Genomic DNA, 57,671 nt, shown 5'->3' with positions numbered 1-57,671 from the left:
GGCAGGTATACAAGGTGTTAAGAGTTTTGTACTGGATACAATTAAAAAAGCAGGTCCTAATCCATGCCCTCCTATAATTGTAGGTCTGGGAATTGGTGGAAACTTCGAATTGGCACCATTATTAGCTAAAAAAGCTTTACTGAGGGAAATTGGACAGTATAATCAGGATCCAATAGCGGCTAAATTGGAGAAAGAGCTATTTTCGGAAATAAACTGTTTAGGAATTGGTCCAGAAGGTTTCGGTGGCAGCACTACTACTCTGGCAGTTAATATAGAGCTATATCCGTGCCATATTGCTAGCTTGCCTGTAGCAGTTAATATTAACTGTCATGTTGCTCGGCATCAATCGGTTATCATATAGGAGGAACGAAATGTCGATAATCCAGTTGAAAGCACCTCTCCTTGACAATAACATCGCCATGCTAAGAGCTGGAGATAAGGTTTTGATTTCAGGGGTAATTTATACTGCTAGAGATGCTGCTCACTCTAGATTAGCTTATTTATTGGAACTGGGACAAGATTTACCAATTGATTTACAAGGACAAATTATCTATTATGCAGGACCAACGCCAGCCAAGCCGGGAAGAATTATTGGCTCAGTAGGCCCAACTACCAGTTACAGAATGGATCCATACACTCCCCAACTTTTAAAAGCTGGTTTAAAAGGAGTTATCGGTAAGGGAACACGATCTCAAGCTGTTCGTACAGCGTTACAAGATTGTAAATCAGTATACATGGCGGCTCTTGGAGGCGCAGCTGCTTTAATTTCCAAATGCATTACCAAGGCCAAGTTAGTTGCCTATCCTGATTTAGGGCCAGAGGCGATTTATAGACTGGAAGTAAATGATTTACCAGTTGTAGTTATTAATGATTGTTATGGATCTGATTTATATGAAGAGGGTATAAATAAGTATAATAAACTTTTGCAAGAAAAAGTAAAGTAGCCCATCTTTTATGATGGGTTGTTTTATATAGTTTTCATAATTGTGGGAGGTAAAATTTTTGGAAAGACAAGAAGAATATTGCCTTTATACCTTTACTTCTACTTCTTATGCCATCCAGGCTGAAAGAAAAATAAAAGAACTGAATGCTAGTCTTGATGCTAAAATTATTCCTGTACCCAGGCAGATATCTGTAAATTGTGGATTGGCTATTAAATTCTGTTGCGAATATAAAAAAATAATTAATGATGTTCTATTAAAAAATAAAATTCCTTTCTCTAAATTGTTTTATTGTACTAAACTTAATAACAATCTAATTTTTATTGAAGGTTAGTTGGTCAATAATGAATTTTATTATTCTTGCAATTACAACAAATGGTTTAAATTTAGACCAAATATTAGAAGTAAGTGCCATAAAATTATCTAATGACGTGATTGTTGACAAATACAAAACTTTAATTAATAGTAAGTTCCTATCTCCATCTTGTTTTCAATCCATAGGTATAACTAGAGATATGTTAGCAAACGCACCTCTTTTAGAGGATGTAGCAAAGGAATTAAGGGATTTTATTGGCCTAACCCCTATCATTTTTTGTGATATTTCCTCAATTAAAAGCTTTTTAGAGCAAATTAATTTAGATTTAATAAACCATCCATATTTAGACATAGTGGATCTACTGAAAATTGCTGAACCTAGTTTAGGAGACTATAGCTTAAATAATTTAACAGCCCTATTTGGTCTGGAACCCTCTGCCTACAGGGCAAGTACTGATGTAGAACTTTGGGCAAAAATTTATTTTAAGACATTGGAATTATTAGAAAAATTATCTCCTACAATACTGTCTTATTTTTCCAATTTATTTACTAATACTAGTACACCAATCAAAGAAATTATTCAACAGATTTTTTTAGAGAAGGTAAAGGATTTTAATTACAGTAAAATTGAGCCGGATTTTGGTTTTAATAAAAATTTGGCTTCAGTAGAGGGATTGTTTGCAGAAAAGAAAATACCTAAAAATGAGAAGGTGCAATTTGATGTCAAGAAAATAGTAGAAATTCTTAGTGCTGATGGTTTAATGGCTAAAAAGTATTCAACTTTTGAATATAGGCATAGTCAAATACTAATGTTAGAAAAAATATGTAATTCTTTTTTAGCAGGTCATCATTTAGTTATTGAAGCAGCTACTGGTACGGGGAAATCCTTAGCCTATTTGCTCCCAGCAGCACAATGGTCATTATCGACAGGAGAAAAAGTAGTAATTTCAACTCATACCATCAACTTGCAGGAACAATTGTTTAATAAGGATTTACCTCAACTCCAGGAAACGCTAGAATTAGGTTTAAAAACAGTAGTTGTTAAAGGGAGAAATAACTATTTATGTCTTAGAAAATGGCAGGCATATTTAAAAGAGCCTTTGGAACTTACATTATCGGAAAAACTATTTTTAGCCCGAATAACCTCATGGTTAAGAACTTCAATAACAGGTGATAAAAGTGAGTTGAACTTAAAGAACCGGGATAATGAGGCTTGGAAAAAAATATCTGCCGATAGTTACTCTTGCCTTGGAAAAGAATGCCAATGGTTTTCTAATTGCTTTGTTCTAGAAGTAAAGAAAAAAGCTGAACAGGCAAATATAATTATTACAAATCATTCAATGTTTCTGACAGATGCCAAATTAGAAAATACAGTTTTGCCTCAATATAAATATCTAATCATCGATGAAGCTCATAATCTCGAACAGGAAGCTACTTCTCATATGACAGTAGAATTTTCTAGCTTCGTTATGAGGGGTATAACATATAATCTTTATCATATCAATGAAAAAAACGAGAAAATGGAACTCGGATTATTAAGTTTACTCTTAAAACAGATTAGAAAAAGCAGCGAGAAATGCCTAATTAATGGAGAAAAATTAATATTTAAAGCTATTGAAAGCACTAAAAAATTAACGCTGGCTCTTATGGATTTACTAAATACATTTCAAGTTCTAGATCTGGCATTGCCTAGTTCATCGGGAAAAGAAAAATGGTTAAAACCGGATATTTATAAACTATCTTGTTGGACAGCGGTGGAAAGTTCAGCAAGAAATTTGATTTTTAATCTACATGATTTACAAGATGATTTAACTAATTTATTTAAATTTCTTGAAGAAAACTATTCAGACATCTTGAAATCCAAGGATTTAGCTATTTACATTCATCAATGTAAAGATTGCTTAATAGGAATTCAACATTTATTAGAGCTAGAAAATAAAGATTCAGTGACTTGGCTAGAGACATATTCCTTTACACATAATTTTGATTTCTCCATTAAAACAGCACCAATTGAAGTAGGTGCATTACTTTGTAAACAAATTTACCAAGGTAAAAAGTCAATAATTTTTACTTCTGCCACCCTGACGATTGAAAAAGACTTTGAATTTTTTATTAATCAGGTGGGATTAAATTATTTAGAGCCAGATAAATTGGAAACTGAGATTATACAATCTCCCTATAACATCCAAGATCAAGCACTTTTATGTATCACTAACAATTTACCAAACCCTGCAATGGTAAAGGAGGAAGACTTTGCACGACAAATAGTTCCTGTTCTCGCTAGACTAATTGTAGCAAATAATGGTAGAACATTAGTACTATTTACTTCTCACAATCTTTTAAAACTTACCTATGCTCCCTTGAAAGAGAAGTTAAGTGAAACGGGAATACTTGTTTATGGTCAACAGTTAGATGGAAGTAGAGGCTCATTGGTTAACAGCTTTAAAAAAACTGAAAAAGGAGTTTTATTAGGCACAAGTAGCTTTTGGGAGGGTGTGGATATACCAGGTAATGATTTGACATTAGTGATAATAGTTAAGCTGCCTTTCCAAGCTCCTAGTATTCCTACTCTAGCTGCCAAAATGCAGTATCTAAAAAATAAAAATTTAGATCCCTTTACTATGCTTAATTTACCTCAGGCCGTGATTAAATTTAAGCAAGGTTTTGGTCGTTTATTGCGAACAAAAAAAGACAGAGGTATAGTAGTAATACTGGACAGGAGAATTATAGAAAAAAAATATGGTCAAAAATTCTTAAATTCATTGCCACTTAATACCCATCTAAGAGCTGATGACTCTTCATTATCTAAGGTAATTAAAGATTTTTGGAAAAATTGATGTGGTTTGATTAGTAATAAATATTCCCCTTATTACATAATTTTGTAAAGGGGGAATATAATGTTAGAGGTTTTTTTTTATTTTTTGCTTTGCTACTTTGTAGGAATGTTATCCTTTTTTAATATAGCTTATTATTACCTAAGTTTAATGAAAAAAAATTCTCTTAAAAAACATTCTTCTAAATTATTTTCCTTGATCCTAAACTTAGGAATTGAATTAACTTTTTTGATCTTTATCTTAGAAATTATTAAGGGCGTTCTTATAATTTGGCTTGGAAGTATTTTAGTCAAAGCAAATACTTTATTACAAGTAAGCATGATCTTTACGGCTATGGGCTATATTTTTACAAAAAATAAAAATTTAACAAGTATTACCAGCGGGCTTATAGGTCAAATGTTAGTATTAATCCCATGCTTTATTCAGATTTATCTAGCTTGCTGTTTAAGTGGTTTTTTGCTAATAAAAAATAAAGACAAGTTTAAACTTTTCAATTTAGCCGTTTTGCCAGCAAGTGCTGCTGTTGTTAGCACAGATATTAAATTACTGCTTATTAATCTTATTGCTGTTCTTATTATTTTATATTTTAAAAGTTTTAGGAGTAAGGTAGAAGATAATGATGTTATTATTTACCATAACTTTTCAAGCTAAACAAATCACTTTTTTCAAGATGAACAATAATATAGTAAGGGAAATGGGTATTTTTAAAAAGGGGTGAATTTAATGAAAGTATATTTCATTTCACTGCCAGGTTTTATAAAAGGTCTCTTAAAGAAAATATTAAAACAATCTTAAAAAGAGAGTAGTATAAACTACTCTCTTTTTAAATATTTAACTAATTTTATTTAAATGAGGCTCCAACTACTCCCCCAGCCGCTCCTGCTCCTAGACAGTAGAGCAGTTTTATACATATGGAGATGAAACTTAAAGGTTCGGAAATTAAAATTGCCAGGAGTATAGTAAAAATTAAATATAAAAATCCTACTCCTAAGCTATGTAATAATAAATTAGTTTCCGTTAGATTGGCTGCTTTAAATCCTCCCCAGAATACGCTGAGCACTACTACTATTACTGAAAGATTACTTAAATGGTATTCTGAAAATGAGGAAAAATAGAAAAATAGGCTAAGTGTTATAACTAACATAATGGTAACAATGATTGCGTTAAAAAAACCAATTATAGTGGGATTTAAATGATTTGAATGTACATTTTTATCTTTGCTCGACTTAGGCAAAGCAAGCACCTCCTTACAATTACTTATATGCCTAAAAAATTTTGATATAACTTAATTCAAAATATTTCTTTGGTTTTAATCTTTTATTTAGAGGTTAAGTATTGAAAACGTTGAATTAATTAAATAATAGTTGTTAGAGTCAATTAGCGCAAATTGGTATTGTGAGGTAATATTAATGAAAAGCTTGGAAAAAATATTTAAAAAATTGCATGACAAAGATTACAAGGTAACGCCACAACGGCAGGTGATCTTGAAAGCTTTTTTGGAAAATGCTCAACAGCATTTAAGTGCTGAGGAAGTATATAAAATTGTAAAAGGCAGTCATCCTGAAATAGGTCTGGCAACTGTTTACCGTACTTTAGATCTTTTCGCTGATTTAGATGTATTACAAAAGATTCAATTTGGTGACGGTAAAAGTAGATATGAATTTAACGATCAGGAAGTCCACCATCATCATCATTTAATTTGTTTACGTTGTGGTTATGTAGAAGAGTTTGAAGATGATTTATTAGAAACTTTAGAAGCCGCAATTAACAGAAAAAAAAATTTTGAAATAGTAGATCATCAACTTAAGTTTTATGGTTTTTGCCGAAAATGTAGTCAAATTAATAAGGGGGATTTATGAAAATACTACTTACTAACGACGACGGTATAGATGCTCAGGGAATAAAATATTTGCAACGTTCCTTGTTGACAATTGCAGAAGTTTTTACTGTAGCACCAGAAAGAGAGCGTAGTGCAGCAGGTCACGGCATTACTATGCATAAACCTTTGCGAGTTAATAAAGTATTATTAGAAAACGAAAGCTATGGTTATTCTGTATCTGGGACACCTGCTGACTGTGTTAAATTGGCACTTGATAAATTATTAGACCATAAACCTGATTTCGTTGTATCGGGTATTAATAACGGATTTAACCTTGGGACAGATATAATTTATTCAGGCACTGTTTCAGCAGCTATTGAAGCAATAATTAATGGTGTTCCAGCAATTGCAGTCTCTGTAGAAGAAGGTGCCTTGTCCGAAGACCTTGTCTTTGTAGCAGAAACTGTTAAAAAATTAATTTTACAGATTAATGAAATAGAATTAGACAATAATGCGCTAATAAATGTTAATGTACCATGTGTTTCCAAGGGGCCCGTAAAAGGACTAGAGATTACTTCCCAAGGTCTTCGTCTTTATGAAAATTCAGTAGAAGTAAGAAAAGACCCCCGGGGAAAAGACTATTATTGGTTAGGGGGTCAACCCATTGCCCTAGAAGCAAAATTAGGTACAGATGTTGCTGCTTTAGAACACAGATCTATTTCGTTAACTCCACTAGGGTTTGATTTGACAAACTATGAATTAATTAATTATTTAAAAAGTAAACATTTAAAACCATTTTAAACTAACGTATATTCTTTTAAGTTTAATACATCCAGTTATAATTAAGATTAAAGAGTATAATGCAAAACTTAACATACATGCCCATACCAAAGAAAACCAGCCCCCAATGTTTTGAAAAAAACTATTAAGAAAATAATACATGCCAATGCCTCCAAAAATTGGGGCAAAAAGAATTTGAAACCAATTAGGCTTTAAATGAGTAAATTTCAATAAGGATACAAAGTTAAGATAAGAAATTATTACTGAACCGGCAATTACGGCCATTGATGCTCCCTGAATTCCAATATTTGGTAATGCAGTTAACCAGTAAATCCCTGCCAAAGTAACTATGCTTCCAATTAAAGCGTTTTTAAAAATTAAATTTACTTTTCCTAGTCCCTGCAGTATTCCATTAGTTGTTTGCTGTAAATAGAAAAAGGGGCACCCTAAAGCTAGTGTAGCTAAAATTGCACTAGCTTCAGTTGTATTATAAACAACTTGCATAATATTTCTTGACAAATAGAAAAATATTACTAAGCAAGGTATTGCAGTATAAATTGTAATTTTTAGTACTTGATTTGTCCTTTTCCTAATTAGGTTATAATCATTTAAAGCCAATGCTTCAGAAATAGCTGGAACAAGTGAGATTGCTAAAGAAACTGTAATAATTGTAGGTAAATTGATTAAGGAAAAGGCCATTCCTGAAAACTGACCGTAACTCTGAGTAGCTTGAGACATGGTTAGACCCGAATTAATAAGTCTAATGGGTATTATAATAGCTTCAGCAGTCAATGTTGCAGCAAGTATAACTCTAGTCAGTGTAGTTGGTATTGCTATTTTATAAATAGATGATAAAATTCTTAGGATGTTAGTTCTTTCATTTTTAAAATATTTAAGCGAAATTTGGTTAATTCTTTTTTTCCAAAAGAATGCAACTAAAGATAATAGCCCTGCAAATTCTCCTGAAACCATGGCTAATGCTAAGCCGGCTGCAGCCAATTCTAAACCATAAGGAAGCAAAAATTGAACAGCAATTATTCCTACTGTAAATCTTACTATTTGTTCAACAACCTGACTTGTAGATCCTGGAAGCATATTTTGCATTCCTTGAAAATAACCTCGGAAAGCTGAACTTATTGCTACAATAAAAATTGCAGGAAGTGTTACCACAAATGACCAATAGACTCTTTGATCTGAAAAGAATTTTATACTTAAGTATGGTGCAGACCAAAGAAGAACAGTTGTGCTTAGGAATCCAGAGGTTGCTAAGATAAACAAGGCGACCAAAAAGATTTTTTTAACTTGCTTATAGTTATGCCTGGCAAATTCCTCTGATATTAATTTAGGAATTGCTAAAGGAATTCCAGCAGTAGTTAGAACAAGTACTAAGTTATAAATAGGAAATACCAATTCAAAAAGACCAATCCCTTCAGCCCCAATCAGTCTTACTGTGTAGACTTTATAGATAAATCCTAAAATCCGATTAATTAAATTAGCAGCTATTAATAAAAATGCACCTTGAAAAAATTTTTGCAATAGTTTTCCCTCCAAATTTTACTTATTAATTAATATGCTGGTAATTATCGTTTAAGAAAAAAATAAATGTTTTTGTTAATTTAAAAAGTTTAATTTCCTAAAATATAAAAAAACTTTTGTTAAAAAAAGGATTTTATTTTTATATAACAGAACATATATTACATCAAGGAAACAGGCGGTTTTTTTTCAAGACCGTCATTTTAGAATTACACAAGCCATGAACAAAGGAGGAGGCAAATGAAAGTCTACGAGTCAGGTAAGATTAGAAATGTTGGAATTGTAGCCCATGGGGGCGCGGGAAAAACATCGCTTACAGAGGCATTTTTATTTAATGCGGGAGTAATATCGCGATTAGGAAAAGTTGATGAAGGTAATACAACAACAGATTATTTACCTGAGGAAATTAAACGAAAAATAACTATTAAGATGGCTTTAGCTCCGCTTGAATGGCAGAATTCTAAAATCAATTTTTTGGATACTCCTGGTTACGCTGATTTCATTGGTGATGTGAAAGGAACCTTAAGAGTTGCGGACAGTTTAATATTTACTGTTTGTGCTGTTTCGGGTGTAGAAGTTCAAACACAGGTTATTTGGGATTATGCAGAAGAAAATAACCTGCCTCGTTTATTTTACATTAACAAAATGGATCGTGAAAATGCAGACTTTTCAAAAGTTTTAGACGAATTACAAGTTTTTACGCAGGATAATGGAAAGAGAATAATTCCAGTGCAAATACCAATTGGTGCGGAAAATTCATTTAAAGGTATTATAGATATCATTAACTTAAAAGCATTATTATATGAGGAGGGAACTGGAAAGTTTCAGGAAGCGCCTATCCCTACTGAGCTAGAAAATGATGTTACCACTTTGCGTTTAAATATAATTGAAGCAGCTGCTGAAGGGGACGATGATCTGCTAATTAAGTATCTTGATGGGGCTGAATTAACTACAGATGAAATTAAATCTGGATTACGAAATGGAATAATTACATCAAAAGTAGTTCCCGTTTTGTGCGGTTCTGCTTTAAAAAATATTGGAATCTCCCCAATATTAGACTTTATAGTTGAATATTTCCCATCACCCTTGGATGCAGCCGTTAGTTCTGAAGTTGTGGACGAAACATTGGCTGCTTTAGTATTTAAAACACTAGCAGATCCTTATGTAGGTAAAATAAGTTTCCTGAAAGTTTTTAATGGAACATTAAAACCTGAAATATCTGTATACAATTCTAACAAAGAAAATGAAGAAAAAATTGGGCAACTTTTTACTATGGTTGGTAAACAACAGCATCCTGTTTCTGAAATTAAAGCCGGTGATATTGTTACTTTAACAAAGCTTCAATTTACTGCAACTGGAGATACATTAACTAATAAACAAAATCCAAAACAATTGGAAGGTATTGATTTTCCAGAACCTAATTTGCCAGTTGCTATCCAACCAAAAAGTAAAGGCGATGAGGATAAACTTGGCAATGCAATTGCCCGTTTATTAGAAGAGGATCCTACATTAAGAGTAAAAAAAGATTTGGAAACTAAAGAAACTTTACTTATAGGGTTAGGAGAGACCCATTTAGATATTACCTTAGAAAAACTACACCGTAAATTTGGTGTTGATGTTGAAATGGCTACCCCGAAAATTCCTTATCGTGAAACAATTAAAGTAGCTACTCAAAAGATAGAAGGGAAACATAAAAAACAATCGGGGGGGCATGGTCAATACGGTCATGTTTTTATTGATCTTGCTCCAATTGAAGAAAAGGAATTTGAATTTGAGGAAACTATCTTTGGAGGCTCTGTACCGAAGCAGTATATACCTGCAGTAGAAAAAGGTATTAAGGAAGCCATGACCGAGGGAATAGTGGCAGGGTATCCTGTAACAAATGTTAAGGTTACTTTAACGGATGGGTCCTACCACCCGGTTGATTCTTCTGAAATGGCTTTCAAAATTGCTGCATCTTTAGCCTTTAGAAAAGCGTTGGAAAAAGCAAAACCCGTATTGCTAGAACCATATATGCAAGTAGAAGTAACCGTACCGGAAAAATTCATGGGGGACATTATTGGCGATTTTAATGCTAAACGAGGAAGAATATTAGGTATGGAGCCTAAAGGGAAATATCAAATTATTCGTGCACTGGCGCCACTATCTGAAATGTACAAATATGCAATTGATTTAAAATCTATCACTCAAGGTCGGGGTAGTTTTACGATGGCATTTGCACATTATGAAGAAGTTCCTTCGGTTATTGCTAATAAAATTATTGAAGCATCAAAGGTAGCTAAGACTAGTTAAAAAAAGTTTTTACCTCATTTATAATTTTGAAGTAGGGTTATTAAACACCCTGCTTTTTTTTTGTACAATAGTATTTGAAAATATGTCAAATAGTATCTATAATTTTTTTTGGACTGATAAATAATACTAACTGGGGTGATAAAAATGTCAATAATATCTGTGGAACTTGTGCCTCGAAGTGAAAAATCTTTGTTAAAAGATCTAAAATTAATTAAAGATAATTTTAGTTTAATTAAAACTATTAATGTTCCCGATTTGCTTCGCTTCGATATACGCAGTTGGGAAGCTGGTAAGTATACAAACAAATTTCAGCTGGATATCATTCCTCATATACGAGCCATCGATATTAATTTGGAAAGGCCTTTTCCCTTACTTGAGAAATTCGTGGAATATAACATTAGAGAAGTTTTAGTTGTAACAGGTGATTTTCCTCAGGATATGTCAAAAAAAATATATCCTACTACAAGCCTAGATGTTATAAAGAAGCTGAAAAATGAACTGCCAGAGCTAAAAGTCTATGGAGCTATCGATCCTTATCGACAAAGTATAAGCAAAGAGCATGACTATATAATGCGTAAAATCGATGTTGGAGCAGACGGATTTTTTACTCAACCATTTTTTGACTTAAGGCTAATGGAAATATATGCTGAAATTTTAAGTGGAAAGGATGTTTTTTGGGGAATATCGCCAGTTCTATCCGAGAATTCTGTCAACTATTGGGAAACAAAAAATAATGTGGTTTTTCCAGCTGATTTTAGACCTAACCTAGTCTGGAATGTAAATTTTGCAACCAAAATAATTGACTTTATTAATCAGACCAATACAAATATTTATTTTATGCCCATTAAGGCAAATTTATATGACTATCTTTCAGCTGTACTTACACCTGAGATAAACAGTGAGAAAAATCGGCAAATTAAACCTCTTATTGAATTTAAAACAAAAAGATAATAATTATATTTACGTCAATTCTGATGTAAATTACTAGAATTGACTTTGTTTTATAAAGTCCTGCGGTAATATGTCAAGCCCAGATATGCTCAGGTTTTGAATGTTACAGCAATAGGAATACTGTATAAAGATATTAATGGTATCTTAAATTTTACCCCTTGGAGCAATGTTTTAAAAGTTACACAAAAATTAGACTTAAAACTATAGTTAAGATTAAATTCACTATAATAAATATTATTATTTTTAGATAAAGTGGGAAGATAATTGCATGACAGATGCTTCATAATCAACTAAATAAGTTTGTAAGTAATGTAATATAATTCCAACTAGTTTTGTATCAGAGGGCTTAGAAACCAAGATTTCCTGGGCTGAAGTTGGGAAAACAGGTTATGTATTTGTACGTAATAATAACCTTAGCCATTTTGCCTATTTATTTAAGCTTGTATATTTTTGTCTGTATTGATGGAATATTCACCAGATGTTGAACAAATTGGTACTATTATATTTGTTTAAATGATGATTTATTTGAGAAGCTATTAATAGTTTGAAATAAAGGCTTAGAGGGTGAAGTAGCAAATGCGTGCAATGTGGAAAGGTTCAATTAGCTTCGGATTAGTTAGTATACCAATTAAAATGTATGCTGCTACTGAAAAAAAGAATATTAGTTTTCGTCAGCTGCATAAAGAATGTGGAACGCCAATTCATTATGAAAAAGTATGCCCTGTCTGTAATCGTAAAATAGAGGAAGATGAAATTGTTAAAGGTTACGAATATGAAAAGGGTAAATTTGTCGTAATTAACGAAAAGGATTTGGAAAGTATACCTGATGAAACTACAAGAACTATTGATATAATTGATTTTGTTGATTTGCCAGAAATAGATCCTATCTATTACGATCGTTCATACTTATTAGGTCCTGAAGATATTAGTCAAAAGGCTTATATTTTATTAAGAATGGCAATGCAGCAAGCGGGGAAAATAGCTATTGCTAAAGTTGCAATTCGTTCCAAACAAAGTCTGGCGTGTTTACGTCCTTATGCTAATGATTACATTATGATGGAAACAATGTTTTTTCCTAATGAAATTCGCGAGGCAAAAGAGATCCCCTTAAATGTAGATATAAAAATACATGATAATGAAATAAAAATGGCAGTCCAGTTAATACAGTCTTTGGCAGCTTCCTTTGAACCGGAAAAATATACAGATGAATATCGAGAAGCTTTACTTAACATAATTAAAGCAAAAATTACGGGTCAAGAAATTACTATTCCTCAGGCAAATAAGGAAAAAGTAGTAGATTTAATGGAAGCATTAAAAGCTAGTTTAGCTTTGCAAGAACAAAATAAAGAGCAACCAAAGAAAAAAATACGCAGTCGTAAAAAGATTGCTAATGCTTAATAAAGGATTTTTTTTATTACAGGTTGTCTTAAATAACCTTCTTCAGTAAATTCAAGATATTCTACTACTAATTCAATTAAAGGATTTACCCATTGTATTTTCTCTTTAAGTTTCGGATAGTGATGAAAAGGAGAAGATTTAGTTTGTTGTTCATGCAACTTTTCAAATAAATCTTTGAGCTGTTTTTGGTCTAAACCAGCTGCTGCCTTACCTTGATAGATTAGTGCTTCATTTTCCTTTGTGCCAATTAATAAAGAACGTAAATCGTTTCCCTGGCAAATATATCCCCCGATAGTGACATTCATTGTTCGCCAATTTTTTATTTTCAACCAGTTTGCTGTTTTGGATGCTAATTGATAGGGACTATTAAATTTTTTAGCTACAATTCCTTCAAGGTTATGTGCAGAGGCTACTTTAAATAATGCTTTACCTTTCATAGGGAAAGTATCTGTTGTTATAACATTAGATTTCGGTATAAGGGTATTTTTTAATATTTCATCCCGCTCTTTAAAAGTCAACGTTTGCAGCTCTTTTCCATCAAGCAAAAGAATATCAAAAACAATGTAGGTTACGGGCATTTTGTTAAGTAATAATTTGATTGTGCCTGCATCTTTTGCTTTATCACGCCGCATTAATTCTTGAAAATTGGGCTTACCATGGGAGAGATAGATTATTTCCCCATCTAAAATAACTTGTTTATTATTAAAGATACTAGAAAGTTGATCTGTAATTTCAGGATACTGGAGAGTTCTTTCGTTTTTTTTTCGATTAAATAAAATAATTTTATTGTTATATATATGCGCAAGGATACGTGTCCCATCCCATTTAATTTGAAAACCGTAGTCTTCGCTGTCAAAAGGCTCAGGAAAAATTTTAGGTTCCATAGGTTTAAAAGGTCTAAATAGGTCTAACATTTAATCACCGATTCATTTAATTTAATGGTAGGTGGCGACAATGCCCATAGTATTAGTAGAGCAAGAGAAATTAAATTTTACCAACCTAGATAAATATATTTGGCCTGAGGATAAAGTAACAAAGGCCGATCTAATAAATTACTATGTCCAGGTTAGTGAGTATATATTACCGCATTTAGAAAATCGTCCAATGGTGTTTACAAGGTATCCTAACGGAATAGCAGGAAAGGCGTTTTACCAAAAAAATTTACCCGCTTATGCCCCTAGTTGGATGGATACCTATACTGAAATTAGCTTATCAACTGGGCGAGCCAAAAAAATTAATTATGCACTAATAAACGATTTAAAAAGCTTGCTCTGGTCAGCTAATCAGGCTTGTTTGGAATTACATCCATGGCTTTCTAGTATAGATAATCTGGATTGTCCTAAGGCTGCAGTTTTTGATTTGGACCCTATGGAAGAGACGGACTTTGAAGATGTTCGAAAGATTGCACTAGCATTAAAAGAATTATTGCTTTTGGAAGGGTTAAAGGGTTTTCCAAAAACATCTGGAGCTACTGGCTTGCAAGTTTATGTTCCTTTGGTACCTAAATATACTTACCAAGAAGTTAGGTCATTTGCTTATTTCTTTTGTAGAGTACTAGAAATTACTTTTCCGCAAATAGTGACTACAGAGCGAAAAATTATAGATAGAAAAGGTAAATTATATTTGGACTATCTTCAAAATATTAAAGGTAAAACCATAATTGCTCCTTATAGCCCTAGACCAAGAAAGGGTGCACCAGTATCTTGTCCATTAGAGTGGGAGGAATTGAGCAATGGCGTTACACCTGATATGTTTACTCTAAAAAGCATGCCTCAACGTTTAAAATATAAAGGAGATGTATTTTACGAGGTTTTAACATGTCAACAGAAGATAGACAAATGGATAAATTAAGGCAGTATAATTTTTTGAAGTTATAGAATAATAATATATGATAATAATTGAAAGTAATTTAGGAGGTAATTAAATGAACAAAAATGAAAATATCGGATGCACAGTTACGGAATGCAAATACCATGTCGATTCAGCTAATTATTGTTCTTTAGAACAAATCAAAGTGGTAAAAAATGTTTCTACTGCTGATAAAGTTGAGCAAACAGACTGCGGAAGTTTTGAACTAAAATAAATTAGATGTTATGTTAAATTTGTATTTAAAGGCATTTATTCATGAATAGTGATAAATGCCTTTTTTATTTTAGAGGAAAAATTATTTTACAATAGAATATAAGCTAGGTATTTAGATTACTATTTTAGGAGATTTATTTATGACTAAAAAAAACGGAGCAGTTTCTAGAAGAACTTTTACTAGAACTTTTAAAATTACGTATTTAATAACTCATCCAAGGAACATTGGCCAACAGCTGCAAATACTTAATGAATCAGATAAACTAGCCCTGGTTACCGCAATGTTTTTACTAGCCCTGGTTACCGCAATGTTTGGTAACTGTAAGTGGTGAGTAAATATGTATGGCTTTAAAGTTTTTGTTGCCGAACCAGAAAAAGGACAGCGCAAAGCCATTACGAATACATTAATCCAAACAGGTGCAATAATTATAGGGGAAACAGGCGATGGAAGAGAAGCTGCTAACTTAATTTTTGAACTGCAACCTGACTTAGCTTTAGTCAGCACTGATTTGCCTAGAAGGAATGGTTTTGAGATAGCTCGTGTAGTTAGTGAGCAAAAAGGCAGCCCAATAATTTTGGTGGCTTCATTTTTTTCCTGGGAAATCCTACAAAGTGCTAAAGACTGTGGGGCTTATAATTTGCTGCTTAAACCAGTTGAAAGTAACAGTCTCATTATTGCTTCTCAACTAGCCATTAATTGGCATGAGCGCAATTTAATTATTGAACAAGAAAAAAGAAAATTACTTGATGAACTTGAAGCAAGAAAGTTAATCGAACGGGCTAAAGGATTGTTAGTAAAAGCAAAAAAAATTGATGAAGGCGAAGCATATAAATTAATGCGTAAGCTAAGTATGGATCAATCAAAAAACATGAAACAAATTGCCAGAGAGATAATTAGATTACTAAGTTCTAGTGTTTAAACCCTTAAAGGAGGATACTAATGTTAACTAAAAAAGACGTTATCCAAAGGGCTGAAGAAGACCATGTGAAATTTGTCCGCTTACAATTTACTGATATTTTTGGAATGTTAAAAAATATTGCTATTACAGTTAAAGATTTACCAAGAGTCTTAGAAGGTTTTGAACTTTTTGATAGTTCAGCGGTGGACGGAATAGTGACAAGCAGTAAAAAACAAATTAGACTGATGCCAGATCCTAATACTTTCGTTATTTTCCCTTGGCGTCCAAAAGAAGGGGCAGTTGCTCGGTTAATTTGTGATATTAATAATGAAGATGGTACTCCTTACCCGGGTTGTTCTAGAAACAGCCTAAAAAAAGTGCTTAGCAATATGAAACTTAAAGATATTATGATTTTGGGAAGCGCTAAGGCTGAATTTTACCTATTTAAGCAGGATGAAATGGGACAGCCAACTTCAATGACACATGACCGTGGTGGCTTTTGTGACCTTACACCACTTGACTTAGGGGAGAATGCCCGCCGGGAAATGGTATTGACCTTGGAAGAAATGGGTTTTGAAATTGGCTCATCACATCATGAAGCGGGCCAAGGGCAGCACGAAATAGCACTTAAATCAGATCATATATTATCTTTAGCAGATAAAATAGCAACCTTACGCTTTGTTGTACGTACAATTGCCCAAAGGCATGGACTGCATGCATCTTTTATGCCTAAGCCTTTTTCGGATATGGATGGATCTGCATTACAAATTAGTTTTAGTCTTTATAAAGCTTTACAGAATGTGTTTTATAGCCATCAGGAAAATTATCAAATGTCTATAGAAGCTCAAAATTTTATGGCTGGAATACTGGAGCATGGTCGAGGCCTTACTGCTATAACAAATCCTTTGGTAAATTCATATAAACGTTTAATTGCTTCTAAATTATCCCCTAATGTTTTAGGTTGGTCCGTAGATAATAGAGCAACGATGTTGCGGATAGCTCAAAATAGTGAGCGGGAATTGTGGCTTGAAGTGTTAAGTCCTGATGGGTGTTGCAATCCCTATTTAGCGTTGGAAGTTTTGTTAGCTGCTGGAATAGATGGAATGGAAAAAAGTCTGGAACTTCGAAAGCCATATGTACCTGATGAACTAGGTGAAATAGTATTACCTCAAAATTTAAATGAAGCATTGGATTTATTAGTGCAGGATGAATTAGTTCAAAAAGTTCTAGGTAAACACATTGTGGATTTATATTATAATCTGAAAAAATTGGAATGGCAAAGGTATCAGAAGACAATCCATCCTTGGGAAAGAAATGAATACTTAGTTAAGTATTAAGGTAGAATACTGTATACATCTAAAAAAAGTGTTGTTAATTTGCAAAAATCCTAGTAAAATCTATTCAAGTAAGTAAATTTTTTTTGCTTTTTTAAAACGGTATAATTTTAGGGCAACGATGTCCAAGAAGCTTCTGTTAATGCAAACTAGCAACAGCAGGTTATTTAGCTGTTGCTTTTTTTATTTTTCTAACTGTCATACATATTTAATTTAAATATTCTAAGGAGTGGTTATATGTCTTTAAAAGATGAAGTAATGGAAAAGATTTTAAAAAGGGATCCGGATCAGCCAGAGTTTCACCAGGCTGTAGAGGAAGTATTAGAATCCCTGGAACTAGTGGTAGAAAAATACCCTGAATATAAGGAAGTTGTGGAACGCATTGTTGAGCCAGAAAGAGTAATTATGTTTAGGGTGCCATGGGTTGATGATCAAGGTAAGCAACAAATTAATCGTGGTTTTAGAGTACAATATAACAGCGCAATCGGTCCTTATAAAGGTGGACTAAGGCTGCACCCCTCTGTTAACTTAGGTATTATAAAATTTCTTGGGTTTGAGCAAATCTTTAAAAATTCATTAACAGGGCTGCCAATTGGTGGTGGTAAAGGTGGATCAGATTTCGATCCTAAAGGTAAATCCGACGCAGAAGTTATGAGATTTTGCCAAAGTTTTATGACTGAACTTTATAGACATATTGGTCCTGATACAGATGTTCCTGCAGGCGACATTGGTGTTGGCGGCAGAGAGATTGGTTTTATGTTTGGGCAATATAAGAGAATAAGAAACGCTTATGAGGGAGTATTAACTGGCAAGGGCCTTGAGTGGGGCGGCAGTTTAGCGAGAACAGAAGCAACTGGTTATGGCTTATGTTACTTTACAGAAGCAATGCTTGCTGATAAAGGCAAATCTTTTAAAGGTGCCACTGTTATTATTTCTGGCTCTGGTAACGTATCTATTTATGCAACGGAAAAAGCTCAAGAGTTAGGAGCTAAAGTTGTAGCAGTTAGTGATTCAAGTGGTTACGTGTATGATCCAGAGGGTATTAAAGTAGATATAGTAAAACAAATTAAAGAGGTTGAAAGAAAAAGAATTTCAGAATATGTTAAGTACCATTCTTCTGCTGAATATCATGAAGGATGCAAAGGTATTTGGACAATTAAAGCAGATATTGCCTTACCTTGTGCAACACAAAATGAAATTGATGAAGAATCAGCCAAAATATTAGTTAAAAATGGAGTTTGGGCAGTAGCCGAAGGAGCTAATATGCCATCAACTCCAGAAGCAATTAAAGTTTACATGGATAATAAAGTCTTATTTGGACCTGCTAAAGCTGCCAATGCAGGAGGAGTTGCAACATCAGCTTTAGAAATGTCCCAAAACAGCATGAGATATTCCTGGACTTTTGAAGAAGTAGATGCAAAATTAAAAGATATTATGGTAAATATTTATAAAAATGCAAGCAAAACAGCTAAAGAATTTGGCTGTGAAGATAATTTGGTTGTGGGAGCTAACATAGCTGGCTTTATGAAAGTTGCTAAAGCCATGAAAGCACAGGGTATTGTATAATTTATCGGCAGGCTGGAATACTCTAGCCTGCCGTGATTTTCTTAATTTATTCTTGACAAATATTTATATTTAGCTATACTATATAAGTGTTCGGCAATTTTTTATTGGTCGCTTAGCTCAGATGGTTAGAGTACTTGCTTGACATGCAAGGGGTCACTGGTTCAAGTCCAGTAGCGACCACCATCTAAAAGGAATTTAGAAGAAAGAAATTTGTCTTTCTTTTAAATTCCTTTGTTTTTATTTTATCAAAATAAGGATAGAATCCAAATTTGTATACAAATAAAATTCCACACATATAATATAGCAGGAGAAGGGGTGAAAACGATGTCGCTAATATCAATTGGCACTACCAGACACATCGATTTCATTCGCAATAAACTTGATGACGAACTCAAGTTGTTGCAGGCTGAAGGTGTGGAATACAATTTACAGGAAAAAGCAAGTGGAGATTATACTTTTCTTGGTTATAACATAGTACCTAAAACTAAGACAGACAAAGGTGGATTGCAGTTCAAACATTTTTTAGCACAGGTAATTTCCGAAGTAGTAGTTTCTAAATGGGAAGAAAACTTAATTAAAGGTATAATAAAAAGTAGTTATAGTTATTTTACAGAAGAAGAAAAACAAAATATATTTGATAAGACATTGCAATTTTTGGCAGATGAAGATAACTTGCTTCGGAAAAACAGAATATTATTAAAAATTGCAGAGTATCTAGAAACCCATGATGATTTAATAATTGATGGATTTATTAAGTTTAGGCTGAAAGAATATGTGAGTGAATTAGAAGAAGCCGTAGATTCAGCAGTAGATAGTTTTTTAATGGAGAAGGAATATAATGAATTTATTCGACTTTTGCGTCATTTTGTTGAAATGCAAGATACTAAGGTACAAGAAGTACATGTGCTACTGAAACCATCTGGTTACTTTCAATTATACGATGCTAAACAAAATGTAATTACTAATGAATATTTGGAGGATTTTGTTGTTGATTTATATGACACTGATATAAATTATGAAGATTTACTAATCAGTGCCCTAATAACAACAGCTCCTCAGCAGATAGTCTTACACTTGCCAGATATGGAGGAAGTTAAGAACACAATTAAAATCATTGACAATGTATTTGGTGAGAGAGTAGTAATATGTCCGGGATGTAGTAAATGCCGTGAAGAGTAGATTATTTGGTAGTTAAAAATTTGACAAATTATAGTCGGTGGGAATATAATTTACTTAGAAAAATACTTAGAAGCGATGAAGGGGAAAGTAGGCTAATTTAAGCTTAAAGAGAGGGAATACAGTTGCTGTGAGTATTCCTAGGTTTGGTTAGTCGAAGACCACCCCTGAGTACCGGAGCGGAATTAAGTATGTTTCGGCGTTCTCGAGCGTTATCGAGTTAAGTGAGAAAAGTTTTTGCTTTTCTAACAAGAGTGGAACCGCGGTGCTGCCGTCTCTTTGAGATTGGCAGTTTTTTATTGCTCAATATAAAGGAGGAATTGATATGTCGGAAATCAATATCACTTTAAAAGATGGCTATCAACGCCAATTTCCAGTCGGAATAACAATAGCAGAAGTTGCACGTTCAATTAGCCAAAAATTAGCAAAAACGGCCTTAGTAGCTAGATGGAACGGCCAGGTAGTAGATCTAAATCATAAAATAGATAAAGATGGAGAATTAGAAATTTTAACTTTTGAAAACGAAGATGGAGCAAAAGCATACCACCATAGTACTGCCCATATTATGGCTCAGGCTGTGCAACACCTTTTTCCAGATGTTAAATTCGGCATTGGACCTGCAATAACTAATGGATTTTACTATGATTTTGATACAACCCATGTTTTTACTCCGGAGGATTTAAATGCTATTGAGGAAGAAATGAAACGGATTATTAAAGCAGATTATTTTTTTGATAGAAAAGAGGTTCCCAGAGAAGAGGCTCTTAAGTATTTTGAGGAACAAGGTGAAATATATAAAGTAGAGCTAATCAATGATTTACAGGAAGATGCTGTAATAAGTATGTACAAGCAAGGCGATTTTGTAGACCTTTGCGCTGGGCCCCATGTACCATCTACGGGTAAAATTAAAGCAGTAAAATTAATGAGCCTAGCGGGAGCATATTGGCGCGGAAATGAAAAGAATAAAATGCTACAGCGAATTTATGGTACATCATTTCCAAAACAATCCCAACTTGATGATTATTTAAATAAACTGGAAGAGGCTAAAAAGAGAGACCATCGTAAATTAGGAGCACAGTTAGGATTATTTACTTTGCATGAAGAAGGCCCTGGTTTCCCTTTCTTCCATCCGAAAGGCATGATTATCCGCAATGAATTAGAAAATTTTTGGCGTGCTGAGCACCGCAAAAACGGGTATTTAGAAATTAGAACACCAATCATATTAAATCGGTCTTTGTGGGAGAGATCAGGGCATTGGGATCATTATAAAGAAAATATGTACTTTACTAAAATTGATGATCAAGATTATGCTATTAAACCTATGAATTGTCCCGGAGCACTGTTGGTTTATAAAACAGAACAGCATAGTTATAGAGATTTTCCTCTACGCATGGCAGAATTGGGATTGGTTCATCGCCACGAAAAATCTGGTGTTTTACATGGGCTGATGCGGGTAAGAGCTTTTACCCAAGATGATGCGCATATTTTTATGCTTCACTCGCAAATTACTGATGAAATTAAAAATGTCATTAATATGATAGATTCTCTTTATAGCATATTTGGTTTTAAATATTATGTTGAACTTTCGACTAAACCAGAAAAAGCCATGGGTTCTGATGAAATTTGGGAACAAGCTACTTCCGCCCTACAGAATGCTTTGGAACAAAGAAATATGCCTTATAAAATTAATGAGGGCGATGGGGCATTTTATGGTCCAAAAATTGATTTTCATTTAGAAGACTCCATTGGACGAACCTGGCAGTGTGGTACAATTCAATTGGATTTTCAAATGCCCGAAAAATTTGACTTAACTTTTATTGGGGAGGATGGACAAAAGCATCGTCCAGTAATGATTCACCGTGTTATTTTTGGCAGTATAGAAAGATTTATTGGTATCTTAATTGAACATTATGCTGGGGCTTTTCCTCTCTGGTTAGCTCCTGTACAAGCTCGTATTTTACCAATTGTTGATAAGCAGCTAGATTACGCATATGAGATAAAGAAAACACTTGAAAATCAAGGAATTAGAGTAGAAGTAGATGGAAGAAATGAAAAAATCGGTTATAAAATTAGAGAGGCTCAGTTAGAAAAAATACCTTATATGTTAGTTATAGGAGAAAAAGAGGCCACAGAAAAAACTGTAGCAGTGCGCAAAAGAAGTGCTGGAGATATGGGTACCATGTCAATTGAAAATATTTGTACGCAGATTCTGCAAGAAATTAAAAACAAAGAATAATATCGCTTGACTAAATGTAATTTTTTTAGTAATATAATTAGGTAATAATATTATCTATAAGTAGAAGCCGTCCGCTTCTCACCTTATTGCTAAGAGCTCATAAGGTTTAAGTTTAGAAGGTTAAGTATGTAATGCGGATGGAATATACCATCCGCATTTTTAATTATTTAGCTGGTAAATTTTTTGGAGGTGAAAATTATTAGTAAGGATTTGAGAGTCAATGAAGAGATCCGTGCTCGTGAGGTTCGTTTAGTTGATACAAATGGTGATCAACTAGGGATTTTAGCTCTTAAGGATGCTTTAAAATTAGCCCAGGAAAGAGGCGTGGATTTAGTAGAAGTAGCTTCTGCCGCGAAACCACCTGTTTGCAGAATCATGGATTTTGGTAAGTACTCTTATGAGCAAAGCAAACGGGAAAAAGAAGCACGGAAAAAGCAAAAAGTTATAAATGTTAAGGAAGTCAAATTCCGGCTGGGTATTGATGAGCATGACTTTCAAGTTAAGGCTAGAAATGCTATTAAATTTTTGCAAAGTGGAGATAAAGTCAAAGTAACCATTATGTTTCGAGGACGGGAAATCTCTCACACTGACCTTGGCAAAGAACTTTGCCTCAAACTTGCTAACCAGTTAAGCGATATTGCAGGAGTTGAAAAAGCTCCCAACGTAGAAGGAAAAAATATGACTATGATTCTTTCGCCTAAACAAGATAAGTAAGATTTAAAATAGCTCTAGAAGGAGGCAATAATTATGCCAAAAATGAAAACCCATAGGGGTGCGGCTAAAAGATTCAAAATAACTGGTACTGGAAAATTTAAAAGGGCTCATGCTTTTAAAAGCCATATTTTAGGAAAGAAATCACCAAAACGAAAACGTAATTTAAGACAGACAACTATAGTCAATAAGACCGATCAGCAAAAATTGACTAAATTATTACCATACTTATAAACTGTATTTGAGGAGGAAATATTATGGCTCGAGTTAAAAGAGGAGTTACAGCTCATCGCCGTCATAAAAAGATATTAAAACTGGCAAAGGGATACTTTGGTGCAAAGTCTAAGTTATTCCGACCTGCAAATCAGCAAGTTATGAAGTCTTTGTCATATGCTTATGCTCATAGGAAAAAACGCAAATCGGACTTTAGGAAGTTATGGATTGCTAGAATAAATGCTGCAGCTAGACAAAATGGCATTTCCTATAGCCGCTTGATTAACGGATTAAAACAAGCTGGTGTGCAAGTTAATCGTAAAATGCTTGCTGAATTAGCTGTTAGTGATAACCAAGCATTTAGTAAATTAGTGGCTACTGCTAAAAGTAATTTAAAGTAAAAGTCTAAAAAGGTGACTAAGGTTGCCTTTTTTAGTTTGGAGGAATTATATCTTGGCGACAGAAATTACTTCCAGACATAATCACTATATTAAATTGGTAAAGAATTTAGAAAAACGTAAATTTAGAGAAGAAACGGGTCTGTTTGTTTTAGAAGGTTTTAGAAGTTTGCAGGAAGCCATGGAAACAAAATATAAGCTGGAAGCAATTTTACTTACACCTTCTGCTTACGTAAAACTACAGTCAGATGATTATTATCAAAATCTAGAAGAGCGGACGAGGTTATTTATAGTTGAAGAAAAAATTTTTAACGATTTAGCCCAGACTCAAACGCCCCAGGGAATTTTAATCATTGCCCAAAAGAGAGTTTATAAATTGGATCATATGTTGGATTCCGGGAAGTTAGTTGTTGTTGCTGATGGTATTCAAGATCCAGGTAATTTAGGCACTATTATTCGTACTATGGCTGCAGCAGGAGCAGGGGGATTGTTATTAACCGGCGGTTCTGTAGATGTTTATAATCCAAAAGTACTGCGTTCAACTATGGGAGGTATTTTTTATTTACCTTTTGTAGTTGAGGATACTGAAGGTATTATTAAAGCGATAGAAAACTACGATTACAACTTAGTTGTTGCTGATATAAATGGTCGGCAAAAATATTATGAAATTGACTTATCGGGTAAAGTCGCCTTGGTAATTGGCAATGAAAACCATGGCCCAGCAGACATTTTTCTTCAAAGAGCTAGTTCCATTATTAAGATTCCTATGCCTGGAGGGGTGGAGTCTTTAAATGCAAGTGTAGCTGCAGCAATTTTAATTTACGAAACTGTACGTCAAAAGGGATTGTGAATCCGCCATTTCCTTGCCAAGACAAGTATTGGTATGATATAATCAGTTCATAAAAAGTTCCCCCAAAAAACTCATGGAAAGGTTGTGGTGTTTTTGCTTTTACCCGCCGATATTTTTTGGAGGATATTTGAGAAAACAGGCTCCATAGCTGCTTATATCATGTATCGTAAATTAATTGTACAATAATAGATAAAATGTAATGATCAGGAAAAGTAATAGTTTTCTAACCTTTTAGGGAGGCAGCATCGTGGACTGAAAGTGCTGTTAAGGTTGTAAACCATGAAGTTCACCTGTAAACAGCGAGCTGAAAGTAGACTTTTTACTATGAGTAGGTTAGCCGGGTTTCCACCGTTACTGGAATACGGTTTTATATTACCGATAAAGTAATCCGTAGTTTGGATTAATTTGGGTGGTACCACGGAAGATGGCTTTCGTCCCTTGGGATGAGGGCTTTTTATTTTGCCCAAAAATGTAAGTAGGAGGATCAGGATGCGAGAACAATTAGAGCAAATAAGAAAAAATGGACGCAGCGAATTAGTTAAGGCCGAAAATTTGGATATCTTAAATGAACTGCGAGTTAAATATTTGGGTAAAAAGGGATTATTAACCCAGGTATTAAGGGGTATGGGAAATTTAACTGCAGAAGAACGACCTGTTTTAGGGCAATTGGCCAATCAGGTTCGGAACGAGTTAGAGGCGATTATTGTAGAGCAGCGAGAAAAATTGCAACATTTAGCTTTAGAACTAAAGTTAGCTCAGGAAACTATTGATGTAACTCTTCCTGGACGGGTGATTGAAGTTGGAAATAAACATCCGTTAACATTAATCTTAGATGAAATGAAGAGTATTTTTAGTGGTATGGGTTTTACAGTTGCTGAAGGCCCAGAAATTGAATTAGATTACTATAACTTTGAAGCCTTAAATTTGCCCAAAGACCATCCAGCTAGGGATATGCAGGATTCCTTTTATATCTCTGAGGATACGCTTTTAAGAACACATACATCTCCCGTACAGGCTAGGGTTATGGAAAAAATGACTCCTCAGCTGCCAGTTAAAATCATTTCACCAGGTAAGGTTTATCGCCGGGATGATGATGCTACCCATTCACCTATGTTTCACCAAGTTGAGGGCCTTTTGGTAGATACTAATGTGACATTTGCAGATTTAAAAGGTATACTTTTAGCTTTTGTCAAACAAATGTTTGGAGAAGAACAAAAGATTAGGCTCAGGCCAAGTTACTTTCCTTTTACGGAGCCAAGCGCCGAAGTGGACATTGCCTGTGTAATGTGTGGAGGAAAGGGATGCAGAGTTTGTAAAGATTCTGGTTGGTTAGAAATATTAGGAAGTGGCATGGTACACCCTAGGGTTTTGGAAATGTCCGGTTATGACCCGGAAAAAGTAACTGGGTTTGCTTTTGGGATGGGAATTGAACGGATTGCTATGTTAAAATATGGAATTGATGACTTGAGGCTTTTATTTGATAATGACCTTCGGTTTATTAAACAGTTTAGGTAAAAGAGGAGGGAATAAGATGCTGGTTTCTTTAAAATGGTTAAAAGATTACGTACAGATAGATATGCCAACTAAAACCTTAGCACATAAATTGACTATGGCTGGTTTGGCAATTGATAATATACATAAACCTGGTGCAGGAATTAATAATGTTGTAGTAGGTAAAATTAAATCAATTGAAAAACATCCTCAAGCTGACCGCTTAGTTATTTGTCGAGTAGACGTTCAATCTGGGGAAGAACCTTTGACTATTATTACTGGGGCAACTAATGTTCAACCTGAAATGAAAGTACCTGTAGCTTTAGTCGGGGCTAGTTTACCTAATGGAGTAAAAATTTCCAAAGCAAATTTCAGAGGAATTGCTTCATATGGCATGCTATGTTCGGCACAAGAATTAGGAATAGATCCTGCTAGCCTTCCAGAGGACGAAAGAAATGGAATTATGAGCTTGCCTCAGGAAGCTGAAGTAGGACAGTCAGTACAAAAGATACTTGGGCTAGACGATGAAGTTTTAGAATTAGAATTGACGCCTAATCGGGCAGATTGTTTAAGCATAATTAATGTTGCTCGGGAAGTTAGTGCTATTACAGGATCAAAACTTCAAATTCCAGAAATAAAAGAATCAGAAACAAGTGAAGAAACGTCTAAACTTGCTACAGTTGAAATTGCAAATCCTGAATTTTGTGGCAGATATTCAGCTAGAGTTATTAAAAACGTTCAAGTCGGGAAATCTCCCTTATGGCTTAAACATCGCTTAGAGTCAGCAGGGATGCGTTCTATTAATAATATTGTAGACATAACAAATTTTGTTATGCTGGAAATGGGACAGCCATTACATGCTTTTGATTATGATTGCTTAACTGGACATCATATTGTTGTACGTACTGCTTATGCGGGAGAAGAAATACTTACATTAGATAATAATAAAAGAACATTAGATCAAGAAATGTTAATAATTGCTGATGAAAAAAAAGCAGTTGCTATTGCTGGTGTCATGGGCGGTCTGGAATCTGAGGTAACAAATCAGACAAAAACTATCTTATTAGAATCGGCTAACTTTACTGGTGCAAGTATTAGAAAAACATCTCGCAAATTAGGTTTGCGATCGGAAGCTTCTGCTCGCTATGAAAAAGGCATTAATATTGAAGGAACTATTGCTGCTTTAAACAGAGCAGTAGATCTTATAGAAAAATTAGGTGCTGGGCAAGGTGTTCCTGGAAATATCGATATTTATCCCCTGCATCAGCCTACCAAATGTGTTAAATTAAGGCCTGAGAGAGTGAACCAAATTTTAGGTATAAATTTAAGCCAGGAAACAATTATTAATTATTTGGAACGCCTTAATATGGAGGTTAGAGTAGACGGTGCACAATTTACAGTGGGCATACCTCCTTATCGTCAAGACATTAGTATAGAAATAGATTTAATTGAAGAAATTGCTCGAATGTTTGGCTATGACGAAATACCTACAACGCTCCCAGTAGGAACCATGTCCCAAAGTAAAAAGAGTACAGAGCAGCTCTTAGTAGAGAGGTCAAAGGATATTTTAACTGGGTGCGGTATGACTGAGGTAATCACTTACAGTTTTATCAGCCCAAAAGCTTTTGATAAATTAAGCTTGGAAAAAGAGCATACTTGGAGAAATGTAGTTACCATCAAGAACCCCTTAAGCGAAGAGCAAAGCGTAATGCGGACAACTTTAATTCCTGGGCTTTTAGAAGTGGCTACGAGGAACATTAAGCGGCGACAAACAAATATTAGCATTTTTGAAAACGGCAAGGTTTTTTTACCTAGGGTTGGAGAAGCTTTACCTGAGGAAGCTACCATACTTGCTGGCCTGGTTACTGGTGAACAGATTAAAACATGGAATTGGCCTAAGGAAATAAAGGATTTCTATTACTTAAAAGGAATTGTTGAAGCATTATTTTTAAAGTTGAATGCTACTTCCGCTGTATTTAAACCTAGTAAGTCTTACGCTTTTCTTCATCCCGGGCGTGGGGCAGAAATTTTAGTAGAAAACCAGGTTATTGGAGTAATTGGTGAAATTCATCCTACTGTACTGCAAAATTTTGAATTAGAACAGCCTGTATATGTTTTTGAATTACAAACGGGCTTACTTCTAAAAGGATTCAAAAAAGTAAAAACATATCAACCTTTGCCTAAATATCCAGTCGTTGAAAGGGATATGGCTTTCTTATTGCCTGAAAAAGTTACTATTCAAGAGGTAAATGATATTATAACTAAAGTAGGGGGAGAGTTGCTAGCTAATTTTAGTCTGTTTGATGTCTACAGAGGTAAACAAGTGCCAGAAGGTTGGAAAAGCATTGCTTATAACCTTATCTACCAAGCTCAGGATCGCACTTTAACTGACAACGAAGTTAATGAATTACATTTAAAAATTCAGTCAGAATTAAAGAATAATTTTCAAGCCCAGCTTAGAGAGTAATACTTTTATCTGATAGCAGGATTTTTAATAAAAAATGGAGAAAATAAATATATTGTATTTAAATAGTTAAGAGGGGGCGTTTGGTTGCAACAGGATAATCAGAATAAAAAATCTCGTACTGTAGTAAATATTTACGATTCCGAATATGTAGTGCGATCAGATGAAGCTCCTGAATATATAGAAATAATAGCTAATTATGTTGATCAAAAAATGAGACAAATTGCTCAAAAAAATAATACATTGCCTCTTTATAAAATAGCTGTATTAGCTGCACTAAATATTGCAGATGAACAAAAGAAAATACAGGATGATTACGATTCTCTTTTAAAGTTAATTGAAGAAGCTAAAGAACTTTAAATCGAGTAAGATAAAGCCGAAGTAATTTGCTTCGGCTTTATCCTTCTCACAGAACCGTATGTACGGGCCTCGTATACGGCTCCTGATAAACCTCAGTCATTTCTTGCAGAAGTGAGAAAACGCCGACATTGTATGTTTCCAAATCAATTAACCCTATTTCCTTAAACCAACTGTTTGGTAAGGCCATACTTTTTAATGGGCTTGCGGAGTTGCGCCGGGTTGTCATAGATATTTTCTCAAACTGACCTTTATATCCTCGTCTATGCAATTTCAGCCTCGGTTATCTTCTCTTTGTATAAATCTTCATGTCTGCAGTCAGATTCTTTGATTTATCTTCGCCCCTTCGCATTAAAGCGTTTTATAGCATTAATTGTAATCAGTTTGGGAAAATTAGTTTGGGTAATTGACTGTGAGGTGATGAGATGACAAATCTAGAAATAGCCTGGATTTTACAAGAAATTGCAGATCTTTTGGAGCTGCAAGGAGAGGATCCTTTTAAAGTTATGGCTTATAGGCAAGGAGCCAGGACAGTTAGGAATTTAGGAAAAGAATTAACAAATATTAAATCTAGGCAGGAACTAGAACATTTGCCTGGCATAGGCAAAAAATTATCATTGCAAATTACTGAGCTTTTAGCAACTGGCAAGTGTGCTTTGTATCAACGATTAAAAAAAGAAATCCCCATGACACTTAAAGAGCTGTTAAAAATTCCTGGTTTAGGGCCCAAATCTATTAAATTAATTCATGAAAGATTAGGAGTTAATGATCTTGCCGATTTAGAAAAAGCCACCTTGGAGAAGAAAATTCGTACTTTGCCCGGTATGGGTAGTAAAACTGAATTAAACATCCTACGTAGTATTGAGATGTTAAAACAAAACACTTATAGCAATATCCCCATCGGAATTGCTATGCCTTTAGCAGTACAGTTTATAGAAGATTTGAAGCAGCTTCCAGAAGTGCACCGAGGAGTAGTATGTGGAAGTTTACGTCGTGGAAAAGATCAAGTTGAAGCCATAGATTTATTAGTTTCAACAACTAATTCTGAAATAATTAAGCAAACTTTACGAAAGCATCCGCAAGTTAAAAAGCTATTAGACAGTGATCTAAAAAAGTGTGTGGTACTGACTTGGTTAGGCATAAAAGTAATAATAGAAATGGTTGAGGAAAAACAATTTTGGATTGCTTTGTATAATTTAACAGGATCCAAAAAACATAAACTCAAAATGAAAGAGAGGGCAGAAAAGCTTAATCTAAGATTAACTGAACAAGGCATTTACCCTGATGATTCTGAGGATAGTATAAATGTCAACAGTGAGGCGGATATTTATAAGTGTTTAGGTATGCTATACATACCGCCGGAGCTAAGAGAAGGAGAAAAAGAATTACAGGCTGCATTGAAAGGAAAAATTCCTCAATTATTAGAAATAGAAGATCTGAAAGGCGATTTACATTTACACACTTCCTGGAGTGATGGAGTAAAAAGCATTGAAAATATGGTTGAAAAAGCTAAAGAAAAAAAGTATGAGTATATTGCAATTACTGACCACTCTAAAAGTTTAAAAATTGCAGGAGGCCTTTCTGAAGAGCGTTTAAAAGAGCAGCATAAATTAATCAGAGAACTTAATAATAAATCTGATAATCTGCAAATTCTAACCGGAGTTGAAACGGATATTCTTGATACTGGCCAGCTGGATTACGACAATGATATTTTAGACAGCTGTGATTTAGTTATTGCCTCAATTCATTCAGGGTTTCGGCAAGATAGGGAAAAAATTACAGGTAGAATAGAAGCTGCATTAAAAAATCCCTATGTACATATTTTAGCTCATCCAACAGGAAGAATCATTGGCAGGCGCAATCCCTATAAGGTAGATTTAGAACGGATATTTGCTTTAGCCCACTCTGAAAATAAAATTTTGGAGATAAATTCCTCCGTTGATCGATTAGATTTAAGCTCTGAGCTGGCCTATAAAGCAGCCTATGATTATAAAATACCTATTTCCATTGATACTGATGCCCATGATACAGCTAAAATGGACGAAATTGCATACGGAGTGTTAACTGCTCGCAGAGGATGGCTTACAAAGGAGCATGTAATTAATACTAAATCATTGATTGAATTAAAAAAGTGTTTGAGTCGTAAAAGTTGACCACCAGTGTGAATTAGCAAATTAAAATAGCTCCTCATTTTCATCATAAATTAGGGTAATTTGCAAAAATAAGTTTCAAAAATTTCATTTTGTATTAGCCTACAGTAAAGCAGATTTCACATTGTCACGCTTTTTTAGGGTAAAAAATTAACCGGGAAATACCCGGTTTTTAGTTTAAATACCTACTTCCTGAGCGGACTTAATAACCGCCTCTTCATCAATACCTTCCATTCTTTTCCGCATCCATAAAGCAGGCAGTTAGTGGCTAAATTGTTGATTAGCCTCGGCCAACCCCTGGAACGGGTGGCAATAGCTTCTACAGCTCCTTCATTGTCAGAGGCAGCAACGAAAAGTTGGTTGTGCAGGTGGATCTGATACAGATTTTTGAGGATTATCTAAAGGTGTCAAGTGAGGTTTTCTATTATGACGTTGCGGTCCTGATCATGGAGATGAAAGCAAAAGATATAGAAACAGCACTTAGAAATTTCAATGAACGTATCGGACGGGTTGTATATCAAGTGCACAAATTGAAGTACATTATGCATATTAATATAAAGCTATTCCTTTGCAACATTGTGATGGTACTCTTTATATTGAAGAATATACCTCCAAATCTTTCATATCCTCTTCTCAAGAGTCATCTTCCTTTTTGTTCCAGAGGCCTCACTGAATAATTTATCCATTATCCTGGCATCAATTTTCAGCGTGTTGATTTGTCCCATTAAAGCCATGGGGCATAGCTGTTGGAACAGTTCAGGCATTCCGAATATGATCCACTAACCTTAAAATCCGAATATGAACGGGATGTTGCAAAAGGGCTTGCTATCAAAGTGCCGAAAATTACTTTCCTGACGATAATCCGGATAAGGTACCCATTGTCAGATGGAGAGGGCATGCAAACCTTCTTTTTGCAAACTGGCCGAATTACTATGTATACCAAGAGACACCGTATGATTTGAATGAGTTGAAATAGTCGGAACCATCATATCGTTTTTTTATTTAATAATTGGTTTATCATATTGACAGAATATATTTCCATACGGTAATATATAAAACATATAGGATTACTTGGTTATTTGAGGGAAAACTATGAAACTATCGACAAAAGGAAGATATGGCTTGAGATCAATGGCAGACTTTGCCGTCAATTCTTCCGGAGACCATGTATCTTTGTGCAGTATAGCCGAGAGACAAAACATATCGGAAAATTATTTGGAACAGGTCTTTTCAACTCTTAGAAAGGCAGGGCTGGTTAAGAGTGTCAAAGGCGCACAAGGAGGATATGTATCGGCCGACCAGTCTTCAAATATAAAGGTGGGTACTATCTTAAGGGCTCTTGAAGGAGAAAGCATATATTGATGTTTTACATTTAATTTTTATATTGAAATTCCGAGTAATAATATATGTTTAATCAGAAAATCTGACAAAGTTAATTGGGCATGAAACTCGCTTTTTAAGGCTAAGCAACAATCAAAGGAGAAATAAATCGCATTACCCGGTACGCCCTATCTGATAAGGCCTTTGAATTTGGCGCTGATATTGTCGTCCATTCGGCAACGAAATTTATAGGAGGTCATGGCACTTCCATTGGCGACGTAATTATCGATTCCGGTAAATTCGACTGGGCTGGAAGCGGAAGGTTTTCAGGCCTTACCGATCCTGACCCGAGTTATCATGACATAAGATGTGTTGAAGCTTTGGGGCCTCTTGTGTACATCATTAAGGCAAGAGTACAGTTATTAAGAGATACGGGGGCGGCAATAAGCTTGAACACTTTCACTGAGAGTTGAGAAGCATGTCTCAAATACAAAAAAGATTGCTGAGTTTCTCCGGAACCATCCGCTGGTATCATGGGTAAACTACCCGAGTATAAAAGGTAATAAGTATTATGAGCTTGCGTAGAAATACCTTCCAAAGGGAGCAGGTTCAATATTTACCTTCGGAATAAAGGGTGGAATTGATGCTGCGAAGAAATTCATAGACAGCCTTGAAGTTTTTTCCCTTCTGGCAAATGTGGCCGATGCAAAATCTCTCGTGATTCATCCTGCAACCACTACACACTCCCAATTGTCTGAGGAAGAACAGAGGGCTGCTGGTGTTACGCCCGACCAGATAAGCTCTCCATCGGAATTGAGGATGGCGAGGATCTTATCTATGACCTTGATCAAGCGTTGAAAAACGCAGTGGAGGTATAAAGCTCATGTGTGCAGCTTCTAAGCTTGAAATTCTTAAAACAAGGCTAAAATCAATGGGAAGTGTCGTTGTTGCCTTTTCAGGAGGAGTGGATTCGTCATTTCTCCTGAAGGTAGCCCATGAAGTACTGGGCGATAAAGTGCTTGCCGTGACTGCAAGATCTTCAACATACCCTGAAAGAGAGCTTGATGAAGCAGTAAAGTTCGCAGCTGACTATAAAATCCCCCATAGAGTTATTGTATCGGAAGAGCTTGAGGTAGAGGGCTTTTCGGAAAATCCTCCGAACAGATGTTATTTGTGTAAGCAGGAGCTCTTTAATAAAATAAAACAGCTTGCGCATAACGGAGGCTTCAAGTTTATAGCTGAGGGTTCAAATCATGACGATCTTGGGGATTACCGGCCCGGACTTCAGGCAATATCCGAGCTTGGGGTAGTAAGTCCTTTAAGGGAAGCAGGATTAACCAAGGACGAAATCAGGCTTTTATCTAGAGAGATGGGGCTTAAAACCTGGGATAAACCATCTTTCGCCTGTTTGTCATCAAGATTTCCTTATGGGGAGAAGATAACAAAGCAAAAGCTGGAAATGGTAGACAAAGCAGAGCAGTTTCTTATCGATTTAGGCTTTAAGCAGGTCCGTGTGAGGCATCATGGCAGCGTGGCAAGAATTGAAGCGGATGAGGGGGATTTTGGCAGGCTTATTGATAGACAAACCAGACAGGCAATATATTCAAGGCTTAAGGAACTTGGCTTTTTATATGTTTCCCTTGACTTGAAGGGCTACAGGACGGGAAGTATGAATGAAGGTTTTTATGAGAGGGGGGTTGAAGTGGATGCGTAAGATTATTAAGACCGATAAGGCTCCTACTGCTGTAGGCCCATATTCTCAGGGCATAGACACAGGGGTATTCATATACACATCAGGGCAGATTCCCATAAATCCTTCAACAGGCGAAGTGATTCACGGAGGGATTGAGGAACAGACGGCCCGGGCGCTGGAAAATCTGAAGAATGTGCTTGAGGCTGCAGGAAGCAGCATTTCTAAAGTTGTAAAAACCACTGTGTTTATTAAGGATATGGGTAGTTTTTCAGTGATGAATGAGGTGTATGAAAAGTATTTTACCGAGCCGTATCCGGCAAGGTCATGTGTTGAGGTAGCCAGGCTTCCAAAAGATGTATTGATAGAAATTGAAGCTGTTGCACAAAGATAAAAAAGGAGTGATGATGCTTTATGGGAATGTTAAACAATTAAGTATTGAAACGAAAGTGGTGCATGGATGTAAGGGTTATGACCCGCAGACCGGTGCAGTGAGCTTTCCAATATACCAGAGTGCTACCTTCAGGCATCCGGGTCTGAATCAAACAACGGGATATGACTATTCTAGGCTTCAAAACCCCACAAGGGAAGAGCTTGAGAATACCATTGCAAGCCTTGAAAACGGAAAGTACGGTTTTGCCTTTTCCAGCGGGATGGCAGCTGTTTCAACCGTGCTTTCTTTGTCTCTGCCCGGACAGCACATTATAGTTTCCGACGACCTTTATGGAGGTACATATGGTTGGCAGCCTCTGTCCATGAAAATACAACTGATAAAAGGAAGATGGTTATGAGCGTTGAAGCAGTGAGAGGATTTTTTATTGCCAGAGGATTGAAGGATCCGGTTTTTGAACTGAGTGACATCGGGGCAACTGTAGACGAAGCTGCAAAAGCTATAGGAGTGGGACCGGAATTAGTTGCAAAAACCCTGGCTTTCCGGGTAAATGAAAAGACTATATTGATTGTTGCACGGGGTGACGCACGGATTGATAATAAAAAACTCAAACAATTTTTTAAGACCAAGGCCAGAATGTCAAGCCACGAAGAAGTAGAGGATGTAACCGGGCATCCGGTGGGTGGGCTGTGCCCCTTTGGGCTGAAAAATCCCCTGGAAGTTTATCTGGATATTTCATTGAAGGATTTTGAGCAAGTTTATCCGGCCGCGGGTTCAAGGACAGTTGCTCTAAAAATAAGTCCCCAGGAAATAGTGGCGTTGACCGGCGCCCGATGGGTTGACGTATGTCAAATTTGCACCAAAAAGCAGAGAGATTAAAAAATAACATTGCAAACAGATTGATTGCTTTAGAATCATTTGCTATTGGGTTCGAAGTTTTTACTGATTGCTCTGCCAAAAACGAATAATGCTTTAAAAATAAAATAGAGTAAAATATATTAATTCCTATTAAACATATAGGAAAACAAAAAAATTTAAAAACTTATTGACATATTTTTCTTTGGATATTAAACTACTAATATAGTTGATAAAACATATAAGAATACTCGGAATTAAAATGCATTTTGGAGGCGATGTTATGTCAAAAATTGCAAAGAATCTGACTGATCTCATTGGTAATACCCCGCTGCTGGAGTTGTCAAATTACAACAAGGCAAACAATCTGGAAGTAAAAGTTATTGCAAAGCTGGAATATTTTAATCCGGCATCCAGTGTAAAGGACAGAATCGGCTACTCAATGATAAATGATGCAGAGGAAAAGGGCTTGATAACCAAGGATACCGTCATCATTGAACCGACAAGCGGCAATACAGGGATTGCGCTGGCGTTTGTTGCTGCTGCCAAGGGTTATAAAATGATATTGACAATGCCGGACACCATGAGCATTGAGAGAAGGAACCTTTTGAAGGCTCTGGGAGCAGAGCTAGTCTTAACTCCAGGCGCCGAGGGAATGAAGGGGGCTATCAGGAAAGCGGAAGAATTGGCGGCACAAACGCCCAATTCATATATACCCCAGCAGTTTAAAAATCCTGCAAATCCTGAGATACACCGCAGGACTACGGCAGAGGAAATCTGGAGAGATACCGACGGTCAGGTGGACATATTTATCGGAGGTGTGGGGACAGGCGGCACTATTACAGGTGTCGGAGAAGTACTTAAAGCAAGGAAACCCGATGTTAAGATTGTAGCGGTTGAACCGAACGATTCTCCGGTATTGTCGGGTGGAAACCCGGGACCTCACAAAATTCAAGGAATCGGTGCAGGATTTGTTCCTGATGTTCTAAACACGTCGATTGTTGATGAAATATACAAGGTAAAAAATGAGGAAGCCTTTGAAACATCAAGGAAGCTTGCAAAAACAGAGGGCTTGCTGGTGGGAATATCTTCGGGTGCTGCTGCTTTTGCTGCTACACAGATTGCTAAAAGACCTGAAAACAAGGGTAAAACTATTGTTGTTCTTCTTCCGGACACGGGAGAAAGGTATCTGTCCACAGTTCTCTTCCAGGAAGATTAGGAATCTCGATAATTAACTTCGCTTTTTGCAAAATAATTGTTGGTAACTGCATTGCAGACATTTGGTTCTAGCCAGGGTCCTTTTTTCAAGAGCTTGAGTTGTACCTTTCTACACTAGTTCTGTCATCGCAAAGTTCCTGCCACTTCTTTGCACCTCGATATAGAAAATCTACGCAAATTATCTTGGACATTTACCTTAAAAGCCATGCCATAATTAGAGGCGAGCACCAAAGCTGTCAAACTTAGCACCCCATACAGCGTTTCCTATGTTTTTTTGGATTTGGGTTCAATTATTTGTGAACCTTAATGGCTGTACTGTCTATAGCAATCTTAAAACCATTAATGTTGCCTTCGTTGCCCATAGGACCCTGGCTAATGAATAGCTGGTTCTTTTATAATCTTAAATCCTACTATAATGATATAAATACTATAGTATGTTATATAAGAGGTGGTCAAATTTGACTTCAGGGGTTGTAAAAGTTTTTGTTTACGGGCCACTTTATAGGCATAATCCTTGGTTTTGTGACGGGAGTTTCAATCGGCTGGAATAAAAAGTGCAATTATTGGATTATGCCTCTTTTAAATATTATTGGGCCTATACCTGCAACAGCTTGGATACCCATTGCAATGGCTGTTTTTCCGACAAGCTTCTGGGCCAGTGTGTTCCTGATTATTTTGGCGGTATGGTTCCCGGTCACGGTTATGACCAGTTCCGGAATAGCAAATGTAAGAAATGCATTTTTTGAAGTTGCAAAGACATTGGGTGCCAGTCAACGATACCTTATTTTCAGGGATGCAATCCCAGCAGCATTTCCAATGATATTTATCGGTCTATTTATGGGACTTGGCGGATCTTTTTTGACTTTGATTGTTTCGGAAATGCTCGGCGTAAAAGCAGGTTTGGGCTGGTACATCAACTGGGCTCAAGGCTGGGCTGAATATAGCAAGGTTTACGCAAGCCTTATTGTAATAGCTCTAATCTTTTCCACTTAATATCCTTTCTTTTCAAATTTAAAGACAGAGTACTCATATGGCAAAGGGGGGCTGATCAAATGGTAAATGCGGATATGAATACTCGTCTTCCACAGAGTAAATATGGCGGGCCATAACTGTCAAGAATGTTAAAAGAGTTTTCCATAATCCGCATGGCAATGAGATAGTAGCGCTTAATAACATTAATTTGCATATTTATCCCGGTGAATTTATTTCCTTAGTTGGACCCAGTGGTTGTGGAAAATAAACTCTTCTCAGACTTGTTACAGGACTTGACACATCTACAAATGGAGAGCTTTTGCTTGATGAACAAGGTATTAATGGACCAAATTATGAGCGCTGTCTGGTTTTCCAGGATCCTACACTGTTTCCATGGTTGAATGTGTATGACAATGTAGCGTCAGGCCTGATTGGGCGTGGGATATACCGTGAAAAGAAAGGCGAAGTAGATGATTACATCAATCTTGTCGGTTTAAAGGGCTTTGAAAAGTCATATCCGCATCAGCTTTCGGGGGGTATGGCCCAGCGTGCTGCTCTAGCAAGAGCGCTTGTAAATCATCCGAAGGTGCTGCTGCTGGATGAACCTCTTGGTGCGCTAGACGCTTTTACCCGCATGCAGATGCAGGACGAAATATTAAGGATCTGGGAGGAACGCGGAACGACAATGATGCTTGTCACGCACGATGTCGATGAAGCCATATATTTAAGCGACAGGATTGTTATTATTACTCCCAGGCCAGGAAAGATACAGGAAATCATTGACGTTGAAATGGGTAGGCCGAGAAGCAGGAATCATCCTGACTTTTTCAGGCTTCGGTCCAGGATTCTCGAAACGCTTCATTTTGCCAAAGAGAACGAACCTTTGAATTATTACCTATAGCAAATCACTGGAGGGTCTTAATATGCCAAAAAGCAAAGAGGAATTATATAAAAGCTTATCGGATGCCGTATTGAATATGGAGGAGGAAGAGGCTGCAATACTTGCAAATGAAGTAATTATTAAAAAGTATGATGCCTATGAAGCTATAGACAAAGGACTTGCAGATGGAATGGAAAGAGCAGGGAAGCTCTTTGAGGAAGAAGAGTATTTTATCCCTGAACTCTTGATATGTTCAGATGCCATGTATGCGGGACTTGATATATTGAAGCCTCATTTGAAAGCGGTCGAGCAGGGGGAAAAGCATAAAGTTGTGATAGGTGTTGTTGAAGGTGATACCCATGACATCGGCAAGAACCTGGTGAAAATAATGCTGGAAACTTCCGGCTTTGAAGTGGTTGATTTGGGACGGGACGTTCCGCCGAGGACTTTTATTGAAAAGGCTAAAGAAGTCAACGCGGAGATAATTGCCCTTTCAACCCTCATGACTACCACGATGGATGGAATGGCGGAAGTAATAAAGATACTAAATAATGAAGGTATAAGGGGAGACTTTAAGGTTATGGTCGGCGGGGGGCCTATATCTCAGAGTTTTGCCGATAAGATCGGGGCAGATGGCTATTCCTCCAATGCCTCAGAGGCAGTGAAGCTCGCCAAAAAGCTTGTTGGGGGTGCGGTCTGAGGTTATGGACCAGTTGACGCCTATCGAAAGAATGACGGCATATAATAAGGGGCAGGCTGTAGACCGGCTGCCGTGTGTGCCAATTGTAGGTAATACGGCCGCAAGGGTTATCGGAGTTAAAGTATCCGAATTTCGTGGAAACGGCGCCTTGCTGGCAAAGGCCCATATTGCCGCATATAAGCTTTTTAAATATGACATCATCCGCATTTTTACCGATTTATATACTCAAGCTGAGGCGATGGGGGCGAAGGTCCACTATCCGGAAGACGAAACAGCTTTTCTTGCAAGTCCGGCAATCAAGGATGTGGCGGAAATTGACCGTCTTGAACCGGCTGACCCGTACAAAGATGGCAATTTGCCCCAGCATCTTGAGGCAATGAAGATTGCTGTCAATGAGGTAGGCAAAGAAGTTACGGTTACAGGTGCGGTGACCTGCCCCTTTACAAATGCTTCCTTTTTAATTGGCACTGAAAACCTGGTAAGGCTTACTCTGAAAAACCCCGAAGCAGTCCATAAATTATGCAAAGTTTCGCTTGAGACTAATCTAAGGTATGCAAAAGCCATCATCGATGCCGGCTGTACACCCAGCCTGACAGATGCCATGTCTTCTTCCACCGTGATCAGCCCAAAACAATTTAAGGAGTTTTCTTTTCCTTATTTAAAGGCGTTGATCGATTACATTCACTCCAGAGGGAAGCCGGTAACTTTGCATATCTGCGGCAAGACAGACAAGATCTGGGAACTGATGGCGGAGGCAGGGGCCGATTGCATCAGCATAGACAATGATGCGGATTTACAGCAGGCCAAGGAGAAAGTCGGGCACAGAGTCAGGCTGATGGGGAATGTAAGTCCCTCGGAAATCATGCTGCAAGGCACCACCGCCGATGTAAAAAGAGCGGTAATTGCATGTGTTGGGAAAGCTTATGACAACCCCAAGGGATATATTGTCGCTTCAGGGTGCAGCCTTCCTACAGAAACACCCTTTGAAAATATTAAGGCAATGCTTGATACCGTCAGGGAAATAGGGTATCCGGTGACGGAAGATAAAATACGCTATGTCAAATATAAAAACTAAATTTATTCATGATAAGGAGCCTTATGCACGAAATAAATATATTAACAAAGGCCGGATTAACGGTCTGGCTCCATAATAAAATGATTGATGAAAAAGGTGGATCAAAATGAGCATAATCAGCCCAAAGGAAAGATTAATCAGGGTTTTGAATAAAAAAAAAGTTGACAGACCCCCTGTTGTATGTCCGGGGGGCATGATGAATGCGGCGGTAGTTGATGTTATGAACAAAACAGGCCATACTTTTCCGGAGGCCCATCATGATGCAAGGTTGATGGCGGAGCTTTCCTACGACGTACATGAATATATAGGGTTTGAAAACTTTGGGATACCTTTTTGCATGACTGTTGAAGCAGAGGTGCTGGGAAGCGAAATAAATTTTGGAACACTTACCTGCGAGCCTAAAATACAAAGGGAGTTGTTTGCTTCAGTAGCGGCAATTGACTATAAAGATATTAAAACAATTCTTAAATCAGGGAGAATCGGTACCGTTGTGCAGGCATGCCATCGTCTATCTAAAAGCTTTCCCGACATACCTGTCATAGGTAGCTTGACAGGGCCGATCAGTACAACTGCTTCCATAGTCGATCCGATGTCTTTCTTGAAAGGGCTTAGAAAGGATAAGACACATGCCCATAGAGCTATAGAGTATGTGACCGATTTTCTAATAGAATACGCAAAGCTGTTGATTGATAACGGAGCAACAATAATATCCATTGGGGATCCGACGGCTACCGGCGAAATATTGGGTCCTAAGATGTTTGAAGAATACGCTGTGAAGTATTTAAATAAATTGATTGAGGGAATTCGTCCATTAAATGCACCGGTTATAGTCCATATATGCGGTGATATGAATTCCGTAAAGCACTTGCTACCGCAGATCAGGTCGGATGCAATAAGTACCGATGCACTGGTGAATCTGCGTTTGTTAAAAGAAGAGTTCCCATCCCTCACAACCATGGGCAACTTAAGTACTTTTTTACTGCAATTCGGTACTCCGGACAAGGTAGCGGCACGTACGGAAAGGCTTATAAAAGACGGGATTGATATCATATCGCCTGCTTGCGGTTTGAGCACATCCTCCTCTCTGGAAAACATACAGGCAATGACCAATACCGTAAAGGAGCAATAGTGATGGCTAAAGTAGAATTTTGTAATGAAAATATTACAGTTCAGGTTGATGAAGGGGCAACTGTACTGGAAGCAGCAAGGCAGGCCGGCGTAACAATTGAGTCCCCCTGCAACGGTGCAGGCGTTTGCGGCAAATGCAGGGTAAAGGTTGACGGCAAGTCTGTTAAAAATATTTTGCATGGGAATGGCCATCGGCTTTCAAGAGAGGAAGAGCTTGAAGGGTATGTTCTGGCCTGTGAAGCCAGGATAAAGGGGGATGTAGCTGTTAAAACGCCTGAAAGCCATAAGCGCAGGTATTTGAAAATATTGGACCATGGAAAAAGCTTTGACATAATCATGGATGCCTTTATTCACAAACAGTATGATGCAGATAAAGGCCTGACGCATGTTTATGCCGGGGAAGACCTTCTGGGAAGCGAGGATGGAGACACTGCATCTGAAAGCTTTGGAGCGGTTGTGGATATTGGAACAACTACACTGGTTGCCTCGCTTGTGAATCTGAATAGCGGAGAAGAGCTGGATTCCATATCTGCCTTAAATCCTCAGGCTGTCCATGCACAGGATGTGCTGTCCAGGATAAAGCTTGCATCGGAGGAGAGCGGGTTAAAGCTGATGTATTCGGGGCTTATTGCAGAAATAAACCGGATGATTGCTGATTTGACGAAGAGAAACAATATCAGCCGTGAAAGGATTTATGAAGTTGTGTTCAGCGGGAATACCTGCATGCTTCACCTGGCTTCCAATGTAAACCCTTGTTCTATGGGCAGGTTCCCATATCATCCAGAAATAACCGGAGATGTGCATCTTAAAGCATCAGAACATAACCTGGCCATATCAAAATTCGGCATAATATACCTTCCTCCCGTAATTTCAGCCTATGTAGGCGCAGACATTACATCCGGCGTGCTTGCATCACAACTGCATGAGAGAAAAGGAGTCACACTGTTTGTTGATGTTGGTACAAACGGGGAAATGGTATTGGGATTTGATGGCCGGCTTTCGGCTACATCGACTGCCGCCGGACCGGCGTTTGAAGGAATGAACATTACCCATGGAATGAGGGCAGGTACCGGCGCCATTGAATTTTTCAATATAGAAGATACCGGGAGTATAACCATAAAAACCATTGGAGAGGAAGAAGCCATAGGCATATGCGGCAGCGGGCTCCTGGATATCGTAGGAGAGCTTGTAGCTTATGGAGTCATAAATAAAAACGGTAAATTGATCGAGCCTGAAACAGAAGGGATATTGCTTGCCTTAAGGGAAAGGCTTTTGAAGTCGGACGGAAAACCGGTGTTTAAAGTGACCGACAGGGTTGTGCTCACACAGAAGGACATCAGGCAGGTACAGCTTGCAAAGGGTGCCGTAAGGGCGGGTATAGAGTTTTTGCTCAAAAGCAAAGGCATAAAAGCTTCAGATGTTGACAGGGTTTTGATTGCAGGCTCCTTTGGTTATCATTTGCGGGCCAAAAGCCTTATAAATATCGGACTCCTGCCGCCCGAGTTTGAAGGGAGGATTGAGTTTATAGGCAATACCTCCAAATCCGGAGGGTATGCATTTTTGTTGAACAAAACCTACAGAACACAGATGGCCGGATTGCTAAAAACCGTTGAAGTGATTGAACTGGCAAATTACAAGGACTTTGATAAAGTGTTTGTAAGTTGTCTAAATTTCTGAGGAGGGTTGAAAATGGACAATGATAAGAAAAACTTAAGTTGTTCCGACTGCGGTGTATTGAACTGCTATCGAAGGGATAAAAGCTTTCCTGAGTTTTGCTTGACTGCCAGGATTTCAGATAAAGAGATTGAAAAAGTAAATGAGCTGTACAGGAAAGATAATTTTGTGTCTAAGCTTTCCTTTGTGGCAGCGGAGATAGAAGGCAAATATTATGGAAAGCTCACCAGGGTTGAAGAAATTATTGCTTTTGCAAAGAGAATTGGAGCCCGGAAAATCGGTATTGCCACTTGTATAGGATTGATGAATGAAGCCAAAACTTTTGTTAAAATACTTAAAGCAAAAGGGTTGGAAAGCTATAGCGTAATTTGCAAGGTTGGTTCCATAGATAAGACCGATGTAGGAATACCCGAAGAATTAAAGGTACAGAAAGGGTGCCACGAGGCGCTTTGCAACCCTGTGCTACAGGCAAGGCTAATGAATAAGGAGAAGACAGATCTGAATGTGATTGTTGGACTTTGCGTAGGTCATGACTCTTTATTTATCAAGTATTCAGAAGCGCCTGTAACCACTTTGATAACTAAAGACAGGGTACTTGGGCATAACCCTGCCGCAGCTTTATATACGAGTGGGTTTTATTACAAAAGGCTGCTTCAGGAAGGCGATATCTGATAAAAAAATTACCTTAAATCATAGTACGCATATAGGAATAATAAAAGTATTTCTTATTGAAAACTGGAATGGAGGGATCAGGATGAATGATCCAAAAAAGAAAAGTGATATCGTAGTTAAAACGAAATTGAAAAATACCCTTTTGGAGGCGCTGTATACTATCCAAAATGGATCCATTACAGTCATAAAGCAGGATAACACAATTATTCAAATTAATCTAAATGAAACAATATTTCTCGGCGACCAGAGCATAAAGGAAAACGTTGCAAAGGGGGCTTAATTGTGACACTTTCCGAAGGCATTGATAAAAAAAAGATGCAAGTCTCCGAAGAGGATTTAAGAAAGCCGCTTCAATATCTTGAAAGCATTCAATACGGTTCTGTAACGCTTTTTATCCAGGAAGGCAGGATCGTGCAGATAGAAAAAAGCGAAAAAATCAGACTGAAATAGTATATACTAAACCTATTGACATAGTAGTTTTTATAATTTAAAATATAGTAAAACGATAGGAAAAGTAAGTAATTGTTTTGATCATACCCAACAGAGTTTAGTTGACCAGAAAGACTGGAGGCTAAGTTTTCAACCTCAAACAGGAGGTTGTTAAGCTTGGCCTTTTTGTTTTGTGAAAGGAGATGTTTTTATGGAAGGTTGCCTTCAAACCAAAATAAACACTAAATTTGACCATCTGGTGAAAAAGCATCCCTGCTTCAGCAGTAAAGCGCATTTTAAATACGGACGTATTCATTTACCGGTCAGTCCTACTTGCAACATACAGTGCAAATTTTGCAAAAGAAGCTTTAACAAATGTGAAAAAAGACCGGGGGTGGCAGCTTCCATATTAACGCCCGAAAAAGCTTTAGAGGCGGTAGACCGTGCGTTGGAGCTTTGCCCGGAAATTACCGTAGTGGGAATTGCAGGACCCGGGGATACGCTTGCAACTCCTCATGCACTGGATACCTTTGAGCTTATACATCAAAAATACCCGCAGCTTATAAAATGTCTAAGCACCAATGGGCTTATGCTGAAAGAATACGCCGAGAGAATCATAAAGGCCGGTGTGAAAACTGTGACCGTCACTGTTAATGCCGTGCAGGCGGATGTTTTACAGAATATTTGCTCATATATTGTTTATAGCGGACATCATATGACCGGCAAGGAAGCTGCATTATGGCTGCTGCTTGCGCAATTGGCAGGCATGAAAAGGATCAGTGAATTGGGCGCAACCGTGAAAATCAACACAGTCCTTATCCCCGGTATCAATGACAGCCATATAGGTGAGATTGCAAGAGTAACAGCTGGAGCAGGTGCCTCTTTGATCAATATCATTCCTTTGATCCCGCAAAATGAAATGGCACGTTTCCGTCCACCTGATTGCACTGAACTGAATGCTGCCAGAGAGGCTGCCGAAAAATACCTGCCGGTCTTCAGACATTGTCAGCAGTGCCGAGCAGACGCATGTGGCATACCCGGGAAAGGAATTGATTTTGGAGATATTCTTTATGGACACAGGGTAGAGACATTCTCTCACGGATAAAACAGCAATGGGGAGTACCCCGGAGGGAGGAGACAAAATTATGCCTTACAGAGTAGCGATAGCCAGTAGTGACGGCAAGGTAATTAACCAGCATTTCGGCAGGAGCAGGCAATTCCTTATATTTGAAATTGCTGAAAACGGAGCATGGAGTTTTGTTGAACTCAGAGAAAATACACCTCCGTGTGGAATGGGTGAACATCATGAGGATGAAATGAGGTGGACGGCAGCATTGCTGTCCGATTGCAGCACGGTGCTTGCAAGCCAGGTAGGCCCAGGGGCAGAGCAGGCCATGAAGGAAAAGGGAATCACTGCTTATTTCAATTTAAGATTTTATAGATAGTGCATTAAAAAAGCTGGTTGACTATGATAGAAGACAAAAAGACCGGCATCAAAATACAAGATGATTTTTTAATATTAATCAATGCAGTACATTTTCAAACAAAATCTATAAAAATATCCGATTAGGAGTGTAAAGAATGGCAAAGAAAATCAAGCAAATCGCAATTTACGGAAAAGGTGGCATCGGCAAATCCACCACTACTTCAAACATCAGCGCAGCTTTATCTACAGAAGGATACAAGGTTATGCAGTTTGGCTGCGATCCAAAGAGTGATTCTACGAATACTTTAAGGGGTGGCAAATATATACCGACGGTTCTTGATACCCTGAGGGAAAAAAGTGTTGTAAAGGCTCACGAGGTTATATATGAAGGATTTAACGGCATATATTGCGTCGAAGCAGGCGGGCCTGCGCCTGGGGTGGGTTGTGCAGGTCGTGGAATTATTACCGCTGTGCAGCTGTTTAAACAGCAGAAAGTGTTTGAGGAGCTTGACCTTGATTTTGTTATATACGATGTCCTTGGCGATGTAGTGTGCGGAGGCTTTGCGGTTCCAATACGTGAAGGAATTGCAGAACATGTTTTTACAGTGTCCTCAGCAGATTTTATGGCTATTTATGCAGCAAACAACCTTTTCAAAGGAATACAGAAATATTCCAATGCAGGAGGTGCCCTACTTGGAGGGGTAATTGCAAATTCCATTAATGCACCCTATGCGAGGGAAATCATTGATGACTTTGTCAAACAGACAAACACACAAGTAATAGAATATGTGCCGAGATCGGTTACGGTAACCCAAAGTGAGCTTCAGGGAAAAACGACAATAGAAGCGGCTCCTGACTCCAAGCAGGCGGGCATTTATAGAAGTCTTGCAAAAAAGATTGCAGAGCATAGGGAATCAAAGGTGCCGACGCCGCTTGAAATAGGAGCCCTTCGGGAATGGGCATCAAAATGGGCGGATCACTTATTGGCGCTTGAAACGGGTGAGGTAAGGGTAGAGGCGGTTGGAAATATCTAAGACAGCGTTTGGGGCATAGATTATGGGAGTGATGATGTGATTGAGAAGGCTTCCGTAAAGGTTGGCGGAATGAGCTGCGCCTTGTGTTCAATAACAATTGAAAAAGGTCTGGCCAAACTTGACGGTATCATTAAAGCAAGCGTCAGTTTTGCTGCGGAAAAAGTTTTGCTGGAATATGACAAGGAATAAATAATTCTGCCATATGTTAGAGAAAAAATAGAAGCCATGGGTTTTTCGGTTCTACATATTCTGCAGCATAGTTAAAATTTGCACAGTTTGCGGATTCCATACGCTTTAAAACGCTTTTTTGGCATGATTGGAGGGTCCAGCTGGCGCTTGCAGCTCCTGTTCGGTACAAAATATTTCTGTACTGCTTTTAGTAATTTTGGCCTTTTAGAAGCTTGGACGAGAGTACCAAAGCCAAATCCGACGAACCCCGTGAGTACGGCTAGATATTGACGACAGTGTTTTCGCTGTTTTCGGGAAACAAGAAGGAGCCAAAAAAGGCGCGCAGTCATGCTGAGTACGAACTATCCGGCGTAAAATCTTTAATGTGCCAGGGAAAATAGTTGGTAACAATCGGTATCAGCGTGTAAAGTTAGCCCCTAATCCTTGCCACAAAGAGTAGTGAAGAGCGCCAAAGAAAAGTTGGAAATATTCCTCTGCCAGCGGTCCTGGATCGCCGTTAGTTATGGGTGATACCCAAACAAGATCGAAACCAAATTATCCAAGAACACTTTACCAGGTTCATCTGGACCATGGCATATTTACTGTACCCAAAAACACTGGCGCTTTCTGGATTTATAAATATTGAACCACTTACCTGATAAGTGAGGTGTTTAGCAGCTAAAAACTATAGGGCATATATACTGAAATTTTGTGGTTATACGAATATGTGGCTAATCCGGAAAGTTACTTTCCGATTTCAAGTTTAAAGAACGATCTTATGGGCTTGCCCACAGCCATAAAATTGTTCCGCAAAACGGTGGCAAAGATAAGGCAGAATCTATTTTAGGCAATCATCTACAATCTGGTTGTCATACCCATTGCAGCAACCGGGAATCTGAGTCCTAAACCGGCGGCAGATGCGATGGCTTTAAGGTCTATATGCTCTTCCCTTTATACCCCGCTAGCGTCCTTTGCATGCAACACTTTGCGATAACGCGATCCCACCCACACATACCTATGAAGTGAAAGGAGGTCAGCACTCCAAATATCAAAAGTAGCCCATAGCTTGCATTATTGCTCAATTCAGGAAGGTATCTCAATATAAAAACGTCTTATATAAATACTGCGATACTTATATTACCTCTCAAAACCTCTGAACCTTTTCAGGCTCAACGAATTGATTAAAACCTAGACAAGGTCATATTCTATATTGTTTTGGGCGATATCCTCGGCCACGCCATAAGCTTTAGAACTTATAATAAGTACTATAAATTTGAACAAATGGGCACTAGCTGGCAAAGAAAAACATAGTTGATAAAACAAATAGGGAAAAGTTCCTGAAATAGTTGAGAAAGGTAATTTTGACGGTGAGGTTGTGCAGGTTGAATCCATTAACGAGCTGTGATATGAACAAAAATTCTTGACAATTGCGTTTAGGCAAGTTAAAATATATAAAAACTATAGGAATACTTGGATATTGGTTTTAGTTGACCAGATATACTGGAGGCTAAGTTGCTACACTGATTGAATGGGTGTTGGGACTTGGCCTTTTTATTTTATCTTAATTCATCAGGATTTTATAGGAGTAGTGACTTAAGATGGCAATAGATTTAAGAAGTGCTGAAGTACCTATCAGAGAGGCGAGCTTGGGAGCGATCACCGGATATGCAGGAACAGCGGCGGATTTGCAGGAAGCGGTGGAAAAAGGGAATCTGGCTGAGAAGGACAGAGCCTTTTCACAGTGTGTAACCTGCAGTTCAGTTACAGCAATTTGCCAGCTTGCCATGATACAGGATGCGGCTGTTGTAAACCATGCACCGCTGGGTTGTGCCGGGGATTTCACTAATTTCAACTTTATAAACAGAAGCGGGCAGTTAAAAAGGGGTATGCGTGTGGAAAATGCCCATTTAATCAGCTCAAATTTACGGGAAGAGGATACCATTTACGGTGGCGCGTTAAAGCTGGCGCAAGCTGTAAAAGAGGCCAAGCAACGTTTTAATCCAAAAGCGGTTTTTATAACTACTTCCTGTGCATCAGGGATTATCGGTGACGACATTCAAGGCGTTGTAGATGCTATTGAGAGTGATATTCAGGTACCTGCAGTGTTTTCGTTGCTGCAGGAGCAATTCACGGTCACAGTATTATTTGCATTTTAAAGGAGTTGGGCATGAATGTCCTTGGTGGGTGCACATGGCACCATGATCAGAGGTTCGACAACGGAGACATCCGGACAGACAGTCTGAAGCATATGGTTGAAACCTATGGAAATGTCAGGTTCAGCGTTTGCAACAAACAATCCTTTGAGCTGGTAAAACTACTGAATAAACTTAAACCCGATGTCTTTATTGTGCGCCATCACGGCATGTCTGTTTGGGGCGCAAAGCTTGGGATACCTACATTTCTAATGGGAGATGAACACTTTGAGTTAGGATATCAAGGATTGATAAAATATGGGCAGAAAATCGTAGACACCATCTCCAATCCATCCTATGTAAAGAACATTGCAAGGCATGCGAAACTGCCCTACACCGACTGGTGGATGCGGCAGGAGCCGTTTGCCTATCTGGGAGGTGTGCCGCTATGAGTACCGAAATTGAGCAGCCGAGGCATTTCTGTACTTTAGGAGCGCAGCAAACTGTTCTGGCCATTGAAAGAGCCGTACCTATCATCCATGCAGGACCAGGCTGCAGCTCAAAACTTTTCGGAGGTCTGAGCTTCTGCAACGGATAACAGGGTTCAGGCTTTGTAGGAGGAAATGCAATACCCTGTACCAATGCAACAGAAAAAGAAGTTGTATTTGGAGGCGAGCAGCGTTTAAAAGAGCTAATCGAGGAGACGCTTAAGGTGATTAATGGCGATTTGTTTGTTGTGCTTACAGGCTGCACCTCGGATATTGTAGGAGATGATGTCGGCAGGGTGGTGAGAGAATTCAGGGATAGAGGCGTGCCTGTTGTTTATGCAGAAACCGGAGGCTTTAAAGGAAGTACCTACCTGGGACATGAGCTTGTCGCACAGGCTATTATAGAACAACTCCTGGAACCTACTAAGGAAGAGATCAATGAAAAGCTTTTTCAGGAGTTACCTTTTAACCGGATGGCGGACAGATAAAAAAGGAATTAAGGGAATTTAACCATCAATTCCAGCCGCTGATTATAGGAAATACATGGGACAGGGATATTGCCTCGGAATTGAATGGCTTTCACCTCAGTCTGGGACTGCCGATTACGGACAGATTGGTACTGGACCGTTCCTATACGGGATACAGGGGTGGATTAAGATTGACTGAGGACATATATGCTGCGGTTCTCGGAAGCTATCAATAGAGATATAAAAAAGCGAGTGGATGATATGATAACTATAAATAACCTTAGTAAAACCTATTTGACACATCACGCGGGTATCAAGGCACTGGACAATGTAAGTCTCAGAATCGAAAAAGGAGATATTTTTGGAATTATCGGCTTCAGTGGAGCCGGAAAATCTACGCTGATCCGATGCCTTAACCGTCTTGAGGAACCTGATTCCGGTACGGTATTCATAGGAGGCATGGAAATCACGGCAATGAATAAAAAGCAGTTGAGGCTGGCGAGAAGAAAGATAGGCATGATATTCCAGCACTTTAATCTTTTTGACTCGATGACGGTATTCCAGAATATCTCCTTTCCCCTTGAGGTTGCAGGATATCCCAGACGGCTTATTAAAAACAGGGTTGAAGAAATTCTCGAGCTGGTTCAATTGACCGATAAAATAAAAGATTATCCGTCACAATTAAGCGGCGGACAAAAGCAAAGAGTAGGTATCGCACGTGCACTGGCTAATGAACCGGATGTGCTGCTCAGTGACGAAGCAACGTCAGCTCTTGACCCTCAGACAACCTACTCGATATTGGAACTGCTTAAGGATATTAATGAAAAGCTAAATTTGACAATCGTGCTTATAACCCATGAGCTGGATGTTTTGAAGCATATCTGCAACAATATGGCCGTACTTGAATATGGAAGGATTGTTGAGAAAGGACCGGTTGAAAAGTTTTTTTTAAACCCTGAGAGCGATACCGCAAAAAGGTTTGTAAAGATAATTCAAAGTTTCCAATACGGACGACAATTTATGGAAGGAGGGGGAATATGAACGATGATTTATTTGATTTGCTTTTAGGAGGACTTGGCGAAACCATTTATATGGTTGTTTTATCGACCGTTGCCGCATTGATTTTAGGTTTGCCTTTAGGCATTATACTGGTTGCAACCGAAAAGGGCCATATTCTTGAAGCTCCAAGGTTTAATAAAGTACTCGGCACATTCATAAACATTTTCCGTTCCTTTCCTTTCATAATACTGATTGTTGTACTTTTGCCGTTATCACGTTTTATTGTTGGCACAACACTTGGAGCCACGGCTGCTGTAGTTCCGCTCTCAATCGGTTCGGCGCCTTTTCTTGCACGGATAATTGAAAATAGTCTAAAGGAGGTTAGCACAGGTAAAATTGAGGCTGCGCAGGCGATGGGAGCAAATCCGTTTTTAATCATCACTAAGGTGCTTTTACCCGAAGCGTTGCCGTCCCTTGTGCGCGGTGTAACTCTTGCAGTAATAACGATTACCGGTTTTACCGCAGTTGCCGGGGCAATAGGTGCAGGGGGATTGGGCAGCCTTGCCATACGGTTTGGCTATATGAGGTTCCGAGATGACATAATGATTGCCACTGTAGCCGTTCTGGTCTTATTTGTGCAAGGAGTCCAGTGGGGGGGTGATTTTGTGGCACGAAGTATAAACAGAAAGCGGTACAAGTTCGATTGATAGCAAAAGAGAAAAATATTGCAGCAACCAGGTAAAATTAAGAAACTAAATTACAAATTTTAAGGAGTGAATCGGTATGATTAAAAAAATTCTATTATTAGTAACTATTGCTGCATTACTTACAGGTTCATTAGCTGCATGCAGCAGCGCAGGGGAACCCGAAGAAACCCCAGCGGGCGCTTCCAGTAAAGCAGAAAGCAAGGCAGAAGTATCTACAACTGCAAAACCTGATGTTACGGTAAAGGTTGGGGCGGCTTTGGTGCCCCATGCGGAAATACTTAACTTCATAAAACCCAAACTGAAGGAGGAAGGCATCAACCTTGAGGTTGTTGTGTTGGACGATGAAGCACAATTAAATCCTGCTCTTGCGGACAAACAGATAGATGCCAACTATTTTCAGCATGTGCCATACCTTGATTCAGTATCCAAAGAAAAAGGTTATAAATTTGCGGTAGCCGGCAAGGTCCATGTAGAACCCATCGGCTTCTATTCACAAAAGATCAATTCAAAGGAAGAGCTTAAGGAAGGCGCAACAATCGCAATTCCCAATAATCCATCCAATGAATACAGGGCTTTGGTGCTATTGCAGGCAAACGGCCTAATAAAACTTAAGGATGGAATCGGGAATTATTCGGCAACACCCAGGTATATAGTCGATAACCCGAAAAAACTCAAATTTGTTGAAGTAGAAGCAGCACAGCTTGCAAGAACACTTCCTGATGTGGATGGCGCTGTAATTAACACGAATTTTGTGCTGGAGGCAAAAATCGATCCCAAGTCCGCTTTATTCCGTGAGAATGCAGATTCACCTTATGCGAATGTAATCGTTGTAAGGCAGGGAGATGAAAACCGTCCCGAAATTAAAAAGCTGGTAGAATACTTGCATTCACAGGATGTCAAAAAGTTTATCCAGGATAAATATGGGGTGGCCGTAGTTCCTGCATTTTGATTGGAATTTATGTAAAAATCAAAACCAATGTAAAAAATAGAAGGGAGCTAAAAGAAGTGAGAAATCGTAGATTAATTATTGCTTTTGTGCTAATTGGAGCCATAATTTTCAGCATTACAGGCTGTGGCAAAAAAAAACACATCTGCTGAAAATCAATCAACTGGAGCTTCCTCAAACCAAAGCACAGAAAATACAACAACTCAAAAAGAACTTAAGAAGATAAGGGTTGGCTATTTTGGCAACACCTGCGAAGCCCCTATATATGCAGCCTATGAAAAGGGCTTTTTCAAGGAAGAAGGGCTGGATGTAGAATTGATCAAAGGTGATGCAAATACTTTAAAAGACGGGCTTGCAACTAATAAAATTGATGTAACCGACGGGCTTCTCAACCAGTGGATGAAACCTATTGAACAAGGTCTGAACGTTAAGTTTACTGCAGGTCTTCATACAGGATGCATACAGGTACTTGTCCCTGCTAGTTCAACCATTAAATCCTTTAAGGAATTCAAAGGAAAGACCATAGGAGTCCCTACGCTTGGAGGTGGTCCGATGATATTGGTTTCAAGGCTTCTTGCCAAAGAAGGGATTGATTTGAAAAATGACGTTAAATGGAAGGTGTTCCCTAATGCTGAGCTTCCGCTTGCTCTTGAAAATGGCGAAGTAGATATTATTGCGGTTGCCGACCCATTTGCACAGATTCAGGTGAATGATGGAAAGGCAAAAAGCATATACAATTCCGCAACCGATTCCCCTTTCAAGGATGAATATTGCTGCCTAGTTGTTGTAAACGGAAATTTAATCGAAAAAGATCCTGATACAGCTGCTGCAGTTACAAGGGCAATCATGAAAGGTGCAAGATGGGTAAATTCAAATCAGCAGGAGATAGCTAAGATTGAAGTTGAGAAAAAGTATGTGCCGGGCGATGCAGAAGTTAATGCACAGGTTCTAGCAACCTATAATTACGAACCCTCGGTAGAAGGTGGACAAAAGGCAGTAATTAACGGATCAAAAGAAATGAGGGAAATAGGTGTGCTGGATAAGAGCACGGACACAGATGCTCTTGCAAGGAGTGCTTTTATCAAGCTGAAGGGTGTTCAATAAGAGGGTGAATTTTTATGAACTCAAAGGAAATTGTTTTAAAGGCATTAAATTTGCAAAAAACTCCAAGACTTCCTGTTTCGCTTCTTTCGGGAGGAGCCTGGACTTTCAACAGAAAGGGCTTCACCCTGGAAAAAGCTCTGGCCCTAGGCGCTGAACAGGCAGCGGAAATAATTGCGGAAACAAACGAGCTGGTAAAGTCGGATATTGTATGGCCGGGCTCCGGCTACCACAATCTGGCCATTCGTGCCATCGGCGGTAAAATAAAGTTCCGGGCCAAGGGTACACCGGATATCCAGGAAGTTCTCCTCACTGAGGCTGGTGACGTAGATACCATTAAGCTTGAAGGCTTGCAAGAAGATGCTGAGATCAATGTGCTTGTTGAAACGGCACGGGTCCTGAGCAAAACCATAGGTGAATGGACCCTGGTGGGCGCCAGCCAATGGGGCCCCTTTACACTTGCCGGCCACGTCTATGGCGTGGAAAGACTGATGAGGAACATTTACAAAGACAGGCAGGCGGTACATGCGGTACTGGAGTTTACGTCCGAACTTTGCTTCAGATACCTAGAGCTTTTTGTTGATGCAGGGGCTGAAATAATTTCCATTGCGGACCCTACAGCTTCCGGGGATATGATTTCAAGAGGACAATTCCAGGAATTTGCTCTTCCATACTTGAAGAGAGTAGTAGAAAGGGTTGAAGCAAAAGGGGTGGCTGTAAGCATACACATTTGTGGCAATATCTCTGACCGGCTTGACCTTATTCCCTCGACCGGTGCTAAAAATATATCGCTGGACTACAAGGTTGATTTGGAAAAGGCGCGGGAACAGGTAGGGGATAAAATGGCTTTCTCGGGTAACATGGATCCTGTAGCTGTCATGCAAGATGCATCGCCGGCAGGGGTCAGAGCGGCTTGCATTGAATGCCTACGGAAGGCGGGACCTAACAGTAGTTATATCCTGATGCCCGGCTGCGATATCCCGCCGGCAGTACCGCTGGAAAATATATGCGCAATGGTGGAAACGGCATGGAATTTCAATAGTGAGCGGTTGCCGGACACCGACTGAACGTATTGGGGGTGTAATGGATATGAGTTATCTGGATAATAAAGAACCGCCGAAAAGAGAAGACAGGTTAAAAGCCTGCATTACTTTTGGCGGCACATTATGCGGTCTGGCAAATAAAACAAGGGGCTGCTGCCTGCATGACGGGGAGCGCGGGTTTACCCAGGGCTCCATCTGCCTTCTGTTGCCCGGGCTGGCCATGATCAACAGCCTGCCTGATAATGTTGTGCTCCTGCACGGGGCCATTGGCTGCGGGTCTTGCGCCCACTCCCAGAATGCAAATGTAAGGTCGGGCGGGAATGTACGGTGGGGGAGAGTTAAAGATGCTCTCTGGCTTTCTACGGCCCTGAGCGAGTCGGATGTGATAAGTGGCGGCGAAACGAAGCTTGAAAAGGCAATTATTGAAGCAGACAAAAGATACAGGCCGGCGACAATAACCGTTGTAGCCGGCTGTGTACCCGGAATTATCGGTGATGACATTGACGGAGTTGTAGACCGTATTCAACACCGGGTTGCTGCAAGGATTATACCCGTTCACTGCGAGGGCTTTAAGACGAAAATCTGGGCCACTGCCTATGATGCAGTGTATCACGGTATAGGCCGTAAGCTTCTGGAGGAACCGGAACACAGCAAACCTTTATTTCCGGACGAACTGGAGGAATTAAAAGAAAATTACAGGAGGAGCAGGACGGTAAACCTATTGAATGTTTCCTCCATGGGCAGAGCGGATGAGCTTGAACTTTCAAGGCTCCTTGGAGCACTTGGGCTTGAAACCAATATATTTCCCGTGTTTGCAAAACCGGAGGAAATGTACAGGGTAACGCAGGCTGCGCTGTCAATCAGCACCTGCCCTACCCATGACGATTATTTCCTGAAGTTTCTCGAAGAAAAGTTCGGGATTCCTTATATACTGAAGCACATGCCCATAGGTATTGAGAATACCAACTTGTGGATCAGGGATGTTGCTGCATTCTTCGGTATGGAAAAACAAGCCGAAAAACTTATACAAGAAGAGGTTAAAGAGCTCAGAGCCGCTCTCGCGGAATTTTTGCCTGCTTTTAAAGGCAAGAAGGTATTCGTCGGTGCAGGTGAATTCAGGGCTTTGGCAACGGCAGGGCTTTTGCATGAGCTTGGTTTTGAGCTGGTGGGCATACGCTCATACCACCATGATGAATTTGCTAACAGTGAATATGAAAAACTGATCAATAGTACCGGGAAGGATTTTCCAATCAATATAGCCAATGTGCAGCCCTTTGAAGAGGCGAACCTTCTCAAGCAGCTTAAGCCTGATGTTTTTCTGGGACACTGGAATGGAAACGGCACCGCCGCCAAGCTTGGAATAGCAACCCATGTAATCTATAACACCGGCCTTAGCTATATCGGTTACAGAGGGGTATACGAACTGGCAAGAAGGCTTTACAGGCAGCTTTCCAATCCGGTATTTAACCGCAAGCTGAGCAAATATGTCAGGCTTCCCTATAACGCCCAATGGTATGAAGCAGACCCGTATAAGTATATCAAGGCGGCTGGAGGTGAAGGGCATGAGTGATTTTATTGAAAGGCCCAGGTATTCTTGCGCTCTGGGAGGTGCAATGTCAACAATCAATGCTCTTCCCGATACCATTCCAATATTACATGCCGCACCGGGTTGTGCCGGGAATATAGCCTGGACACAAAACGGGGGATGCGGGCTGCAGGTCGGCGGCTATTGCGGCGGTTTAAGCGTACCCAGTTCCAATGTACAGGAAAGGGAAGTTGTGTTTGGAGGGAGTGAAAGGCTGAGGGAACAAATAAAAAACACCCTGGAAGTCATGGACGGGAAGTTGTATGGCGTTATCACCGGGTGTGTTACCGAAGTCATCGGCGATGATGTAAAATCGGTGGTAAGCGAGTTCAAGGAAAAGGGGATAAATATATTTACTGCAGAAACAGGGGGTTTCAAGGGCAACTCCTATTACGGCTATGATCTGGTTATGCAGGCACTAGCCAGGGAGTATGTCCGGCCCGGCGTTGAAAAGATAAAGGGGAAAGTCAATGTTTTGGGAATCGTCCCGTTTATGGATGTGTTCTGGAGGGGAAACCTTGAAGGCATCAGGTCGCTCCTCGAAAAGCTGGGACTCCGGGTAAATACTTTTTTCACTTACCGGGATAGCCTGGAGGGTATCAGGCAATGTGCGGATGCAGAGCTGAACATCGTGGTTTCAGATGTATATGGGGTGGAAGCGGCCGGGGTTTTTGCAGAAGTCCATGGAACACCTTTTATCACTGTCCCCCTGCCTATTGGCCCCGCAGCTTCGGATGAATTTTTAAGACAGACGGCAAGGGCATTGTCCTTAGACTTGAATCGGGTGGAAAAAATCATTGAGGATGAGAATAAAAAATATTTCAGCTACCTGGAGCCTCTTACCGAGTGCTACAATGACCTTGACTTGCAGCGCTATGCGGTTGTAATCGGTGATGTTAATTATGCTACCGCTGTAACAAAATTTTTATCCGACGATCTGGGGTGGCTGCCGGAACTGGTCGTGATTACAGACCAATTAAGAGACGACCAGAAAAATAAACTGTTAAAAGCAAGTGCAAACTTGGAATCAGGACTGAAACCTAAGGTTGTGTTTGAAACTGACACAAGCGAAATTATTAGACATCTGAACGGGCTTTACCCTAAAACTGCAACAAACAAGTATGTAAAAAATTTCAGTCCGGGGTTTGTTGTAGGGAGTTCATTAGATCGGGAGCTTGCCCAGTCAATAGGGGCTCCACATCTTACCGTCAGCTTTCCCGTAGCTAACAGAGCTGTAATTGACCGTGGATATACAGGTTATCGCGGTGGTTTAAGATTGATAGAAGATTTACTAAGTGCTATAGTTGCAGGAAGATGATACATTAAGGTATTCAAGGCAAATAATTCTGGAGGGCATAGGTTACGATGGACAGAGTAATCAGCACAGCAAGTATAGATTTTCGTCAAAACTTGACTTTTTTCACATAGTGTTATTAGAATTGCTTTTATTTTTCATTTTAAGTATGTGAGGCGCTTTTAGATGGAAAATAAAATACCGATAAGGGAAAAAAGTTCAAACAACTGATATCTACAGGAATAAAAACATTATCTATGTTGAAGTCGGTATATCAACCTCGGATGTGTTCTTCCCCAATTATGGAAAGAAACGCAGATCTTAATACTACTTCAATTTAATTCAAATTATACGAACTGTAAAACCGCAATTTGTTTGTCGCAAATTGCGGTTTTATTTGTGCGCCCAGCATGGGCGCTTGCTCGTCGGTGAAAGTCCGATACGGGGGTTGATAGTGCCAACCGTTAGCCTAAGACAAGGGTGTCCA

54 protein-coding genes, 1 tRNA gene, 7 pseudogenes and 3 other annotated features (1 of these 65 running past the window's edge) are annotated in these 57,671 nt (G+C 38.4%); of the genes and pseudogenes, 59 read left to right on the top strand and 3 right to left on the bottom strand.

Annotation, left to right across the window (positions count from 1 at the left end):
- The 5 genes in view from RDV78_10220 to RDV78_10200 are tightly spaced (at most 60 nt apart) and all read left to right on the top strand, a layout consistent with a single transcriptional unit that may run on beyond the window.
- Positions 1 to 361: the end of a fumarate hydratase gene (locus RDV78_10220; protein ID MDS1030819.1), read on the top strand. It extends 482 nt beyond the left edge of the window; the window shows 361 of its 843 coding nt (coding positions 483-843); its start codon lies beyond the left edge, outside the window; the stop codon is at positions 359 to 361.
- Positions 362 to 371: 10 nt separating this feature from the next.
- Positions 372 to 944 (top strand): Fe-S-containing hydro-lyase, encoded by a 573-nt coding sequence (locus RDV78_10215; protein ID MDS1030818.1) that lies wholly within the window; start codon positions 372 to 374, stop codon positions 942 to 944.
- Positions 945 to 1,002: 58 nt separating this feature from the next.
- Positions 1,003 to 1,275, top strand: coding sequence for a DUF3343 domain-containing protein (locus RDV78_10210; protein MDS1030817.1), 273 nt, complete (start codon positions 1,003 to 1,005; stop codon positions 1,273 to 1,275).
- A gap of 10 nt (positions 1,276 to 1,285) precedes the next feature.
- Entirely contained in the window at positions 1,286 to 4,093 is a 2,808-nt protein-coding gene (locus RDV78_10205) for a helicase C-terminal domain-containing protein (protein ID MDS1030816.1), read from the top strand.
- Positions 4,094 to 4,153: 60 nt separating this feature from the next.
- Positions 4,154 to 4,741 carry a hypothetical protein gene (locus RDV78_10200; protein ID MDS1030815.1) on the top strand — a complete coding sequence of 196 codons (588 nt, stop codon included), beginning with the start codon at positions 4,154 to 4,156 and terminating at the stop codon, positions 4,739 to 4,741.
- Between the two features lie 190 nt (positions 4,742 to 4,931).
- Here RDV78_10200 and RDV78_10195 read toward each other — a convergent pair whose 3' ends face one another.
- Positions 4,932 to 5,324 (bottom strand): TIGR04086 family membrane protein, encoded by a 393-nt coding sequence (locus RDV78_10195; protein MDS1030814.1) that lies wholly within the window; start codon positions 5,322 to 5,324, stop codon positions 4,932 to 4,934.
- A gap of 175 nt (positions 5,325 to 5,499) precedes the next feature.
- Between RDV78_10195 and RDV78_10190 the strand changes: the two genes are divergently transcribed.
- Both RDV78_10190 and surE read left to right on the top strand, forming a co-directional pair.
- Positions 5,500 to 5,949, top strand: a complete 450-nt coding sequence (locus RDV78_10190) for a transcriptional repressor (GenBank protein ID MDS1030813.1) — start codon at positions 5,500 to 5,502, stop codon at positions 5,947 to 5,949.
- Complete coding sequence (gene surE / locus RDV78_10185; protein MDS1030812.1) at positions 5,946 to 6,710, top strand: 5'/3'-nucleotidase SurE; 765 nt, start codon at positions 5,946 to 5,948, stop codon at positions 6,708 to 6,710. The genes RDV78_10190 and surE overlap by 4 nt, the downstream gene beginning before the upstream one ends.
- Here surE and spoVB read toward each other — a convergent pair.
- Positions 6,696 to 8,225 (bottom strand): stage V sporulation protein B, encoded by a 1,530-nt coding sequence (gene spoVB / locus RDV78_10180; GenBank protein ID MDS1030811.1) that lies wholly within the window; start codon positions 8,223 to 8,225, stop codon positions 6,696 to 6,698. The two genes, surE and spoVB, sit on opposite strands and share 15 nt — an antisense overlap.
- A gap of 237 nt (positions 8,226 to 8,462) precedes the next feature.
- On the opposite strand from spoVB, the gene fusA reads away from it, so the two are divergent.
- The 3 genes from fusA (at position 8,463) to RDV78_10165 (ending at position 12,863) form a co-directional block, all read left to right on the top strand.
- Positions 8,463 to 10,514, top strand: a complete 2,052-nt coding sequence (gene fusA, locus RDV78_10175; protein ID MDS1030810.1) for an elongation factor G — start codon at positions 8,463 to 8,465, stop codon at positions 10,512 to 10,514.
- A 144-nt stretch (positions 10,515 to 10,658) separates the two neighbouring features.
- Positions 10,659 to 11,465 carry a methylenetetrahydrofolate reductase gene (locus RDV78_10170; GenBank protein MDS1030809.1) on the top strand — a complete coding sequence of 269 codons (807 nt, stop codon included), beginning with the start codon at positions 10,659 to 10,661 and terminating at the stop codon, positions 11,463 to 11,465.
- A gap of 576 nt (positions 11,466 to 12,041) precedes the next feature.
- Complete coding sequence (locus RDV78_10165; GenBank protein ID MDS1030808.1) at positions 12,042 to 12,863, top strand: Ku protein; 822 nt, start codon at positions 12,042 to 12,044, stop codon at positions 12,861 to 12,863.
- Here the strand turns inward: RDV78_10165 and RDV78_10160 are convergent.
- Complete coding sequence (locus tag RDV78_10160) at positions 12,860 to 13,777, bottom strand: RNA ligase family protein (GenBank protein ID MDS1030807.1); 918 nt, start codon at positions 13,775 to 13,777, stop codon at positions 12,860 to 12,862. The two genes, RDV78_10165 and RDV78_10160, sit on opposite strands and share 4 nt — an antisense overlap.
- Positions 13,778 to 13,817: 40 nt before the next feature.
- Here RDV78_10160 and ligD point away from each other — a divergent pair, with 40 nt between their 5' ends.
- From ligD to RDV78_09915, 49 genes and pseudogenes are all read left to right on the top strand, one after another.
- Positions 13,818 to 14,714 (top strand): non-homologous end-joining DNA ligase, encoded by an 897-nt coding sequence (gene ligD / locus RDV78_10155; GenBank protein MDS1030806.1) that lies wholly within the window; start codon positions 13,818 to 13,820, stop codon positions 14,712 to 14,714.
- A 73-nt stretch (positions 14,715 to 14,787) separates the two neighbouring features.
- On the top strand, positions 14,788 to 14,946 hold the full coding sequence (locus RDV78_10150; protein MDS1030805.1) for a DUF1540 domain-containing protein: 159 nt from the start codon (positions 14,788 to 14,790) through the stop codon (positions 14,944 to 14,946).
- Between the two features lie 139 nt (positions 14,947 to 15,085).
- Entirely contained in the window at positions 15,086 to 15,277 is a 192-nt protein-coding gene (locus tag RDV78_10145; GenBank protein MDS1030804.1) for a hypothetical protein, read from the top strand.
- A gap of 6 nt (positions 15,278 to 15,283) precedes the next feature.
- Complete coding sequence (locus tag RDV78_10140) at positions 15,284 to 15,865, top strand: ANTAR domain-containing protein (GenBank protein MDS1030803.1); 582 nt, start codon at positions 15,284 to 15,286, stop codon at positions 15,863 to 15,865.
- 20 nt (positions 15,866 to 15,885) lie between these two features.
- The gene (locus RDV78_10135; GenBank protein ID MDS1030802.1) at positions 15,886 to 17,181 is read left to right on the top strand and encodes a glutamine synthetase family protein; all 1,296 of its coding nucleotides are present in this window, start codon (positions 15,886 to 15,888) and stop codon (positions 17,179 to 17,181) included.
- Positions 17,182 to 17,415: 234 nt separating this feature from the next.
- Positions 17,416 to 18,744 carry an NADP-specific glutamate dehydrogenase gene (gene gdhA / locus RDV78_10130; GenBank protein MDS1030801.1) on the top strand — a complete coding sequence of 443 codons (1,329 nt, stop codon included), beginning with the start codon at positions 17,416 to 17,418 and terminating at the stop codon, positions 18,742 to 18,744.
- A 106-nt stretch (positions 18,745 to 18,850) separates the two neighbouring features.
- A tRNA-Val gene (locus RDV78_10125) sits at positions 18,851 to 18,927 on the top strand.
- 141 nt (positions 18,928 to 19,068) lie between these two features.
- Entirely contained in the window at positions 19,069 to 19,923 is an 855-nt protein-coding gene (gene ytxC, locus RDV78_10120) for a putative sporulation protein YtxC (GenBank protein ID MDS1030800.1), read from the top strand.
- 66 nt (positions 19,924 to 19,989) lie between these two features.
- Positions 19,990 to 20,202 (top strand) — a binding site (T-box leader).
- Positions 20,203 to 20,245: 43 nt separating this feature from the next.
- The gene (gene thrS / locus RDV78_10115; GenBank protein ID MDS1030799.1) at positions 20,246 to 22,156 is read left to right on the top strand and encodes a threonine--tRNA ligase; all 1,911 of its coding nucleotides are present in this window, start codon (positions 20,246 to 20,248) and stop codon (positions 22,154 to 22,156) included.
- Positions 22,157 to 22,208: 52 nt separating this feature from the next.
- Positions 22,209 to 22,325 (top strand) — a sequence feature (ribosomal protein L20 leader region).
- 14 nt (positions 22,326 to 22,339) lie between these two features.
- On the top strand, positions 22,340 to 22,870 hold the full coding sequence (gene infC, locus RDV78_10110; GenBank protein ID MDS1030798.1) for a translation initiation factor IF-3: 531 nt from the start codon (positions 22,340 to 22,342) through the stop codon (positions 22,868 to 22,870).
- A gap of 33 nt (positions 22,871 to 22,903) precedes the next feature.
- Positions 22,904 to 23,101: a 50S ribosomal protein L35 gene (gene rpmI / locus RDV78_10105; protein ID MDS1030797.1), complete on the top strand. Its 198-nt coding sequence runs from the start codon at positions 22,904 to 22,906 to the stop codon at positions 23,099 to 23,101.
- Between the two features lie 23 nt (positions 23,102 to 23,124).
- Positions 23,125 to 23,481, top strand: a complete 357-nt coding sequence (gene rplT / locus RDV78_10100) for a 50S ribosomal protein L20 (protein MDS1030796.1) — start codon at positions 23,125 to 23,127, stop codon at positions 23,479 to 23,481.
- A gap of 52 nt (positions 23,482 to 23,533) precedes the next feature.
- Entirely contained in the window at positions 23,534 to 24,328 is a 795-nt protein-coding gene (locus RDV78_10095) for an RNA methyltransferase (GenBank protein ID MDS1030795.1), read from the top strand.
- A gap of 190 nt (positions 24,329 to 24,518) precedes the next feature.
- Positions 24,519 to 24,770: a binding site (T-box leader), on the top strand.
- Between the two features lie 47 nt (positions 24,771 to 24,817).
- The gene (gene pheS, locus RDV78_10090) at positions 24,818 to 25,843 is read left to right on the top strand and encodes a phenylalanine--tRNA ligase subunit alpha (GenBank protein MDS1030794.1); all 1,026 of its coding nucleotides are present in this window, start codon (positions 24,818 to 24,820) and stop codon (positions 25,841 to 25,843) included.
- Between the two features lie 16 nt (positions 25,844 to 25,859).
- Positions 25,860 to 28,286, top strand: coding sequence for a phenylalanine--tRNA ligase subunit beta (pheT, locus tag RDV78_10085; protein ID MDS1030793.1), 2,427 nt, complete (start codon positions 25,860 to 25,862; stop codon positions 28,284 to 28,286).
- Between the two features lie 84 nt (positions 28,287 to 28,370).
- A complete protein-coding gene (zapA, locus tag RDV78_10080) occupies positions 28,371 to 28,643 on the top strand; it encodes a cell division protein ZapA (GenBank protein ID MDS1030792.1) in 273 nt (90 codons plus the stop codon).
- Between the two features lie 422 nt (positions 28,644 to 29,065).
- Positions 29,066 to 30,793, top strand: a complete 1,728-nt coding sequence (gene polX, locus RDV78_10075; GenBank protein MDS1030791.1) for a DNA polymerase/3'-5' exonuclease PolX — start codon at positions 29,066 to 29,068, stop codon at positions 30,791 to 30,793.
- Positions 30,794 to 31,551: 758 nt separating this feature from the next.
- A pseudogene (locus RDV78_10070) lies at positions 31,552 to 31,766 on the top strand (homoserine O-succinyltransferase).
- Between the two features lie 116 nt (positions 31,767 to 31,882).
- Positions 31,883 to 32,137 (top strand): annotated as a pseudogene (locus RDV78_10065) (Rrf2 family transcriptional regulator).
- A gap of 153 nt (positions 32,138 to 32,290) precedes the next feature.
- A pseudogene (locus RDV78_10060) lies at positions 32,291 to 32,988 on the top strand (PLP-dependent transferase).
- A gap of 5 nt (positions 32,989 to 32,993) precedes the next feature.
- Positions 32,994 to 33,824 (top strand): ATP-dependent sacrificial sulfur transferase LarE, encoded by an 831-nt coding sequence (larE, locus tag RDV78_10055; protein MDS1030790.1) that lies wholly within the window; start codon positions 32,994 to 32,996, stop codon positions 33,822 to 33,824.
- A complete protein-coding gene (locus RDV78_10050; protein ID MDS1030789.1) occupies positions 33,817 to 34,194 on the top strand; it encodes a RidA family protein in 378 nt (125 codons plus the stop codon). The genes larE and RDV78_10050 overlap by 8 nt, the downstream gene beginning before the upstream one ends.
- Positions 34,195 to 34,204: 10 nt before the next feature.
- Positions 34,205 to 34,537, top strand: a pseudogene (locus RDV78_10045) (PLP-dependent transferase).
- 50 nt (positions 34,538 to 34,587) lie between these two features.
- Complete coding sequence (locus tag RDV78_10040) at positions 34,588 to 35,070, top strand: YbaK/EbsC family protein (protein ID MDS1030788.1); 483 nt, start codon at positions 34,588 to 34,590, stop codon at positions 35,068 to 35,070.
- 259 nt (positions 35,071 to 35,329) lie between these two features.
- Positions 35,330 to 36,265, top strand: a complete 936-nt coding sequence (cysK, locus tag RDV78_10035) for a cysteine synthase A (GenBank protein ID MDS1030787.1) — start codon at positions 35,330 to 35,332, stop codon at positions 36,263 to 36,265.
- Between the two features lie 521 nt (positions 36,266 to 36,786).
- Positions 36,787 to 37,257: an ABC transporter permease subunit gene (locus tag RDV78_10030; GenBank protein ID MDS1030786.1), complete on the top strand. Its 471-nt coding sequence runs from the start codon at positions 36,787 to 36,789 to the stop codon at positions 37,255 to 37,257.
- A gap of 100 nt (positions 37,258 to 37,357) precedes the next feature.
- Positions 37,358 to 38,137 (top strand): annotated as a pseudogene (locus tag RDV78_10025) (ABC transporter ATP-binding protein).
- 22 nt (positions 38,138 to 38,159) lie between these two features.
- On the top strand, positions 38,160 to 38,816 hold the full coding sequence (locus RDV78_10020) for a corrinoid protein (protein ID MDS1030785.1): 657 nt from the start codon (positions 38,160 to 38,162) through the stop codon (positions 38,814 to 38,816).
- Between the two features lie 4 nt (positions 38,817 to 38,820).
- Complete coding sequence (locus RDV78_10015; protein ID MDS1030784.1) at positions 38,821 to 39,891, top strand: uroporphyrinogen decarboxylase family protein; 1,071 nt, start codon at positions 38,821 to 38,823, stop codon at positions 39,889 to 39,891.
- Positions 39,892 to 39,997: 106 nt separating this feature from the next.
- Positions 39,998 to 41,020: an MtaA/CmuA family methyltransferase gene (locus RDV78_10010; GenBank protein ID MDS1030783.1), complete on the top strand. Its 1,023-nt coding sequence runs from the start codon at positions 39,998 to 40,000 to the stop codon at positions 41,018 to 41,020.
- A 2-nt stretch (positions 41,021 to 41,022) separates the two neighbouring features.
- Positions 41,023 to 42,696 carry an ASKHA domain-containing protein gene (locus tag RDV78_10005; protein MDS1030782.1) on the top strand — a complete coding sequence of 558 codons (1,674 nt, stop codon included), beginning with the start codon at positions 41,023 to 41,025 and terminating at the stop codon, positions 42,694 to 42,696.
- A gap of 12 nt (positions 42,697 to 42,708) precedes the next feature.
- Complete coding sequence (locus RDV78_10000; protein ID MDS1030781.1) at positions 42,709 to 43,365, top strand: DUF1847 domain-containing protein; 657 nt, start codon at positions 42,709 to 42,711, stop codon at positions 43,363 to 43,365.
- An 82-nt stretch (positions 43,366 to 43,447) separates the two neighbouring features.
- A complete protein-coding gene (locus RDV78_09995) occupies positions 43,448 to 43,645 on the top strand; it encodes a DUF2292 domain-containing protein (protein ID MDS1030780.1) in 198 nt (65 codons plus the stop codon).
- A gap of 2 nt (positions 43,646 to 43,647) precedes the next feature.
- Positions 43,648 to 43,815 (top strand): YezD family protein, encoded by a 168-nt coding sequence (locus RDV78_09990; GenBank protein ID MDS1030779.1) that lies wholly within the window; start codon positions 43,648 to 43,650, stop codon positions 43,813 to 43,815.
- 190 nt (positions 43,816 to 44,005) lie between these two features.
- Entirely contained in the window at positions 44,006 to 44,899 is an 894-nt protein-coding gene (locus RDV78_09985; protein ID MDS1030778.1) for a radical SAM protein, read from the top strand.
- 40 nt (positions 44,900 to 44,939) lie between these two features.
- Entirely contained in the window at positions 44,940 to 45,239 is a 300-nt protein-coding gene (locus tag RDV78_09980; GenBank protein MDS1030777.1) for a NifB/NifX family molybdenum-iron cluster-binding protein, read from the top strand.
- A gap of 136 nt (positions 45,240 to 45,375) precedes the next feature.
- Complete coding sequence (gene nifH / locus RDV78_09975) at positions 45,376 to 46,254, top strand: nitrogenase iron protein (protein MDS1030776.1); 879 nt, start codon at positions 45,376 to 45,378, stop codon at positions 46,252 to 46,254.
- A gap of 36 nt (positions 46,255 to 46,290) precedes the next feature.
- Entirely contained in the window at positions 46,291 to 46,443 is a 153-nt protein-coding gene (locus tag RDV78_09970) for a cation transporter (protein MDS1030775.1), read from the top strand.
- Between the two features lie 334 nt (positions 46,444 to 46,777).
- Positions 46,778 to 46,953: pseudogene (locus tag RDV78_09965) on the top strand (IS1380 family transposase).
- A 1,067-nt stretch (positions 46,954 to 48,020) separates the two neighbouring features.
- A complete protein-coding gene (locus tag RDV78_09960; protein ID MDS1030774.1) occupies positions 48,021 to 48,578 on the top strand; it encodes a nitrogenase component 1 in 558 nt (185 codons plus the stop codon).
- A gap of 11 nt (positions 48,579 to 48,589) precedes the next feature.
- Positions 48,590 to 49,006, top strand: coding sequence for a hypothetical protein (locus RDV78_09955; GenBank protein ID MDS1030773.1), 417 nt, complete (start codon positions 48,590 to 48,592; stop codon positions 49,004 to 49,006).
- Positions 49,003 to 49,745 (top strand): annotated as a pseudogene (locus RDV78_09950) (nitrogenase component 1). Before RDV78_09955 ends, RDV78_09950 begins: the two are co-directional and overlap by 4 nt.
- A gap of 25 nt (positions 49,746 to 49,770) precedes the next feature.
- Positions 49,771 to 50,550, top strand: coding sequence for an ATP-binding cassette domain-containing protein (locus tag RDV78_09945; GenBank protein MDS1030772.1), 780 nt, complete (start codon positions 49,771 to 49,773; stop codon positions 50,548 to 50,550).
- Positions 50,547 to 51,215 (top strand): methionine ABC transporter permease, encoded by a 669-nt coding sequence (locus RDV78_09940; protein MDS1030771.1) that lies wholly within the window; start codon positions 50,547 to 50,549, stop codon positions 51,213 to 51,215. Before RDV78_09945 ends, RDV78_09940 begins: the two co-directional genes overlap by 4 nt.
- A 76-nt stretch (positions 51,216 to 51,291) precedes the next feature.
- Positions 51,292 to 52,164, top strand: coding sequence for a MetQ/NlpA family ABC transporter substrate-binding protein (locus RDV78_09935; protein MDS1030770.1), 873 nt, complete (start codon positions 51,292 to 51,294; stop codon positions 52,162 to 52,164).
- A gap of 123 nt (positions 52,165 to 52,287) precedes the next feature.
- A complete protein-coding gene (locus RDV78_09930; GenBank protein MDS1030769.1) occupies positions 52,288 to 53,265 on the top strand; it encodes an ABC transporter substrate-binding protein in 978 nt (325 codons plus the stop codon).
- Positions 53,266 to 53,279: 14 nt separating this feature from the next.
- Positions 53,280 to 54,329 carry a uroporphyrinogen decarboxylase family protein gene (locus tag RDV78_09925; protein ID MDS1030768.1) on the top strand — a complete coding sequence of 350 codons (1,050 nt, stop codon included), beginning with the start codon at positions 53,280 to 53,282 and terminating at the stop codon, positions 54,327 to 54,329.
- Positions 54,330 to 54,351: 22 nt separating this feature from the next.
- Positions 54,352 to 55,875 (top strand): nitrogenase component 1, encoded by a 1,524-nt coding sequence (locus tag RDV78_09920; protein MDS1030767.1) that lies wholly within the window; start codon positions 54,352 to 54,354, stop codon positions 55,873 to 55,875.
- Complete coding sequence (locus RDV78_09915) at positions 55,868 to 57,208, top strand: nitrogenase component 1 (GenBank protein ID MDS1030766.1); 1,341 nt, start codon at positions 55,868 to 55,870, stop codon at positions 57,206 to 57,208. Before RDV78_09920 ends, RDV78_09915 begins: the two co-directional genes overlap by 8 nt.
- The last annotated feature ends 463 nt before the right edge of the window (positions 57,209 to 57,671 follow it).

Source organism: Bacillota bacterium LX-D (genome assembly GCA_031628995.1).
Lineage (GTDB): Bacteria > Bacillota > DUOV01 > DUOV01 > Zhaonellaceae > JAVLUO01.
Note: the sequence above shows the minus strand (reverse complement) of the source record. Positions and strands in the feature narration are given on the sequence as shown.

What these genes read in the sequence shown, in the direction of transcription:
- RDV78_09985 (MDS1030778.1), top strand. Translation starts at nt 44,006, where the DNA reads ATGGAAGGTTGCCTTCAAACCAAAATAAACACTAAATTTGACCATCTG.
- RDV78_10140 (MDS1030803.1), top strand. Translation starts at nt 15,284, where the DNA reads ATGTATGGCTTTAAAGTTTTTGTTGCCGAACCAGAAAAAGGACAGCGC.
- RDV78_10000 (MDS1030781.1), top strand. Translation starts at nt 42,709, where the DNA reads ATGGACAATGATAAGAAAAACTTAAGTTGTTCCGACTGCGGTGTATTG.
- RDV78_10150 (MDS1030805.1), top strand. Translation starts at nt 14,788, where the DNA reads ATGAACAAAAATGAAAATATCGGATGCACAGTTACGGAATGCAAATAC.
- RDV78_10015 (MDS1030784.1), top strand. Translation starts at nt 38,821, where the DNA reads ATGGACCAGTTGACGCCTATCGAAAGAATGACGGCATATAATAAGGGG.
- RDV78_10160 (MDS1030807.1), bottom strand. Translation starts at nt 13,777, where the DNA reads ATGTTAGACCTATTTAGACCTTTTAAACCTATGGAACCTAAAATTTTT.
- RDV78_09995 (MDS1030780.1), top strand. Translation starts at nt 43,448, where the DNA reads ATGAATGATCCAAAAAAGAAAAGTGATATCGTAGTTAAAACGAAATTG.
- RDV78_10050 (MDS1030789.1), top strand. Translation starts at nt 33,817, where the DNA reads ATGCGTAAGATTATTAAGACCGATAAGGCTCCTACTGCTGTAGGCCCA.
- larE (MDS1030790.1), top strand. Translation starts at nt 32,994, where the DNA reads ATGTGTGCAGCTTCTAAGCTTGAAATTCTTAAAACAAGGCTAAAATCA.
- RDV78_10215 (MDS1030818.1), top strand. Translation starts at nt 372, where the DNA reads ATGTCGATAATCCAGTTGAAAGCACCTCTCCTTGACAATAACATCGCC.
- RDV78_10165 (MDS1030808.1), top strand. Translation starts at nt 12,042, where the DNA reads ATGCGTGCAATGTGGAAAGGTTCAATTAGCTTCGGATTAGTTAGTATA.
- RDV78_10040 (MDS1030788.1), top strand. Translation starts at nt 34,588, where the DNA reads ATGAGCGTTGAAGCAGTGAGAGGATTTTTTATTGCCAGAGGATTGAAG.
- ligD (MDS1030806.1), top strand. Translation starts at nt 13,818, where the DNA reads ATGCCCATAGTATTAGTAGAGCAAGAGAAATTAAATTTTACCAACCTA.
- rpmI (MDS1030797.1), top strand. Translation starts at nt 22,904, where the DNA reads ATGCCAAAAATGAAAACCCATAGGGGTGCGGCTAAAAGATTCAAAATA.
- RDV78_09940 (MDS1030771.1), top strand. Translation starts at nt 50,547, where the DNA reads ATGAACGATGATTTATTTGATTTGCTTTTAGGAGGACTTGGCGAAACC.
- RDV78_10135 (MDS1030802.1), top strand. Translation starts at nt 15,886, where the DNA reads ATGTTAACTAAAAAAGACGTTATCCAAAGGGCTGAAGAAGACCATGTG.
- ytxC (MDS1030800.1), top strand. Translation starts at nt 19,069, where the DNA reads ATGTCGCTAATATCAATTGGCACTACCAGACACATCGATTTCATTCGC.
- rplT (MDS1030796.1), top strand. Translation starts at nt 23,125, where the DNA reads ATGGCTCGAGTTAAAAGAGGAGTTACAGCTCATCGCCGTCATAAAAAG.
- thrS (MDS1030799.1), top strand. Translation starts at nt 20,246, where the DNA reads ATGTCGGAAATCAATATCACTTTAAAAGATGGCTATCAACGCCAATTT.
- RDV78_10170 (MDS1030809.1), top strand. Translation starts at nt 10,659, where the DNA reads ATGTCAATAATATCTGTGGAACTTGTGCCTCGAAGTGAAAAATCTTTG.
- RDV78_10020 (MDS1030785.1), top strand. Translation starts at nt 38,160, where the DNA reads ATGCCAAAAAGCAAAGAGGAATTATATAAAAGCTTATCGGATGCCGTA.
- pheS (MDS1030794.1), top strand. Translation starts at nt 24,818, where the DNA reads ATGCGAGAACAATTAGAGCAAATAAGAAAAAATGGACGCAGCGAATTA.
- cysK (MDS1030787.1), top strand. Translation starts at nt 35,330, where the DNA reads ATGTCAAAAATTGCAAAGAATCTGACTGATCTCATTGGTAATACCCCG.
- RDV78_09955 (MDS1030773.1), top strand. Translation starts at nt 48,590, where the DNA reads ATGAATGTCCTTGGTGGGTGCACATGGCACCATGATCAGAGGTTCGAC.
- RDV78_10145 (MDS1030804.1), top strand. Translation starts at nt 15,086, where the DNA reads ATGACTAAAAAAAACGGAGCAGTTTCTAGAAGAACTTTTACTAGAACT.
- RDV78_10200 (MDS1030815.1), top strand. Translation starts at nt 4,154, where the DNA reads ATGTTAGAGGTTTTTTTTTATTTTTTGCTTTGCTACTTTGTAGGAATG.
- gdhA (MDS1030801.1), top strand. Translation starts at nt 17,416, where the DNA reads ATGTCTTTAAAAGATGAAGTAATGGAAAAGATTTTAAAAAGGGATCCG.
- pheT (MDS1030793.1), top strand. Translation starts at nt 25,860, where the DNA reads ATGCTGGTTTCTTTAAAATGGTTAAAAGATTACGTACAGATAGATATG.
- nifH (MDS1030776.1), top strand. Translation starts at nt 45,376, where the DNA reads ATGGCAAAGAAAATCAAGCAAATCGCAATTTACGGAAAAGGTGGCATC.
- polX (MDS1030791.1), top strand. Translation starts at nt 29,066, where the DNA reads ATGACAAATCTAGAAATAGCCTGGATTTTACAAGAAATTGCAGATCTT.
- RDV78_09925 (MDS1030768.1), top strand. Translation starts at nt 53,280, where the DNA reads ATGAACTCAAAGGAAATTGTTTTAAAGGCATTAAATTTGCAAAAAACT.
- RDV78_09945 (MDS1030772.1), top strand. Translation starts at nt 49,771, where the DNA reads ATGATAACTATAAATAACCTTAGTAAAACCTATTTGACACATCACGCG.
- RDV78_10190 (MDS1030813.1), top strand. Translation starts at nt 5,500, where the DNA reads ATGAAAAGCTTGGAAAAAATATTTAAAAAATTGCATGACAAAGATTAC.
- RDV78_10010 (MDS1030783.1), top strand. Translation starts at nt 39,998, where the DNA reads ATGAGCATAATCAGCCCAAAGGAAAGATTAATCAGGGTTTTGAATAAA.
- RDV78_09935 (MDS1030770.1), top strand. Translation starts at nt 51,292, where the DNA reads ATGATTAAAAAAATTCTATTATTAGTAACTATTGCTGCATTACTTACA.
- RDV78_09920 (MDS1030767.1), top strand. Translation starts at nt 54,352, where the DNA reads ATGAGTTATCTGGATAATAAAGAACCGCCGAAAAGAGAAGACAGGTTA.
- RDV78_09960 (MDS1030774.1), top strand. Translation starts at nt 48,021, where the DNA reads ATGGCAATAGATTTAAGAAGTGCTGAAGTACCTATCAGAGAGGCGAGC.
- RDV78_09980 (MDS1030777.1), top strand. Translation starts at nt 44,940, where the DNA reads ATGCCTTACAGAGTAGCGATAGCCAGTAGTGACGGCAAGGTAATTAAC.
- RDV78_10205 (MDS1030816.1), top strand. Translation starts at nt 1,286, where the DNA reads ATGAATTTTATTATTCTTGCAATTACAACAAATGGTTTAAATTTAGAC.
- surE (MDS1030812.1), top strand. Translation starts at nt 5,946, where the DNA reads ATGAAAATACTACTTACTAACGACGACGGTATAGATGCTCAGGGAATA.
- RDV78_10005 (MDS1030782.1), top strand. Translation starts at nt 41,023, where the DNA reads ATGGCTAAAGTAGAATTTTGTAATGAAAATATTACAGTTCAGGTTGAT.
- RDV78_09915 (MDS1030766.1), top strand. Translation starts at nt 55,868, where the DNA reads ATGAGTGATTTTATTGAAAGGCCCAGGTATTCTTGCGCTCTGGGAGGT.
- fusA (MDS1030810.1), top strand. Translation starts at nt 8,463, where the DNA reads ATGAAAGTCTACGAGTCAGGTAAGATTAGAAATGTTGGAATTGTAGCC.